This window comes from Enterobacter cloacae complex sp. I2 (assembly GCF_014896205.1).
GTDB classification, from domain to species: domain Bacteria; phylum Pseudomonadota; class Gammaproteobacteria; order Enterobacterales; family Enterobacteriaceae; genus Enterobacter; species Enterobacter quasihormaechei.
The window spans coordinates 1-57,671 of sequence record NZ_JADBRA010000014.1 but is presented as its reverse complement, the minus strand read 5'-3'; the positions used below and the strand labels follow the sequence as shown (position 1 = coordinate 57,671).

At 58.2% G+C, this 57,671-nt stretch carries 50 protein-coding genes and 1 pseudogene (1 of these 51 running past the window's edge); 27 read left to right on the top strand and 24 right to left on the bottom strand.

Translation table 11 applies throughout. The annotated features are described in order from the left end of the window. The 5 genes from ytfQ to IM300_RS13510 form a co-directional block, all read left to right on the top strand. Positions 1 to 736, top strand: partial view of a galactofuranose ABC transporter substrate-binding protein YtfQ gene (gene ytfQ, locus IM300_RS13530; RefSeq protein WP_193036937.1) — the 3' portion only. Its footprint begins 221 nt before the window's first position; 736 of the gene's 957 nt are visible here — the last part of the coding sequence; its start codon lies beyond the left edge, outside the window; it ends in the stop codon at positions 734 to 736. 102 nt (positions 737 to 838) lie between these two features. Then, a complete protein-coding gene (gene ytfR, locus IM300_RS13525) occupies positions 839 to 2,341 on the top strand; it encodes a galactofuranose ABC transporter, ATP-binding protein YtfR (protein WP_193036935.1) in 1,503 nt (500 codons plus the stop codon). 10 nt (positions 2,342 to 2,351) lie between these two features. After that, on the top strand, positions 2,352 to 3,377 hold the full coding sequence (ytfT, locus tag IM300_RS13520) for a galactofuranose ABC transporter, ATP-binding protein YtfT (protein WP_165498418.1): 1,026 nt from the start codon (positions 2,352 to 2,354) through the stop codon (positions 3,375 to 3,377). Next, positions 3,364 to 4,365, top strand: coding sequence for a galactofuranose ABC transporter, permease protein YjfF (gene yjfF, locus IM300_RS13515; protein WP_193036933.1), 1,002 nt, complete (start codon positions 3,364 to 3,366; stop codon positions 4,363 to 4,365). Before ytfT ends, yjfF begins: the two co-directional genes overlap by 14 nt. Before the next feature lie 93 nt (positions 4,366 to 4,458). Further along, positions 4,459 to 6,027: a methyl-accepting chemotaxis protein gene (locus IM300_RS13510; RefSeq protein WP_107534529.1), complete on the top strand. Its 1,569-nt coding sequence runs from the start codon at positions 4,459 to 4,461 to the stop codon at positions 6,025 to 6,027. 39 nt (positions 6,028 to 6,066) lie between these two features. Here the strand turns inward: IM300_RS13510 and fbp are convergent, their stop codons facing one another. Further along, complete coding sequence (gene fbp / locus IM300_RS13505; RefSeq protein ID WP_063450890.1) at positions 6,067 to 7,065, bottom strand: class 1 fructose-bisphosphatase; 999 nt, start codon at positions 7,063 to 7,065, stop codon at positions 6,067 to 6,069. Positions 7,066 to 7,244: 179 nt separating this feature from the next. Between fbp and mpl the strand changes: the two genes are divergently transcribed. Next, complete coding sequence (mpl, locus tag IM300_RS13500; RefSeq protein WP_102750474.1) at positions 7,245 to 8,618, top strand: UDP-N-acetylmuramate:L-alanyl-gamma-D-glutamyl-meso-diaminopimelate ligase; 1,374 nt, start codon at positions 7,245 to 7,247, stop codon at positions 8,616 to 8,618. A gap of 105 nt (positions 8,619 to 8,723) precedes the next feature. Here mpl and yjgA read toward each other — a convergent pair whose 3' ends face one another. After that, complete coding sequence (yjgA, locus tag IM300_RS13495; protein WP_063450888.1) at positions 8,724 to 9,275, bottom strand: ribosome biogenesis factor YjgA; 552 nt, start codon at positions 9,273 to 9,275, stop codon at positions 8,724 to 8,726. Positions 9,276 to 9,370: 95 nt separating this feature from the next. On the opposite strand from yjgA, the gene pmbA reads away from it, so the two are divergent. The 12 genes from pmbA to IM300_RS13435 all read left to right on the top strand — a co-directional run bounded on the left by pmbA (position 9,371) and on the right by IM300_RS13435 (position 20,121). Then, positions 9,371 to 10,723, top strand: coding sequence for a metalloprotease PmbA (gene pmbA, locus IM300_RS13490; RefSeq protein ID WP_131638033.1), 1,353 nt, complete (start codon positions 9,371 to 9,373; stop codon positions 10,721 to 10,723). Between the two features lie 42 nt (positions 10,724 to 10,765). Further along, positions 10,766 to 11,152 carry a cytochrome b562 gene (gene cybC / locus IM300_RS13485; protein ID WP_063867201.1) on the top strand — a complete coding sequence of 129 codons (387 nt, stop codon included), beginning with the start codon at positions 10,766 to 10,768 and terminating at the stop codon, positions 11,150 to 11,152. A gap of 385 nt (positions 11,153 to 11,537) precedes the next feature. Then, the gene (locus IM300_RS13480; RefSeq protein WP_102750472.1) at positions 11,538 to 11,876 is read left to right on the top strand and encodes a PRD domain-containing protein; all 339 of its coding nucleotides are present in this window, start codon (positions 11,538 to 11,540) and stop codon (positions 11,874 to 11,876) included. A 10-nt stretch (positions 11,877 to 11,886) separates the two neighbouring features. Beyond that, on the top strand, positions 11,887 to 12,249 hold the full coding sequence (locus IM300_RS13475; RefSeq protein ID WP_006179053.1) for an SFCGS family glycine-rich protein: 363 nt from the start codon (positions 11,887 to 11,889) through the stop codon (positions 12,247 to 12,249). Between the two features lie 2 nt (positions 12,250 to 12,251). After that, positions 12,252 to 12,551 (top strand): DUF4312 family protein, encoded by a 300-nt coding sequence (locus IM300_RS13470; RefSeq protein ID WP_006810338.1) that lies wholly within the window; start codon positions 12,252 to 12,254, stop codon positions 12,549 to 12,551. A 22-nt stretch (positions 12,552 to 12,573) separates the two neighbouring features. Continuing rightward, positions 12,574 to 13,350, top strand: coding sequence for a DUF4311 domain-containing protein (locus tag IM300_RS13465; RefSeq protein WP_006810337.1), 777 nt, complete (start codon positions 12,574 to 12,576; stop codon positions 13,348 to 13,350). A gap of 13 nt (positions 13,351 to 13,363) precedes the next feature. Next, a complete protein-coding gene (locus IM300_RS13460) occupies positions 13,364 to 14,005 on the top strand; it encodes a DUF4310 family protein (RefSeq protein WP_003856081.1) in 642 nt (213 codons plus the stop codon). A gap of 42 nt (positions 14,006 to 14,047) precedes the next feature. Then, entirely contained in the window at positions 14,048 to 15,181 is a 1,134-nt protein-coding gene (locus tag IM300_RS13455) for an amidohydrolase/deacetylase family metallohydrolase (protein ID WP_193036931.1), read from the top strand. Continuing rightward, on the top strand, positions 15,165 to 16,283 hold the full coding sequence (locus IM300_RS13450) for a DgaE family pyridoxal phosphate-dependent ammonia lyase (protein ID WP_193036929.1): 1,119 nt from the start codon (positions 15,165 to 15,167) through the stop codon (positions 16,281 to 16,283). Before IM300_RS13455 ends, IM300_RS13450 begins: the two co-directional genes overlap by 17 nt. Continuing rightward, positions 16,280 to 17,020, top strand: coding sequence for a KDGP aldolase family protein (locus IM300_RS13445; RefSeq protein ID WP_193034037.1), 741 nt, complete (start codon positions 16,280 to 16,282; stop codon positions 17,018 to 17,020). The genes IM300_RS13450 and IM300_RS13445 overlap by 4 nt, the downstream gene beginning before the upstream one ends. Positions 17,021 to 17,054: 34 nt before the next feature. Continuing rightward, positions 17,055 to 18,191, top strand: a complete 1,137-nt coding sequence (locus tag IM300_RS13440; RefSeq protein WP_193036927.1) for a lactonase family protein — start codon at positions 17,055 to 17,057, stop codon at positions 18,189 to 18,191. Positions 18,192 to 18,210: 19 nt separating this feature from the next. Continuing rightward, positions 18,211 to 20,121 carry a PRD domain-containing protein gene (locus IM300_RS13435; RefSeq protein WP_193036925.1) on the top strand — a complete coding sequence of 637 codons (1,911 nt, stop codon included), beginning with the start codon at positions 18,211 to 18,213 and terminating at the stop codon, positions 20,119 to 20,121. Positions 20,122 to 20,152: 31 nt separating this feature from the next. Here IM300_RS13435 and nrdG read toward each other — a convergent pair whose 3' ends face one another. The 5 genes from nrdG to IM300_RS13410 all read right to left on the bottom strand — a co-directional run bounded on the left by nrdG (position 20,153) and on the right by IM300_RS13410 (position 27,795). Further along, complete coding sequence (gene nrdG, locus IM300_RS13430; RefSeq protein ID WP_112792389.1) at positions 20,153 to 20,617, bottom strand: anaerobic ribonucleoside-triphosphate reductase-activating protein; 465 nt, start codon at positions 20,615 to 20,617, stop codon at positions 20,153 to 20,155. A gap of 85 nt (positions 20,618 to 20,702) precedes the next feature. After that, complete coding sequence (gene nrdD, locus IM300_RS13425) at positions 20,703 to 22,841, bottom strand: anaerobic ribonucleoside-triphosphate reductase (RefSeq protein WP_193036923.1); 2,139 nt, start codon at positions 22,839 to 22,841, stop codon at positions 20,703 to 20,705. A 368-nt stretch (positions 22,842 to 23,209) separates the two neighbouring features. Beyond that, the gene (locus IM300_RS13420; RefSeq protein WP_193036921.1) at positions 23,210 to 23,782 is read right to left on the bottom strand and encodes a fructose PTS transporter subunit IIA; all 573 of its coding nucleotides are present in this window, start codon (positions 23,780 to 23,782) and stop codon (positions 23,210 to 23,212) included. Between the two features lies 1 nt (position 23,783). Next, entirely contained in the window at positions 23,784 to 26,381 is a 2,598-nt protein-coding gene (locus IM300_RS13415; RefSeq protein WP_193036919.1) for a glycoside hydrolase family 38 C-terminal domain-containing protein, read from the bottom strand. A 10-nt stretch (positions 26,382 to 26,391) separates the two neighbouring features. Continuing rightward, positions 26,392 to 27,795: a PTS fructose transporter subunit IIC gene (locus IM300_RS13410; protein ID WP_193036918.1), complete on the bottom strand. Its 1,404-nt coding sequence runs from the start codon at positions 27,793 to 27,795 to the stop codon at positions 26,392 to 26,394. A 179-nt stretch (positions 27,796 to 27,974) separates the two neighbouring features. Between IM300_RS13410 and IM300_RS13405 the strand changes: the two genes are divergently transcribed. Next, positions 27,975 to 28,634, top strand: a complete 660-nt coding sequence (locus IM300_RS13405; protein ID WP_112792386.1) for a MurR/RpiR family transcriptional regulator — start codon at positions 27,975 to 27,977, stop codon at positions 28,632 to 28,634. Between the two features lie 8 nt (positions 28,635 to 28,642). On the opposite strand, the gene IM300_RS13400 is transcribed toward IM300_RS13405, so the two are convergent. From IM300_RS13400 to treR, 4 genes are all read right to left on the bottom strand, one after another. After that, a complete protein-coding gene (locus tag IM300_RS13400) occupies positions 28,643 to 29,389 on the bottom strand; it encodes an oligogalacturonate-specific porin KdgM family protein (RefSeq protein ID WP_063450980.1) in 747 nt (248 codons plus the stop codon). Between the two features lie 134 nt (positions 29,390 to 29,523). Then, positions 29,524 to 31,179, bottom strand: a complete 1,656-nt coding sequence (gene treC, locus IM300_RS13395; RefSeq protein ID WP_193036916.1) for an alpha,alpha-phosphotrehalase — start codon at positions 31,177 to 31,179, stop codon at positions 29,524 to 29,526. Positions 31,180 to 31,230: 51 nt separating this feature from the next. After that, positions 31,231 to 32,649 carry a PTS trehalose transporter subunit IIBC gene (gene treB, locus IM300_RS13390; protein ID WP_193037009.1) on the bottom strand — a complete coding sequence of 473 codons (1,419 nt, stop codon included), beginning with the start codon at positions 32,647 to 32,649 and terminating at the stop codon, positions 31,231 to 31,233. A 125-nt stretch (positions 32,650 to 32,774) separates the two neighbouring features. Continuing rightward, the gene (gene treR, locus IM300_RS13385; RefSeq protein WP_063867230.1) at positions 32,775 to 33,722 is read right to left on the bottom strand and encodes a trehalose operon repressor TreR; all 948 of its coding nucleotides are present in this window, start codon (positions 33,720 to 33,722) and stop codon (positions 32,775 to 32,777) included. A 387-nt stretch (positions 33,723 to 34,109) separates the two neighbouring features. On the opposite strand from treR, the gene mgtA reads away from it, so the two are divergent. Together mgtA and IM300_RS13375 are read left to right on the top strand one after the other, a co-directional pair. Next, complete coding sequence (gene mgtA / locus IM300_RS13380; RefSeq protein WP_193036914.1) at positions 34,110 to 36,818, top strand: magnesium-translocating P-type ATPase; 2,709 nt, start codon at positions 34,110 to 34,112, stop codon at positions 36,816 to 36,818. 178 nt (positions 36,819 to 36,996) lie between these two features. Further along, the gene (locus IM300_RS13375) at positions 36,997 to 39,381 is read left to right on the top strand and encodes a beta-N-acetylhexosaminidase (RefSeq protein WP_193036912.1); all 2,385 of its coding nucleotides are present in this window, start codon (positions 36,997 to 36,999) and stop codon (positions 39,379 to 39,381) included. Positions 39,382 to 39,441: 60 nt separating this feature from the next. Here the strand turns inward: IM300_RS13375 and gbpA are convergent, their stop codons facing one another. The 5 genes from gbpA to IM300_RS13350 form a co-directional block, all read right to left on the bottom strand. After that, a complete protein-coding gene (gbpA, locus tag IM300_RS13370) occupies positions 39,442 to 40,893 on the bottom strand; it encodes an N-acetylglucosamine-binding protein GbpA (protein WP_193036910.1) in 1,452 nt (483 codons plus the stop codon). A gap of 138 nt (positions 40,894 to 41,031) precedes the next feature. Next, positions 41,032 to 41,418 carry a 2-iminobutanoate/2-iminopropanoate deaminase gene (ridA, locus tag IM300_RS13365; protein WP_003863373.1) on the bottom strand — a complete coding sequence of 129 codons (387 nt, stop codon included), beginning with the start codon at positions 41,416 to 41,418 and terminating at the stop codon, positions 41,032 to 41,034. A 73-nt stretch (positions 41,419 to 41,491) separates the two neighbouring features. Then, on the bottom strand, positions 41,492 to 41,953 hold the full coding sequence (pyrI, locus tag IM300_RS13360; protein WP_010427352.1) for an aspartate carbamoyltransferase regulatory subunit: 462 nt from the start codon (positions 41,951 to 41,953) through the stop codon (positions 41,492 to 41,494). 12 nt (positions 41,954 to 41,965) lie between these two features. Next, the gene (gene pyrB / locus IM300_RS13355; protein ID WP_063867237.1) at positions 41,966 to 42,898 is read right to left on the bottom strand and encodes an aspartate carbamoyltransferase; all 933 of its coding nucleotides are present in this window, start codon (positions 42,896 to 42,898) and stop codon (positions 41,966 to 41,968) included. 34 nt (positions 42,899 to 42,932) lie between these two features. Then, a complete protein-coding gene (locus IM300_RS13350; protein WP_022646880.1) occupies positions 42,933 to 43,037 on the bottom strand; it encodes a pyrBI operon leader peptide in 105 nt (34 codons plus the stop codon). Here IM300_RS13350 and IM300_RS13345 point away from each other — a divergent pair. Beyond that, positions 43,017 to 43,134: pseudogene (locus IM300_RS13345) on the top strand (hypothetical protein). The gene IM300_RS13350 and the pseudogene IM300_RS13345 overlap by 21 nt on opposite strands. A 3-nt stretch (positions 43,135 to 43,137) precedes the next feature. Here the strand turns inward: IM300_RS13345 and IM300_RS13340 are convergent. The 5 genes from IM300_RS13340 to arcA form a co-directional block, all read right to left on the bottom strand. Then, entirely contained in the window at positions 43,138 to 43,617 is a 480-nt protein-coding gene (locus tag IM300_RS13340) for an arginine repressor (RefSeq protein ID WP_193037007.1), read from the bottom strand. Between the two features lie 80 nt (positions 43,618 to 43,697). Continuing rightward, positions 43,698 to 45,101 (bottom strand): YfcC family protein, encoded by a 1,404-nt coding sequence (locus IM300_RS13335; protein WP_193036908.1) that lies wholly within the window; start codon positions 45,099 to 45,101, stop codon positions 43,698 to 43,700. 47 nt (positions 45,102 to 45,148) lie between these two features. Beyond that, a complete protein-coding gene (argF, locus tag IM300_RS13330; RefSeq protein ID WP_193036906.1) occupies positions 45,149 to 46,153 on the bottom strand; it encodes an ornithine carbamoyltransferase in 1,005 nt (334 codons plus the stop codon). A 25-nt stretch (positions 46,154 to 46,178) separates the two neighbouring features. Next, positions 46,179 to 47,090: a carbamate kinase gene (locus IM300_RS13325; RefSeq protein WP_193036904.1), complete on the bottom strand. Its 912-nt coding sequence runs from the start codon at positions 47,088 to 47,090 to the stop codon at positions 46,179 to 46,181. Positions 47,091 to 47,099: 9 nt separating this feature from the next. Continuing rightward, entirely contained in the window at positions 47,100 to 48,320 is a 1,221-nt protein-coding gene (gene arcA, locus IM300_RS13320; protein ID WP_008501384.1) for an arginine deiminase, read from the bottom strand. 675 nt (positions 48,321 to 48,995) lie between these two features. Here arcA and IM300_RS13315 point away from each other — a divergent pair. The 5 genes from IM300_RS13315 to IM300_RS13295 all read left to right on the top strand — a co-directional run bounded on the left by IM300_RS13315 (position 48,996) and on the right by IM300_RS13295 (position 55,774). After that, complete coding sequence (locus IM300_RS13315; RefSeq protein WP_193036902.1) at positions 48,996 to 49,448, top strand: YhcH/YjgK/YiaL family protein; 453 nt, start codon at positions 48,996 to 48,998, stop codon at positions 49,446 to 49,448. A gap of 204 nt (positions 49,449 to 49,652) precedes the next feature. After that, on the top strand, positions 49,653 to 50,561 hold the full coding sequence (gene yagE, locus IM300_RS13310; RefSeq protein ID WP_193036900.1) for a 2-keto-3-deoxygluconate aldolase: 909 nt from the start codon (positions 49,653 to 49,655) through the stop codon (positions 50,559 to 50,561). A gap of 14 nt (positions 50,562 to 50,575) precedes the next feature. After that, positions 50,576 to 52,543: a xylonate dehydratase YagF gene (gene yagF, locus IM300_RS13305; RefSeq protein ID WP_193036898.1), complete on the top strand. Its 1,968-nt coding sequence runs from the start codon at positions 50,576 to 50,578 to the stop codon at positions 52,541 to 52,543. A 226-nt stretch (positions 52,544 to 52,769) separates the two neighbouring features. Further along, a complete protein-coding gene (locus IM300_RS13300; RefSeq protein ID WP_028015325.1) occupies positions 52,770 to 54,152 on the top strand; it encodes an MFS transporter in 1,383 nt (460 codons plus the stop codon). Between the two features lie 11 nt (positions 54,153 to 54,163). After that, positions 54,164 to 55,774 carry a glycoside hydrolase family 43 protein gene (locus IM300_RS13295; protein ID WP_193036896.1) on the top strand — a complete coding sequence of 537 codons (1,611 nt, stop codon included), beginning with the start codon at positions 54,164 to 54,166 and terminating at the stop codon, positions 55,772 to 55,774. Here IM300_RS13295 and xynR read toward each other — a convergent pair. The 3 genes from xynR to IM300_RS13280 form a co-directional block, all read right to left on the bottom strand. Then, entirely contained in the window at positions 55,759 to 56,520 is a 762-nt protein-coding gene (gene xynR / locus IM300_RS13290) for a DNA-binding transcriptional repressor XynR (RefSeq protein ID WP_063154889.1), read from the bottom strand. The two genes, IM300_RS13295 and xynR, sit on opposite strands and share 16 nt — an antisense overlap. 193 nt (positions 56,521 to 56,713) lie before the next feature. Next, the gene (locus tag IM300_RS13285) at positions 56,714 to 57,166 is read right to left on the bottom strand and encodes a DUF3828 domain-containing protein (protein WP_193036893.1); all 453 of its coding nucleotides are present in this window, start codon (positions 57,164 to 57,166) and stop codon (positions 56,714 to 56,716) included. Position 57,167: 1 nt separating this feature from the next. Then, positions 57,168 to 57,530, bottom strand: a complete 363-nt coding sequence (locus tag IM300_RS13280; RefSeq protein WP_063867255.1) for a hypothetical protein — start codon at positions 57,528 to 57,530, stop codon at positions 57,168 to 57,170. Positions 57,531 to 57,671: the final 141 nt, after the last annotated feature.

The window sequence follows — 57,671 nt, the reverse complement described above, 5'->3', positions numbered from 1 at the left end:
ATTTATCGCCCAGGGCGTAGATGCCATCTTTATCGCCCCGGTTGTCGCGACGGGCTGGGAGCCGGTGCTGAAGGAAGCCAAAGATGCTGAAATTCCTGTCTTCCTGCTCGACCGTTCCATCGACGTAAAAGACAAATCTCTCTATATGACCACCGTCACCGCCGATAACGTGCTGGAAGGCAAACTGATTGGTGACTGGCTGGTGAAGCAGGTGGATGGCAAGCAGTGTAACGTGGTTGAGTTGCAGGGAACGGTTGGTGCGAGCGTCGCGATCGACCGCAAGAAAGGGTTCGCGCAGGCCATCGCCAGCGCGCCAAACATTAAGATCGTCCGTTCTCAGTCCGGCGACTTCACCCGCAGCAAGGGTAAAGAGGTCATGGAAAGCTTCATCAAGGCAGAAAATAACGGCAAAAATATCTGCATGGTTTACGCCCATAACGACGACATGGCGATCGGCGCCATTCAGGCCATCAAAGAAGCGGGCCTGAAGCCGGGCAAAGATATCCTTACCGGCTCGATCGACGGCGTGCCGGACATCTACAAAGCGATGATTGACGGCGAAGCGAACGCCAGCGTTGAGCTGACGCCAAACATGGCGGGCCCGGCATTCGATGCGCTGGAGAAATTCAAGAAAGACGGCACGGTGCCTGAAAAAGTGACGGTCACCAAATCCACGCTCTACCTGCCGGACACGGCGAAAGAAGAATTAGAGAAGAAGAAAAATATGGGCTACTGATCAGTGACATTGCCGGGTGGCGCTGCGCTTACCCGCCCTACGATACGCTCATTTGTAGGCCGGATAAGCGTAGCGTCATCCGGCTTAATGCAGGGGGAAATCATGACCACCGAACAACACCAGGAAATCCTCCGCACCGAGGGCCTGAGTAAATTTTTCCCAGGCGTTAAGGCGCTGGATAACGTTGATTTCAGCCTGCGGCGTGGGGAGATCATGGCGTTGCTCGGCGAAAACGGCGCGGGGAAGTCGACGCTGATTAAAACCCTGACGGGGGTATATCACGCCGATCGCGGCGCTATCTGGCTGGAAGGTAATGCGATTTCGCCAAAGAATACCGCGCATGCACAGCAGCTGGGGATCGGCACGGTCTACCAGGAAGTGAACCTGCTGCCGAACATGTCGGTTGCGGACAACCTGTTTATAGGCCGCGAGCCCAGACGTTTTGGCCTGCTGCGCCGCAAAGAGATGGAAGCGCGCGCCACGAAGCTGATGGAGTCTTATGGTTTCTCTCTCGACGTGCGCGAACCGCTGAACCGCTTTTCCGTGGCGATGCAGCAGATCGTCGCGATCTGTCGCGCTATCGATCTCTCGGCGAAAGTGCTGATCCTCGATGAACCCACCGCCAGCCTCGATACCCAGGAAGTGGAGATGCTTTTTACCCTGATGCGCCAGCTGCGCGATCAGGGCGTGAGCCTGATCTTTGTTACGCACTTTCTCGATCAGGTTTACGAAGTAAGCGACCGCATCACTGTGCTGCGCAACGGCGGCTTTGTCGGCTGCCGGGAAACCCGCGAGCTGCCGCAGATTGAGCTGGTCAAAATGATGCTGGGCCGCGAGCTGGAGACCAACGCACTCCAGCGCGCGGGCCGCACGCTGCTGAGCGAAAAACCGATCGCCGCCTTTCACGACTACGGCAAAAAAGGAACCATCGCGCCGTTTAACCTGGAGGTGCGCCCCGGCGAAATTGTGGGTCTGGCGGGTCTGTTAGGCTCCGGACGCACCGAAACCGCCGAAGTGATCTTCGGGATCAGGCCCGCCGACAGCGGAACGGCGCTGATCAAAGGCAAGCCGCAAACGCTACGTTCACCGCATCAGGCGTCGTGCCTCGGGGTGGGCTTCTGCCCGGAAGACAGGAAAACGGACGGAATTATTGCCGCCGCCTCGGTGCGGGAAAACATCATTCTGGCGCTACAGGCCCAGCGCGGCTGGCTGCGTCCGATCCCGCGTAAAGAGCAAAACGCCATTGCCGAGCGCTTTATCCGCCAGCTCGGTATACGTACCCCGAGCGCCGAACAGCCCATTGAGTTTCTCTCCGGCGGCAACCAGCAGAAGGTGCTGCTCTCTCGCTGGCTGCTGACCAAACCGCAGTTCCTGATCCTCGACGAGCCCACGCGCGGCATCGACGTGGGCGCGCACGCCGAAATCATCCGGCTTATCGAAACGCTGTGTGCCGACGGTCTGGCGCTGCTGGTGATCTCGTCTGAGCTGGAGGAGCTGGTTGGCTATGCCGATCGCGTCATCATCATGCGCGATCGCAGGCAGGTGGCTGAGATCCCGCTGGATAAGCTGTCCGTTCCGGCGATCATGAATGCCATCGCGGTGTAAGGAGTCAAATGTGATGTCCCGTTCTCTTTCGCAAACTGGCGAAGCGAAGCGCCGCTTCAGCTGGCCGACCGGCACGCCGCAAATCGTGGCGCTGCTGCTGGTGCTGCTGGTGGATAGCCTGGTAGCCCCGCATTTTTTCCAGATCGTCGTGCAGGATGGCCGCCTGTTTGGTAGCCCGATCGACATCTTAAACCGTGCCGCGCCCGTGGCGCTGCTGGCGATTGGCATGACGCTGGTGATTGCCACCGGCGGGATCGACCTCTCCGTCGGTGCGGTAATGGCGATTGCGGGCGCCACCGCAGCCTCGATGACCGTTGCCGGGCACAGCCTGCCGGTGGTTCTGCTCGCCGCGCTGGGGTCCGGCGTATTAGCCGGGCTGTGGAACGGCATTCTGGTCGCGGTGCTCAAGATCCAGCCATTTGTCGCGACGTTGATTTTGATGGTGGCCGGGCGCGGCGTGGCGCAGCTTATTACCTCCGGTCAAATCGTCACCTTTAGCTCCCCGAGCCTGGCGTGGATCGGCAGCGGTAACGTCCTGTACTTCCCGACGCCGGTGATCGTTGCCCTCGTGACGCTGGTTATCTTTTGGCTTTTCACCCGCAAAACGGCGCTCGGGATGTTCATCGAAGCGGTGGGGATTAACATTCGGGCCGCGAAAAACGCCGGCGTGAATACCCGGCTGATGGTGATGCTGACCTACGTCCTGAGCGGCGTCTGCGCCGCGATTGCCGGGGTGATCGTGGCCGCCGATATTCGTGGGGCGGATGCCAACAACGCCGGGCTCTGGCTGGAGCTGGACGCGATCCTCGCGGTGGTGATCGGCGGCGGATCGCTGATGGGCGGACGGTTTAACCTGCTGCTCTCGGTGGTGGGGGCGCTGATTATTCAGGGTATGAATACCGGTATTTTGCTCTCCGGCTTCCAGCCGGAGCTCAATCAGGTCGTCAAAGCGGTCGTGGTGCTTATCGTGCTTATCGTGCAGTCGCCGCGCTTTATCACTCTCATTAAGGGGATCCGCGGTCATGATAAAACGTAATTTGCCGTTAACGATCACGCTGGGCGTGTTCGTGCTGGGCTACCTCTACTGCCTGACCCAGTTCCCGGGTTTCGCCTCCACGCGGGTGATTTGCAACATTCTGACCGATAACGCGTTTCTCGGGATTATTGCCGTCGGCATGACCTTTGTGATCCTCTCCGGCGGGATCGACCTCTCCGTTGGGTCGGTGATCGCCTTTACCGGCGTGTTCCTCGCCAAGGCCATTGGCTTCTGGGGCATTTCGCCGCTGCTGGCGTTCCCGCTGGTGCTGGCCATGGGCTGCGCGTTCGGCGCCTTTATGGGGCTTTTAATCGACGCGCTGAAAATCCCGGCGTTTATCATCACCCTTGCCGGGATGTTCTTCCTGCGCGGCGTGAGCTATCTGGTGTCGGAGGAGTCGATTCCGATTAACCACCCGATCTACGATACGCTCTCGAGCCTGGCGTGGAAAATTCCCGGCGGAGGGCGCCTGAGCGCGATGGGGCTGCTGATGCTGGGCGTGGTGGTGATTGGGATCTTCCTCGCCCACCGTACCCGGTTTGGTAATCAGGTGTATGCCATTGGCGGCAGCGCCACGTCCGCGAACCTGATGGGGATTTCCACGCGCAGCACCACCATCCGCATCTATATGCTTTCGACCGGCCTTGCCACGCTCGCGGGGATTGTGTTTTCGGTGTATACCCAGGCAGGCTATGCGCTGGCGGGGGTGGGGGTTGAGCTGGACGCCATTGCCTCGGTGGTCATCGGCGGCACGCTGCTCAGCGGCGGTGTGGGGACGGTGCTCGGCACGCTATTTGGCGTGGCGATCCAGGGGCTGATTCAGACTTACATCAACTTCGACGGCACGCTCAGCTCCTGGTGGACCAAAATCGCCATTGGCATTCTGCTGTTTATTTTTATCGCGCTCCAGCGCGGCCTGACGGTGCTGTGGGAGAACCGCCAAAGCTCGCCTGTTACCCGTGTAAATACCTCTGTAACAGGGCGATAACGTGCTGAAATTGCTTAAAGTCTAAACATTTTCCGGTAGCGGCCGATACTCTTTTTTTATGCCCAGAAATATCTCGCTACCGGAAATAACATCATGCTTAAAACGCTATCGATTCGTACCGGCTTGCTCTCTTTACTGGCCGTTATGACCCTTCTGCTGCTGATTGTCAGCGGCATCGGCATTTATGCCCTTACACAAAGCTCCGCTTCTCTCCAGCGCATCAATCACCTTCAGGGTGAACAGATGGTGCAGCTGAATGCCGGCTATACGCTGATCCTGCGCGCGCGTAACGAAGCGGGTCAGGCCGTCCGCATGATGGAGGTCGGCCTGCTGGACGATGCGGCCAAGGCGGTCAAAACCATTAACCAGGAAGTGACGCTGGCACAGAAAACGCTGAAGGGCGTGATCGGCGGTGGCGTGGCGGATGAACAGGGACAAAAGCTGCTGGATAAGGTCGCCGCGAGCCTGGCGGTGTACAACCAGCAGGGCATCACCCCGATGCTGAACGCCCTGAACGAGCAAAGCGCGGACGGCTATTACGATCTGCTGGAAAGCAAGCTGGTGCCGGTGGCGAAGCAGTTTGATAACGATATGCAGGCGTTCCAGGCGTGGAGCGAGGCGCGCGGCAAAGCGGAAGTGAGCGCCGTGCAGGCGAGTAAAACCCGCGTGCTGATCCTGATTATCGTCGCGGCGCTGCTGACGGCAGGCATTATCGTGCTGGCCTGGCTGGTGCTGCGCCATATGCTGCTCAAGCCGCTTTCAGCCTCAATTGCCCAGCTGGAACACGTGGCGGCAGGGGATTTGACCTACGCCCTGAACGCGCCTGCGAGCCAGGAATTTAATCGCCTCAACGCGGCCATCGAAGAGATGCGTCAGTCGCTGATGGGCTCCGTCCTGCGCGTGCGCGACGCCAGCTCGCAGATTGATACCGGCAGCCGCGAGCTGACGGCCGGGAACCTGAACCTTGCCCAGCGCACGGAATCTACCGCCACGTCGCTGGAGCAGACGGCCGCCAGTATGGAAGAGATCACCGCCACGGTGAAACGTAACGCCGAAAACGCCGGGCAGGCGCACCAGCTGGCGCAGTCGGTCTCCGACACCGCCGATCGCGGCAGCGAAATGGTCTGCTACGTCATTGAGAAGATGCGCGATATCTCCGGCAGCGCGGCGCGCATCGCCGATATCCTGAGCGTTATCGATGGGATCGCCTTCCAGACCAATATTCTGGCGCTGAACGCGTCCGTAGAAGCGGCGCGTGCGGGCGAGCAGGGACGGGGTTTTGCGGTCGTGGCGGGTGAGGTGCGCAATCTCGCCAGCCGCAGTGCCGATGCGGCGAAGGAGATCCGCTCGCTTATCAGCGATTCGCAAACCCACGTGAACGAGGGCAGCGAGCTGGCGCAACAGGCCGGTGAGACGATGGACGAGATCGCCACCGAAGTGCTGCGTATGACCAAACTGATGCGAGAAATTGCAACGGCGTCTCAGGAGCAGAGCCGCGGCATTGAGCAGGTGAATATCGCCGTTAATCAGATGGATGAAACGGCGCAACAAAACGCGGCGCTGGTTCAACAATCCTCTGCGGCAACACGTTCCCTGGAGGCGCAGTCGCGCGAGCTGATGGAGGCGATGGCCTCCTTCAGGCTGACGGCGCAAACGGCATGATAAAAAAAGGGGAGCCTGTCAGGCTCCCCTTTTTACGCCTTACGCGTCCGGGAATTCGCGGATCATGCGTTCAACGTCTTCCACCATATGGTTATTGCCGACGAAGAACGAACGGCGCTGGTGCAGGCTTTCCGGCACGATATCCAGGATACGCTCTTTACCGTCGCTCGCCTTGCCGCCCGCCTGCTCGGCCAGGAACGCCATCGGGTTGCACTCGTACAGCAGACGCAGCTTCCCGTCAGGATGGCTTGCCGTGCTTGGATAAAGGTAAATCCCGCCCTTCAGCAGGTTGCGGTGGAAATCCGCCACCAGCGAGCCGATATAGCGCGAGGTGTACGGGCGCTGCGTGGCTTTATCCTCTTCCTGGCAGAATTTGATGTACTTCTTCACGCCGTTCGGGAATTTGATGTAATTGCCTTCGTTGATGGAGTAGGTATTGCCCTTCTCCGGGAAGCGCATACGCTCCTGGCACAGGCAGAACACGCCCAGTGACGGATCGTAGGTAAAGGCGTGCACGCCGCAGCCGGTGGTGTACACCAGCATGGTGGACGAGCCATACACCACGTAGCCGGCGGCAACCTGATTGCTGCCCGGTTGCAGGAAGTCTTCTTCCGTCACCGGTGTGCCAACCGGCGTAACGCGACGGTAGATGGAGAAAATGGTACCAACAGAAACGTTAACGTCGATGTTGGAGGAGCCGTCGAGCGGATCCATCAGAACAACGTATTTCGCGTGTTCGCACCCTTCGAAGACGACGATCTCATCTTCTTCTTCAGAGGCGATACCCGCAACGATGTCGCGCGCGCGCAGTGCTGCTTTCAGTTTTTCATTGGCGAACAGGTCGAGTTTTTGCTGAACCTCACCCTGAACGTTCTCGGCACCGCTGGCACCCAGGATATCGACCAGACCGGCCTTGTTGATATCGCGGTGGATGATCTTAGCGCCCAGCTTTATTGCCGACAGCAAAGCAGTGAGCTCACCCGTAGCATGAGAGAACTCGTGCTGCTTTTCGACAATAAATTCACCTAACGTTTTCATAACACTTTCCCTGCATCTTATGTTGAGTAAAGCGGTTGATGTCCAACAATCTTAACAAACATTCAAATATTAGCGCAGAGGTGAATCGCGCCAGCAAAATACGGATTTACCTGAAATGCGTTTCACAGCCGCTGACATGTGGGTAAAATGTGCGCCACATTAAAGAAGGATAGTGACGTATGCGCATTCATATATTGGGGATTTGTGGCACTTTCATGGGCGGACTGGCAATGCTGGCGCGCTCGCTGGGCCATGAAGTGACAGGTTCGGACGCCAATGTGTATCCGCCGATGAGCACGCTGCTGGAGAAGCAGGGAATTTCTCTGATTCAGGGATACGACGCCAGCCAGCTGGAGCCGCAGCCGGATCTGGTGATCGTTGGCAACGCCATGACCCGTGGGAATCCATGCGTTGAAGCAGTGCTGGAACGCAATATCCCGTACATGTCTGGCCCGCAGTGGCTGCATGATTTTGTCCTGCGCGACCGCTGGGTGGTCGCCGTAGCCGGGACGCACGGCAAAACCACCACCGCCGGTATGGCGACCTGGATCCTCGAAGCCTGCGGTTACAAGCCGGGCTTCGTGATCGGCGGCGTGCCGGGGAATTTTGACGTTTCCGCGCGTCTGGGCGACAGCCCGTTCTTTGTGATTGAAGCGGATGAATACGACTGCGCATTCTTCGACAAGCGATCCAAATTCGTGCACTACTGCCCGCGCACGCTGATCCTCAATAACCTTGAGTTCGATCACGCGGATATCTTTGACGACCTGAAGGCGATCCAGAAACAGTTCCACCATCTGGTGCGCATCGTGCCGGGCCAGGGCCGTATCATCCTGCCGGAGAACGACATCAACCTGAAGCAGACCCTGGCGATGGGCTGCTGGAGCGAGCAGGAGCTGGTGGGCGAGCAGGGCCACTGGCAGGCGAAAAAACTGAACGCCGATGCCTCCGAGTGGGAAGTGCTGCTCGACGGTGAGAAAGTCGGTGAAGTGAAGTGGGGCCTGGTGGGCGAACACAACATGCACAACGGCCTGATGGCGATAGCGGCGGCGCGTCATGTGGGGGTTCTGCCTGCGGATGCCGCCAGTGCGCTGGGCACGTTTATCAACGCCCGTCGTCGTCTGGAACTGCGCGGTGAAGCCCACGGCGTGACGGTGTACGACGATTTCGCGCACCACCCAACCGCCATTCTGGCGACGCTTGCCGCATTGCGTGGCAAAGTCGGCGGCACCGCACGCATTCTGGCCGTACTGGAACCGCGTTCAAACACCATGAAAATGGGGATCTGTAAAGACGATCTCGCACCGTCCTTAGGGCGTGCCGATGAGGTCTTCCTGCTGCAACCGCAGCATATTCCGTGGCAGGTGGCCGAAGTGGCCGACGCCTGCATTCAGCCGGCGCACTGGAGTGCGGACGTGGATGTCTTAGCGGATATGGTGGTGAAAGCCGCTCAGCCTGGCGACCACATTCTGGTGATGAGCAACGGCGGGTTTGGTGGGATCCATCAGAAGCTGCTGGACGGTCTGGCGAAGAAAGCCGCAGCCGCAGCGTAAAAAAAAGCCCGGTGGCGCTAGCGCTTACCGGGCCTACATTTTTTCGCACGACCTTGCAGGCCGGATAAGGCATTTACGCCGCCATCCGGCGCAAACCCGCACAGATTACTCTTCGTTCTCAGACAGCTCGCGCAGATACTGGAAAATCAGGCGCGCTGACTTCGGCGGCTTATTCCCTTCTTTCTCTTTCTTCGCGTTGCGGATAAGCGATCGCAGCTGCTGGCGGTCGGCATTCGGCCACAGGTTCAGCACTTCGGGTACCGCGTCATCACCTTGCTCGATCAAACGATCGCGGATCTGCTCCAGCTTATGGAACAGCGCAACCTGCTGGTTATGGCGGTTTTTCAGCTTATCCAGCGCCTGACGGATCGGCTCCACGTCACGCTGACGCAGCAGTTTACCGATAAGCTGAAGCTGGCGGCGACGCCCTTCTTTCTTGATTTTCTGTGCCAGTTCAATGGCATCACGCAGATCCTGGTCGAGCGGGAGCTTATCCAGCGCGTTTTTACCCAGTTCTACCATTTCTGCGCCAAGCTGTTTTAACTCTTCGGCGTCACGTTTAATTTCACTTTTACTGACCCAGATGATCTCATCATCTTCGTCTTCGATGTCATCACCGGGAACGTCGTCGAGCCAGTCTTCGGGCTGCTTAGTCATGTCAGGCTCCTTAAAAAAAGAGGCTAATGTTACCAGTTAAGACGCGCACTGAAAAACGGTTCTCTGTTAGACTTCACTTAACTCTCTCTTACAGTATGGCATTTGCGATGAAAGTAACCTCACAAGTTGAAGCGCAGCGTAAGATCCTGGAAGAAGCCGTCTCCACCGCGCTGACGCTCGCTTCAGGCAAATCAGATGGCGCCGAAGTGGCGGTCAGCAAAACCACCGGCATTAGCGTGAGCACCCGCTATGGCGAAGTGGAGAACGTAGAATTTAACAGCGATGGCGCGCTGGGGATCACCGTGTATCACCAGAATCGCAAAGGCAGCGCGTCGTCTACCGATCTCAGCCCGGATGCCATCGCCCGGACGGTGCAGGCGGCGCTGGATATCGCCCGCTACACCTCGCCGGATCCTTACGCTGGCGTGGCCGATAAAGAGCTGCTGGCGTTTGACGCGCCGGATCTCGATCTGTTCCATCCGGCGGAAGTGACCCCGGACGAAGCCATTGAGCTGGCCTCGCGCGCCGAGCAGGCGTCTTTGCAGGCCGACAAACGCATCACCAACACCGAAGGCGGCAGCTTTAACAGCCACTACGGCATCAAAGTGTTCGGTAACTCGCACGGCATGTTGCAGGGGTACTGCTCAACCCGTCACTCGCTGTCCAGCTGCGTGATCGCCGAAGAGAACGGCGATATGGAGCGCGATTACGCGTATACCATTGGCCGCGCGCTGGGGGATTTGCAGTCTCCCGAGTGGGTAGGTAAAGAGTGTGCCGAACGCACGCTGTCACGCCTCTCACCGCGTAAGCTCTCCACCATGAAAGCCCCGGTCATTTTTGCCAATGAAGTGGCGACCGGCCTGTTTGGTCATCTGGTGGGGGCGATTGCGGGCGGTTCGGTGTACCGTAAATCGACCTTCCTGCTCGACTCGCTGGGCAAGCAGATCCTGCCGGAATGGCTGACCATCGAAGAGCATCCGCACCTGCTGAAAGGGCTGGCGTCTACGCCGTTCGACAGCGAAGGCGTGCGCACGGAACGCCGGGATATCATTAAAGACGGCGTGCTGACCCAGTGGCTGCTGACCAACTACTCCGCGCGCAAGCTGGGGCTGAAAAGCACCGGGCACGCGGGTGGGATCCACAACTGGCGCATTGCCGGACAGGGCCTGAACTTTGAGCAGATGCTGAAAGAGATGGGCACCGGCCTGGTGGTGACCGAGCTGATGGGGCAGGGCGTGAGCGGCATCACCGGAGACTATTCTCGCGGTGCGGCAGGCTTCTGGGTCGAAAACGGTGAAATTCAGTATCCGGTGAGCGAAATCACCATCGCCGGCAACCTCAAGGACATGTGGCGCAATATTGTTACGGTCGGTAACGATATTGAAACACGCAGCAATATTCAGTGTGGTTCTGTATTGCTGCCGGAGATGAAAATCGCCGGTCAGTAATACCCGTAAAAGCGTGTTTAATAATAAAAAAGGAAGTGAGCAATGCGTAAACACCTGTTAGCGATCGTCGCGGCTTCAACGCTGGTTCTTGGCTCGTCCGCGTTTGCTGCCGATCTCGAAGACAACATGGACATCCTCAGTGAAAATCTGAAGGTGGTGCAGAAAACCGACAATGCCGCCGAGATGAAGGACGCGCTGACCAAAATGCGTGAAGCGGCGCTGGACGCGCAAAAAGCGACGCCGCCGAAGCTGGAAAGCAAAGCAGCAGACAGCGCCGAGATGAAAGACTATCGTCACGGCTTTGATGTGCTGGTCAGCCAGATCGACGGCGCGCTGAAGCTGGCTAACGAAGGCAAAGTCAAAGAAGCCCAGGCGGCGGCCGACCAGTTTGCGGCGACCCGCAACGCGTATCACAAAAAGTATCGTTAATTGGGTGCCTGAGCTGTACGTCCTTTCTCCGTATGCGGAGGCGCATTACGCGCCCCCGCATCCTTGCTCCTTTCCGTCCCATGCCTGAGACGGTCAGTCTCAAGCACCCGCAGCCACTCTACCCAATCCCCATAAGAAAACCTTATCCACATCACATTTCTACGAGCCCGCTCGTAATCTTTTCCGCTTTGCATACCCCTTATTTGCCGCCAGATAGCGTGATATTCATCACGCAAATACAGCGATTTATCCAGATTCACCGCATTTATGTGGCACAGATCACTGCCGCGGCTCGCCTTTCCACTTCGAAGTGGAAAACAACTCGCTACAAACCCTGCACCTGCAACGTTAGTTTTATTCCAGAGCCATTAACGGGGTAAGACGAGTGAGTAACGGAGCGGTAATGAACGACGTTGGGGAACAGGCGGTGCAGACTGAGCAGCTCGCGAACACCATGCTTCAGCAGGTTTATGCTCTGCTGGCCCGGCACAACATCATCCCCAACGCGGTACAGGAGCAGATGCTGACCTCCCACGTTCGCGCAATGGCGCACCGGTCCGTGACCGGCGAGCCGCTGCCGGAGGTTGAAGCAGAGCTTTTCGACGAAATTTCACCAGATTCAATGCAACTTGCCCGTGAAGTGGTAGCGCAGTTTGGCAACCTTCCTGATGAAGAGGCCTGGCTGCTCTCCGTTCACTTCGAAGTCGCGAAAGACAACCTTTAAGGAGCAACACATGGAACAGATTACAGTCGTGATTGGCGATCGCCTGGGTAAAGGTCAGAAAGTGGCTGCGGGTGTGGAAAAAGCCGGTGGACGCGCGGTTGTCGTACCGGGCATGGCGGCAGACATGAAGCTCGGTGACGTGATGAAAGCGGAAAACGCCACCTTCGGCATCTCCTTCTGTGGCAGCGGCGGCGCGGGCGCCATCACCGCACAAACCAAATATGGCTACAAGGCCAAATACGGCATGCGCTCCGTGGATGAGGGCGTGACCGCCATCAACGAAGGCTGCAACGTGCTGGGCTTTGGCTTTATGGATAAAGAAGAGCTGGGCGAGCGTCTGGTACAGGCGTGGCAGAAGAAGCACGGCGCATAAGCATGAAAGAACAGTTCACAACCACGGTGAGAGTGAAGGGGAAGGGCGACGCCAAAGCGCGCGCCTTTGCCGACGCGCTCAACCACGTTCAGGCCGCGGTGATGAAAGCCTCACCGCATATCTTACTGCGTATTGAGCCACAGGATGTGCAGGTTGTTCAGGCGCAAGAAGCGGTGCGAAAAGAAGCGTTTCTGTTCTTCTTTCTGCGCCGGGAAAGACGCACCTACAGCGTGGAGCTGGATGTGACCGTCAACGTGACTGCCATCAATCTCGACCAGGTGGATTTCGTCACGCAACGCTGATTATTCATAAAAGGGCAGACTGATGTTCTTAATTATATTAATAAAATCGCTCATCATTGGCGGCCTGGTTGGCGTCGGTGTGGGAGCCGGGGCTGCACGCATGTTTCATGCGCCTACCACTCAGGGTATGGGCGCGTTTCGTACGTTGGGGGAACTGAACTCCTGCGAAGGGGATCCGGCCTCCCACTTCTCCTTTGGATTAGGCTTCTTCTTTAACGCCTGGGCCTCTTCCGTGGCCGCAGGTGCCTTCACACAGGACGTTGACCACCGCATCATCCCGAACTGGGGTGCTGCCGCGCTGATGATTAAAAACCGTAACGTCGGCGAAACGCTGCACGATCCCCGCAAAATGGCGATTGCCTGCGGCATCATCGGCATGATCGTCGTGACCTTCCTTAACCTGACCGCTTCCTCCGTGCCGGCCGCACTTCAGGTCACCGCCGTGAAGGTGCTGGTGCCTGCCGCGAACCTGCTGGTCAACACCGTAATGCCGGTGATCTTCTGGCTGGCGGCCATCGACGCGGGTAAAAAATCGGGCTTCTGGGCCACCATCTTTGGCGGCGCGGCGCAGCTGATCATGGGGAACGCCGTACCGGGTCTGGTTCTCGGCATCCTGATCGGTAAAGGCGTTGAGGAGAGCGGCTGGAACCATGTCACCAAAGTGATGATGGCGGCAATCGTTCTGCTGTTCGTGCTGAGCGGCTTCTTCCGCGGCTTCGACATGAAGATGATCGAATCCTTCCATCTGACCGTGCCGAACTGGCTCGACATGATCCACAACTCGCTCAGCGGTAAATAACAGGAGCCTCTACATGGAACAGAATAAAGGTTTTTGGTATGCCGACTGGTCGTTCCCGATCTTCGTTGGCCTGCTCTCCTCCGGCGTCTTCGCCGGGACGCACATGTACTACCTCTACGGCATCGGCGCGTTTAACGAAGTGGCCTTCGTGGCGATGCTGAAAGCGGGAATCGATACCGGCGTCTACGGCGCGGTGGCGGCGTTCGGCGCGAGCTTCCTGTTCGCCCGTATTATCGAAGGATCGCTGGTCGGTATTCTTGATATCGGTGGGGCGATCCAGACCGGCGTGGGCCTCGGCGTACCGGCGCTGCTGCTGGGCGCGGGGATCATGTTCCCGGTGACCAACTTCATTGCCTCGCTGATTACCGGCCTGGTGATTGGTCTGGCGATTGGCTACGTCATCATCCTGGCGCGTAAGTTCACCATCAACCAGAGTAATTCCACCTACGGGGCTGACGTGATGATGGGCGCGGGTAACGCCTCTGGCCGCTTCCTCGGGCCGCTGATTATCCTCAGCGCCATGACCGCCTCCATTCCAATCGGCGTCGGTTCGCTGGTGGGCGCGCTGCTGTTCTACATCTGGCAGAAGCCGATTACCGGTGGCGCCATCCTCGGCGCAATGATTTTGGGCTGGCTGTTCCCGGTCGCCCTTTAATACCCGCGGGCGCATCAGCGCCCGCCCTATCAGGAGAACCCCATGTTTGATTTACTCCTGCGCCGTGCGCGCCTCGCCGACGATACCCTGACCGATATCGCCATTCAGGACGGGAAGATCGCCGCGACGGGCGAAATTGACGATCCCGCCCGTAAAACGGTTGAGCTTAACGGTGACGTGTACGTCAGCGCGGGCTGGATTGACTCCCACGTTCACTGCTACCCGAACTCCCCGATTTACCACGACGAGCCGGATAGCGTGGGCATTGCCACCGGCGTCACCTCCGTGGTGGACGCGGGCAGTACCGGTGCCGACGACGTGGACGATTTTTACCAAATCACCCGCAAAGCCTCCACCGACGTCTTTGCCCTGCTGAACATCTCCCGCGTGGGGCTGATTGCCCAGAACGAGCTGGCCAACATGGCGAACATTGACGCCGATGCGGTGAAGCAGGCGGTGAAGCGCCACCCGAATTTCATCGTCGGCCTGAAGGCGCGCATGAGCAGCAGCGTGGTCGGCGAGAATGGCATCACGCCGCTGGAGCGCGCCAAAACGATCCAGAAAGAGAATGGCGACCTGCCGCTGATGGTGCACATCGGCAATAACCCGCCGAACCTCGATGAAATCGCTGAACTTTTGAGTTCGGGCGACATCATTACCCACTGCTACAACGGCAAGCCTAACCGCATTCTGACGCCCTCCGGCGAGCTGCGCGCCTCCATCACCTCCGCCCTGAAGTGCGGCGTGCGTCTGGACGTCGGCCACGGCACGGCGAGCTTCAGCTTTGAGGTGGCGAAACGCGCCATCGCGATGGGCATTCTGCCGCACACCATCAGCTCGGATATCTACTGCCGCAACCGCATCAACGGCCCGGTCGGCTCGCTGGCAAGCGTGATGTCGAAATTCCTCGCCATCGGCATGTCATTGCCGCAGGTGATTGACTGCGTCACCGCGAACGCCGCAGACGGCCTGCGCCTGACGCGCAAGGGCCGCATTCAGCCTGGCCTCGACGCCGACCTGACGCTATTCACGATTAAACGCCAGCCAACGGTGCTGACGGACGCTGAAAACGACAGTCTGCAAGCTGAACACATTCTGGTGCCGCTTGCCGCGATCCGCGCGGGCAAGGGCTACATGACCGAACAAGGGAGCACGGAACATGCCTTCGATTTATGAGAAGTATAATTTAAAGCAGGTTATCAACACCTCTGGCCGCATGACGGCGCTGGGCGTCTCCACGCCGCGCCCGGAGGTGGTGCAGGCGGCGATGGACGGCATGAATCACTATTTCGAGATGAAGGATCTGGTTAACAAAACCGGGGAATACATCGCGAAGCTGCTGGATGTGGAAGGCGCGACGGTGGTCTCCTGCGCGTCGGCAGGCATAGCCCAGTCCGTGGCGGCGGTGCTGGTGAAAGACAGCGACTGGCTGCTGGAAAACCTGCACGTCACGCCAATCGAGAACAATGAAATCGTCCTGCCGAAAGGCCATAACGTTAACTTTGGCGCGCCGGTCGGCACCATGGTGGCGCTGGGCGGCGGCAAGCTGGTGGAAGCGGGCTACGCCAACGAATGCTCCGCCGACCAGCTGGCGGCGGCCATCACCCCGCGCACCGCGGCGATCCTCTACATCAAGTCCCACCACTGCGTGCAGAAAAGCATGCTCAGCGTCGAGCAGGCCGCGGTCGTGGCGCGTAAATACTCCCTGCCGCTGATCGTTGATGCCGCGGCGGAAGAAGATCTGCACGCGTACTACCGTTCCGGCGCGGATCTGGTGATTTACAGCGGCGCGAAGGCGATCGAGGGGCCAACCAGCGGCCTGGTGATCGGCAAAACCCAGTACGTTGAGTGGGTGAAGCGCCAGACGGCGGGCATTGGCCGCGCGATGAAGGTGGGTAAAGAGGGGATCCTCGGCCTGACCTGCGCCATCGAACACTACCTGACGGCCACCAAAGAGAGTGGTGCCGAGATGATGGCGAAGATGACGCCGTTTATCGACGCACTCAACACCCTGAACGGCGTCACCGCGCGCGTGGTCTGGGACAGCGCCGGTCGCGACATCGCCCGCACCGAGATTAAGTTTGACGAAGCCACCACCGGCGTTGGCACTGGCGACCTTGTCGCCCAGCTGAAGCAGGGGGAATACGCCATTTACTTCCGTGGCTACAAGGCCAACGAAGGGATTATCGAAGCGGACGTGCGCAGCGTGAGCGCTGACCAGCTGAACATCGTGTACCGCCGCATTAGCGAAGTGTTAGGACAGGAGAAAAACGCATGAAACTGACCCCCAATTTTTACCGTGACCGCGTCTGCCTGAACGTGCTGGCCGGCTCAAAGGCCAACGCCAGTGCCATTTACGAGGCGGCGGAAGGTCACGTGCTGGTGGGCGTGCTCTCCAAAAATTACCCGGACGTGGCGAGCGCGGTCGCGGATATGCGTGAATACGCGGCGCTGATTGATAACGCGCTCTCCGTGGGGCTGGGCGCGGGCGATCCGAACCAGTCGGCCATGGTGAGTGAAATCTCCCGCCAGGTGCAGCCGCAGCACGTCAACCAGGTCTTTACCGGTGTAGCCGCCAGCCGCGCGCTGCTGGGGCAGAATGAATCGGTGGTCAACGGCCTGGTCTCTCCGACCGGGACCGTCGGCATGGTGAAAATCTCCACCGGCCCGCTGAGCAGCAAAGCGCCGGACGGCATCGTGCCGGTTGAAACGGCGATTGCTCTGCTGAAAGACTTCGGCGGCAGCTCGATCAAGTACTTCCCGATGGGCGGCCTCAAGTGCCGTGATGAATACCAGGCGGTGGCGGAAGCCTGCGCCCACCACGACTTCTGGCTGGAGCCGACCGGGGGGATCGATCTGGAGAACTTTGAGGCGATCTTGCAGATTGCCCTCGACGCGGGCGTGAGCAAAATCATCCCGCACATCTACAGTTCAATTATCGACAAAGCCAGCGGTGATACGCGTCCGGAAGATGTGCGTACGCTGCTGGAAATGACGAAGAAGCTGGTGAAGTAGAATAAAACCTTACCCCTCACCTAAAGGAGCCACCATGCACACCCGTAACCTGCTCGTCGCTTCACTCTCAATGCTCGCCACCGCCGCTGTCGCCCAGACGCAATACGCCTGGGTGGGTACCTATAATCCGAACGGTGAAGGGCTGTACCGTTTTACCGTTGACCCGCAAACCGGCGCGCTCGATAACAAAACGCTGGTGAGCAAACTGCCGAATGCGGCGCAGTTGACCCTTTCGCAAGACGGTAAAACGCTGTATCTGGCAAGCGAAGTGGAGCAGGGCGTGGTGCAGGCGCTGCGCATCGGCGATGACGGCGCGCTAAGCGAACTGAATCAGGTGGCCTCCGGCGGTGCCGGGCCGGTTTATCTCTCCCTGACGCCGAACGGCAGGCACCTGCTGGTAGCGAACTACGTCAGCGGAACCGTCGCGGTGCTCCCCGTTAACGCAGACGGCAGCCTGGGCGACGCCACGGACACGCATCAGGATCGAGGCGAACCGGGCGCGGCGAAGCCGGAAGCTGCCGTTGAGGGCAGTTTCGCGATCAGCGATCATAACGGCCCGCATGCGCACATGATCGCCGCCGATCCGAGCGGGAAGTACGTTTTTTCCACCGATCTTGGTCTGGATCGTATCTATCAGTACCGTTTTGACGATCGAGCAGGAAAGCTGATCCCGAACGATCCGCCGTTTATCAGCGCCTCTTCGAAAGGCGCTGGCCCGCGCCACTTCGTCTTTACGCCGAAAGGCGATGCCCTGTGGCTGATTAACGAAGAGGCCTCTACGCTCACCCATTATGCGCTGGACAGCAGCGGCAGGCTAAAAGAGGGTAAAACCGTTTCAGCTCTGCCGGACGGTTACAAAGGCACCAGTTTTGCTGCCGGGCTGGCGCTAAGCGCCGATGGTAAACAGCTGTATGTCGCTAACCGTTTGCATAACAGCATCGGGCACTTTACCGTAACGGCAGAAGGGACGCTGACGCATCAGGACGATGTCTGGACGCGGGGTGACTATCCGCGCACCCTGACGCTCGATAAGCAGGGGCGCTGGCTGTACGTCATGAACCAGCGCAGCGACAATATTACCCGTTTCCGCGTGGCGCCGGACGGCAAGCTGAGCGCCGAGCCAGACTATACCCCGGTCGGCAGCCCATCCCAGATGGTCATTTCACCCTGAGCAGTAAGAGGACAACGACGTGCGATTTCCGAACCAACGTTTAGCGCAACTTTTCGAGCTGTTGCAAAACGAGACGCTGCCGCAGGACGAGCTGGCGCAGCGGCTGTCGGTCTCCACGCGAACCGTCCGGGCGGACATCACCGCCCTCAACGCGCTGCTGGCAGGCCACGGGGCGCAGTTTATCCTGAGCCGCGGCAGCGGCTATCAGCTAAAAATTGATGATGCCCAGCGCTATCAACAATTGCAGGCCTCCCACCCGCGCGCGCTGCGCATTCCGCGAACCGGGCCGGAGCGCGTGCACTATCTGGTGGTGCGTTTTCTCACCTCGGCATTTTCCCTTAAGCTGGAGGATCTGGCCGACGAGTGGTTCGTCAGCCGGGCCACATTGCAGAGCGACATGGTGGAAGTGCGCGAGTGGTTCCATCGCTACAACCTGACGCTGGAAACCCGTCCGCGCCACGGCATGAAGCTGTTTGGCAGCGAGATGGCGATCCGCGCCTGCCTGACCGACCTCCTGTGGGAGCTGGCGCAGCAGGACAGCCTGAACCCGCTGGTGACCGACGTGGCACTGAATGCGGGCGTGGCGGAAAAGATGGTGCCGGTGCTGCACGATGCGCTGACGCGCCATCACATTCGTCTGACCGACGAAGGCGAGCTGTTCCTGCGCCTGTACTGCGCGGTGTCGGTGCGGCGCATCAGCGAGGGGTATCCGCTGCCGGAATTCCACGCAGAAGATGTGGAAGAGAACGTGCGCGAGGCGGCGAAGGATATTGCGGTAGCCATCCAGGAGCTGGCGGGCAAGGCGCTTGCGCCATCGGAAGAGAGCTGGCTGTGCGTGCACATCGCGGCGCGGCAGATCCAGGAGATTGCCCCCAGCGCGATTAACGCCGACGACGACGAAGCGCTGGTCAACTATATCCTGCGCTACATCAACACCCACTATAACTACAACCTGCTCAGCGATGCGCAGCTGCACGCCGATCTGCTCACGCACATCAAAACCATGATCACCCGCGTGCGCTATCAAATCATGATCCCCAATCCGCTGCTGGACAACATCAAGCAGCACTACCCGATGGCGTGGGATATGACCCTCGCGGCGGTGTCGAGCTGGGGGAAATACACGCCGTATGCGATCAGCGAGAACGAGATTGGTTTTCTGGTGCTGCACATCGGCGTGGGGCTGGAGCGCCACTACAACATCGGCTACCAGCGCCAGCCGCGCGTGCTGCTGGTGTGCGACGCCGGTAACGCGATGGTGCGCATGATCGAGGCGGTACTTCAGCGTAAATACCCGCAGATCGAGGTGACGCGCACGCTTACTCTGCGCGAGTACGAGCTTGCGGATGCCATCGGTGAAGACTTTGTGATCTCCACCGCTCGCGTGAGCGAAAAGTCCAAGCCGGTGGTGATAATCGCCCCGTTCCCGACCGATTATCAGCTGGAGCAGATCGGCAAGCTGGTGCTGGTGGACCGCACCCGCCCGTGGATGCTGGAGAAATACTTCGACGCGACCCATTTCCGCATTCTCGACAAGCCCGTTGATCGGCAAACGCTGTTCCGCGAACTGTGCGGGCAGCTTGAAGGCGAAGGCTTTGTCGGCGCGGAGTTTCTGGATTCGGTCATCGAGCGTGAAGCGATTGTCAGCACCATGCTCGGGGACGGCATCGCGCTGCCGCACTCCCTCGGCCTGCTGGCGCAAAAAACGGTGGTCTACACCGTGCTCGCCCCGCAGGGCATTCAGTGGGGAGATGAAACGGCGCACGTCATTTTCCTGCTCGCCATCAGCAAAAGCGAATACGAAGAGGCAATGGCGATTTACGACATCTTCGTCACCTTCCTGCGCGAGCGCGCGATGGCGCGCCTGTGCCAGTGCGAGGATTTTGCAGCGTTTAAGGCTGAGGCGATGGAGAGTTTGAGCCGGTTTTGAAGCCAGGCGGATAGAGGATATCCGCCTTCATTTACCGCAAATGATGCACAACCTGGTTGCTGCTGCCGCGCCAGATCAGCATAGGGTCTTTTAAATCCTGCACGAACTTGCCGTCCACCAGCACGTTAATCAGATCCACCACTTCCTTCTGCTGCGCATTCAGCTCATCCAGCTTATAGCCCGTCCAGACCCAGATATCTTTTCCCGCGCACTCGCGGCGGATGCGCTTCACCAGCTTCAGTATATCCGGCACGTTTTGCGGATGGAGCGGATCGCCGCCGGAAAGGGAAATCCCCTGACGTTTAATGCGCGTGTCGTTCAGGTCGTCGATGATGCGGTCTTCCATTTCAGCGGTAAACGGCCTACCCGAGTTCAGGCGCCAGGTGCTTTTGTTGTAGCAGCCGGGGCACTCGTGAACGCAGCCTGAAACGAACAGGGTGCAGCGGGTGCCGGGGCCGTTGACGATATCGACGGGGTAGTACTGATGGTAGTTCATAGCGGTTAACCAAGCCGGGTACAGTGTGAGTGCGGATTGTAGGCCCGGTAAGCGTAGCGCCACCGGGCATAAATGCGGCAGTGGCTCAACCGATCTGCCCATTCCCCAGATGTTTCACCCGGCGCTTCACCTCTTCCTGCTTGCCGGCGTTAAACGGACGGGCATCCGGACTGCCGAGGTAGCCGCATACGCGGCGAGTCACGGAGACGCGGGCCGCATCGTGGTTACCGCATTTCGGACAGGTGAAGCCCTTACTGGTGCATTCAAACTCACCGGTAAAGCCGCACTCGTAGCACTCGTCGATTGGGGTGTTAGTCCCGTAGTACGGCACGTGCTGGTAGCTATAGTCCCACACGTCTTCCAGCGCCTTCAGGTTGTGCTGGATGTTTGGGTACTCGCCGTAGCAGATAAATCCGCCGTTCGCGATAGGCGGATAGGCCGCCTCAAAGTCGATCTTGTCGTACGGGTTCACCTTCTTCTCCACGTCGAGGTGGAAGCTGTTGGTGTAGTAACCTTTATCTGTCACCCCTTCAACAATGCCAAATTCGGTGGTATCCAGGCGGCAGAAGCGGTCGCAGAGGTTTTCGCTTGGCGTGCTGTACAGGCTGAAACCGTAGCCGGTTTCCTCTTTCCACTGGTCTACCGCATCGCGCAGGCGCTGCACAATCGCGATGCCTTTCTCGCGCAGGGCCTCGCTGTCATAGATGTGCTTGTCGCCGAACAGCGCGTTGATGGTTTCGTGAATGCCGATATAGCCGAGAGAGATCGACGCGCGTCCATTTTTGAAGATCTCAGACACGTCATCGTCCGCTTTCAGGCGCACGCCGCAGGCACCTTCCATATAGAGGATGGGCGCAACGCGGGCTTTGACCCCTTCCAGGCGGGCGATGCGCGTCATCAGCGCCTTACGTGCCAGCTGCAAGCGCTCGTCCAGCAGCGTCCAGAAGGCCTCTTCATTACCTTTGGCTTCCAGGGCGATGCGCGGCAGGTTAAGGCTGATCACGCCCAGGTTGTTGCGCCCATCGTGGATCTGCTCGCCGTTTTCATCCTCGTACACGCCGAGGAAACTGCGGCAGCCCATAGGCGTTTTAAACGAACCGGTGACTTTTACCACCTGGTCGTAGTTCAGGATGTCCGGATACATGCGCTTGCTCGCGCACTCCAGCGCCAGCTGTTTGATGTCGTAGTTCGGATCGCCAAACTTGTGGTTCAGGCCGTCGCGGATGGCGAACACCAGCTTCGGGAACACCGCGGTTTTACGGTTTTTGCCGAGGCCAGAGATGCGGTTGCGCAGGATAGACTGCTGAATCAGGCGCGATTCCCAGCTGGTGCCCAGGCCAAACCCGAAGGTGACAAACGGCGTCTGCCCGTTGGCGGTGTGCAGCGTATTCACTTCATATTCCAGCGACTGGAACGCGTCGTAGCATTCTTTCTCGGTGCGGGAACGCGCATAGCCGTCCGCGTCCGGGATCTGCCACTCTTCCGCCGTCTTACGGTGCTTGTTGAAGCTCTCGGTCACGAACGGAGCCAGCACTTCATCGATGCGGTTGATGGTGGTCCCGCCATAAATATGGCTGGCTACCTGGGCGATGATCTGCGCCGTAACCGCCGTCGCGGTAGAGATGGACTTCGGCGGTTCAATCTCGGCGTTACCCATCTTAAAGCCGTGGGTCAGCATGCCTTTCAGGTCAATCAGCATGCAGTTGAACATCGGGAAGAACGGCGAATAGTCGAGATCGTGGTAGTGGATCTCACCGCGCTCGTGCGCCGAGACCACGTCGCGCGGCAGCAGATGCTGACGGGCATAGTGCTTGGCGACGATACCGGCCAGCAGGTCGCGCTGGGTCGGGATCACTTTACTGTCTTTATTGGCATTTTCATTGAGCAGCGAAGAGTTGGTCTGCTCCACCAGACCGCGGATCTCCTGGTTCAGGCGACCGCGTTTCTCACGCTGGACGTCACGATCGTGGCGGTACTCAATGTAGGCGCGCGCCAGCTGCTTGTATGGCCCCGCCATCAGCTGGTTCTCAACCGCGGTCTGGATCTCGTTGATATCGACCTGGCTGCGTTCATGCATCTGGCTGCTAACGACTTCTGCGACGGTGGCGCAGTAATCTGCGTCATCGACTCCCGCTGCTTTAGCTGCACGCAGGATGGCTTCCTGAATGCGCTCTGATTTAAACGGCACTTTACAGCCATCACGTTTCATCACATGCGGTGTCATGATCACTCCATATTAAAAACAGGTTATCCACAAAGGTGGGGAAGTATTCACCGGGCGTATTTCCCGCCGCGCCAAAGGCTTCCCGCGTTCCCAGCGTGTGTTATCCACAATTCCGGCCAGCGTAAGCGCCGTCTTGTTGTTGGAATTGTAGACGATAGATACAATATGTTGGGTTGGGACGCATTTTAAGTGCTACATATAGTGATTTGCATCAAACATGTTTGCGATTTTTTTGATTCAGAACAAAGTAAAAAGACGAGAGTACAAACGGCGGGCGCTGGAGCAATTGTAAATACGTGCAGGAAAAATCTGATTAATTATTCAACGAAAACAAGCGCTCAGCACGGCGTGTGCTGAGCGCCTCACGGTTAACTCGCCCCGCAGATCCAGCTCAACCCTGCCTGTAAAAAGGCTGCGGTAGCGATACTGCCCAGCACCACGGGGATGAGAAAGGAGCGATCGGGGCCATCGTCCTGTTCTGGCGGTTCTTCAGCATTCAGGACTGACAATGCCTCTTCCCGGGTGCGCGCCGCCAGAAGCTGCTCCCGCACCCGGTCTTCTGTCAACAGGCTGGTGAGCGACGTCAGCAGCTGCATATGGGTACTGCCTGCTTCCGCTGGTGGGATGGCGAGCAGAAAGACCATTCTCACCGCTTCATCACCGTCCAGGCCCGGCCAGCTTATCGGGTCGTCGAAGAGCGCCAGACAAAACGCCGCCTGCTGCACCGTCTCGGCTTTTCCGTGAGGGACAGCGAGCGCCTCGCCCAGCGCGGTAGGACCTTCACTTTCGCGTTGTAAAACGCTCTGGATAAATGCCGCTTCATCGTTAATGATTTTTCGCCTGGCGAGCGGCTCGGCCAGCCAGCGGATCAGCGCTTCAGGCGTACGGTGCGGCGGATTGATAAAAACCAGATCGGGGTGCGTCAATGCAAGCAAGTTCATATTAAGCCTCAATCAAAAAATCGCATGTCGCGGAAGGTGAAATCGCCGTTACCGGTTGCACGGGCTCTTCCAGGTAGTTGATCTGACGAAGCCCCGCCAGACTTGTCGGGACGGGAACCGACTGCGTGCCGGCGTTAAACACCCGAACGACCGTGCCAGAGGAGTGCTGCGCATGGGGCAGGGCAGAGAGAATGAGCGGCTCCGGCAGGCTCAATAATGAGAATTCTGCCGGAAGCCTGCGGTCGGGCAGACGCAACGAAAAGCGCTCAAGGCGGTGATCGAGCGTGTGTAGCGTTTGCCGCTGATAGGTGAAAGGCTGTCCCGCAGCCTGGTTTTCCAGCTGGCGAAGCGTGAGATGATCGGCGCTGTCGGCCAGCGCGACGGTGAACGAGAAGCACAACGGTTTCAGCAGCTGCGCATCGGGGGTCTCGACCACCGTATTATTGATGCCGGACGCCCGGCCCGGTCGCCATTCGAGATCGTTGCGCCCGAGCACGCCCGTGGATTTAAACAACGTCAGGGCAATAGCAGCCGGCGCGCTACCGATTATCTGAAACTCCTTCATGCCGCGGCTATTCACCACCAGCGCTTTGCCCGCTTCCGCAACAGCAATGATTCCCTCGCTGGTTTCGATATTCACGGGCATTTCGCGATAGTGTTCTCGCCAGTTTTCTTCGTGATATCCCGTTTCGCGCTGGATTATCGCGAAGGGCTGCGAGGCGATAGCGTGCCGGGTGTGAATATCGCTGCCGATCAGTAAACGTAGCCGGTGATCGCAGTGGCTGTTTTCCAGCGAACTGTCCACATACAGGTTCGGATCGTCTTCGCGTAATGTGCATTCCAGACGAAGGGATAACGGCGTTCGGGCAGTATCCTGGCGTCCGGCGAGATCCGGCGGAAGAAACAGGGTGGCTTCAACGATCAGCTTTTCGATAAGCGGCGTTTTAAGGCAGTCGACAAGCGTGAAATGGTCGCATCGCGTCGGTGTATCGCCCGCGAGCGGTGAGAAATCGTAGCTGTCGCCCGCATCCGCACAGTCTTCAAGGGTAAAGAACGAGGGGATGCATCTGCCGCTGCGTTTGTCGTGCAGGGTGAGCGTTCCGTCGGCCAGCGTTAATCGATAATGCGCATTCTCTATCTCGCTGCCCGTTGTCTGTTCAGGCTGCCGGAAAGGCGCCGGGTCATCTTCAACGTTAATGCTGAGATAGCCGACCGGCGGCAGAACCGGTGTTTTCACAGCAACGTGCCAGCGATAATAAGGGGGAAGGGGCGTTTCACATTCGCCTTCGGCGTTAAGGGAGACTGCCGTTCCGCCTGGCAGAATGTCTCTTTTCAGGACGTCGAAGGGGATGGCCTGTCCCTGATATTTCAGGGCGATATTTTCAGCCCGGCTATAAAGTGTGGTCATCACCACGCGTCGCGTTGGGGTGCCCAGCGGGTTGAAAATCAGCAGGTCGCCTTCCCGAGCGCAGGCGGCGCTCAGGGTTTTTACCACCAGGTTCCACAGGCTGTGGCACAGCTGTTCGGTTTGCTCCAGCCGATGCAGAATGTCGCGGTTGGTGGTATCGCTATTACAGCCGCCGATGGAGTCATGGGCATGGCTTCGCAACAGCTTCTTCCAGAGCGTATCGACCACCGAGAGGTTGACTGGCAGCCCCTGATGACGCGCCATGGCGATTGTCGGCTCCAGCTGTCGCAGGATGAACTGCTCAACATCATCATTTTTCTTTTTGATGTCGTAGCGCACGGATCCGATCGTTTTATGGATGCGGGTATAGCGCGGCGATTTCAGCTCTCCTTCCCAGCGTTCAAACTGTTCACGCTGCGCGCGCAGAATGTCGACGTAGCGCTCCAGCGAACTGATAACGTAGCGGTCTTCATTGGGGGAGCGTGCGCTGGCGATCTGTAGAATTTTCGGCAGCGCCGGGTCGATACTGACCTGATCGCCGCCGCAGGGCAGCAGCAGGTCATTTATTCCGGCCCGCGAGCGCAGGAGATTAACCATCGGGAAGATTTTTCCCTGCAAATGACCCGCGTCTGAAGAGATGTTTTTAGCCGCGCCGTAACCGAATGCCATCGCGCAGGCGATAACGGTCGCACCTGACGGCGCCCGCCACAGGAACTGGCTGCTTTTCGCCTGTCTGTCGTGATCGATGCCGCGCCAGAAGACGATGTTGTCGATATTGCAGCCCTGCAAAATCGTGGGCATTTGCGCATTGTGGCCGAAGGTGTCCGGAAGATACCCAACCTGCATGGCGTGCCCCAGCTTACGGGCGGCGAAGATGCCGTACTTAAGATTGCGAATAATGGATTCGCCATGCACGTTGTAGGTGTCCGTCTGGGTATACCACGGCCCTACAAAGATCCTTTTTTCTTTGACCAGTTTTTCCAGCCTGGCGCGATAATCGGGATTGATGGCGAGAAAATCCTCCACTACCGCCATCTGCCCGTCAAGGTGGTAGCAGCTGTAAGCGGGGTCCTGCTCCAGCGTGTCGATGACGTCCGCAAAGTTATATGACGCCAGCACCATGCTGTCCTGACGGGTGAAATACCACTCCTGATCCCAGTGCGTATGGGCAATGACGTGGATCTGATTCATGACCTTCCCCTTAGCTGGCGTTCTTTGGGCTGACATAGAGCACGCCCAGAGCGCAAATCAGTGCGCCAGTAAAGACGCTCGCCAGGTAGCCCGCCACGTTGGTCGCCAGCGGCCAGCCCCAGATGGCTGGCAGCGGCAGCGTCTGCTTCACGCCAAGGGTGATGGCGACCAGCGCGCCGGCGACGGCACCGGCCATGAACACCGGGATCAGGCGTGGGTTTTTCAGGATGAACGGGATAGCGCCTTCCGAGATCCCAATCACGCCCAGCAATAACGAGGTGCTGCCAACGGTTTTCTCTTCCTGGCTAAAGACATCCGGTAGCCCAAAGCGGCCGTTAAGAAAAGCGGCAAAGCCGACGCCAATGGAGGGGATCACGATGGAGAGTTCGCGGGCGGTTAAATCAAACGTCTCGCTCATGCCATTCAGGCCGAGCGCGACCGAACCCGCCGCCTTATTGACCGGGCCGCCCAGGTCGAACGCGGTGCCTGCGGCGATCATCGCGGAATAGAATCCGCGCCCGGTGTCACCTGCCGAGGTAAAAAAGACCACCATCAGCTGGTTAAGCGAGCCAAAAATCGGGTTAATCAAATATTCCATGACCATCACCAGCGTAATGCCGGTGATCAGCGGGACGACCAGCATAGTTTTGATAGTGGTGAGCTGCTGGCGGACGTGAATGGAATCATTCAGCCAGCGCACCAGATAGCCGACGAAAAAGCCGATGCCAATCGCGCCGAAAAAGCCGGACGGCATAAAGCCTTCAATATCAAAGAAGCGTTTGTAGACCTCGTCTGACATGATGCCGCCGATAAGTCCGGGGATCAGCGCCGGTTTTCCGGCAATGGAAAATGCCAGGTACATGGCGAAAACCGGATACATGAACTTAATGGTCATAAAGCCCACTTTATCCAGCACGCTGAACGGCGAATGGTCGATGTTGATAAACTGGCCGGTGATTTTGGCCGTTGCCATCATCAGCCCGCCCATGACCACAACCGGCAGCATATAGCTGATGGCCGCCATAATATGGCCGATAAAAATCTGGTAAGCCGAATGCTGGCGCTCGTCGTCGTCTGCTACGGAGGAGGCGGTGACGTTTTTTTCCATGGCCAAGGCCTGACGCAGATAGCGATCGGTATGCTTGATCAGCGCTTGCGTGCGGGTCTGAAGATGGGGAATATTTTCAAAACGTTCGGCATCCTGAATGGGAACGTCGGTGGCCAGAATAATGGCCGTGGCGGAGGCGATATCCTGTTTTGTTAAGCGATTTTTTACGCCGTCGCTGCCCTGCGTTTCGACCTTAACCTCAATATTGTGCTCTTTAGCCCATGCAATAATTTTATTCGCCGCCATGAAGGTGTGTGCGATACCTGTCGGGCAGGCCGTCACCGCGACAACTTTTTGTTTCGTCATTGTCATAATTCCCTGGATGTGAAAACCGGGAAAGTATAAAGAGAACCTAAAACAGTTTTTAATGTTTGCTAATACTAATTACGTATCGTGATACGCGACGCTGCATTATGTGAAGCGTCTTCCAGAGGCTATTTTTCTGTTATGTTAATATCATGCCGGGATTAAACAGGGTGTAATATATGAATTCATTTCAGGGAAGTGAACGTTTGATATTTGAATACATTCAGTATCATGCGTCTAATATTTCTAATATATCGGCAAAAGAGATCGCCCGGGATACCTTTACAACGACAACATCCGTTAATCGAGTGTGTAAAAAAATGGGCTATAAAAGCTATACCGAGCTTCGGTATCGTTTTTTACGCGATCATTTTACCCCAGCGCCTGCCGCCCCCGACGCTGGGCCGCACACGGACGATATTGTGGCGGAGGTGTCCAGGCTGCTCACCCATTCCAGCCATATTTATCTGTACGCGCGCGGTGCTTCACTCACCAGCCTCAACTACCTGTCGCGTTTTTTATCCCTGGCGAGTCTGCCGCACCTCATTTTGAATGATATGCACCAGCTGACACGGGTATCGAAGGGGACGCTGGTACTGATCAGTAAATCCGGGGAGACGCAGTCGCTGATTGAAATGGCGCGTAACGCGCTGCGAAAAGGGTTAAAGATTATTGCGATTACCCGCGAGGGGTCGACGCTGGCGGCGATCTCATCGCTATGCTGGCCGCTAGTGATCGACATCAACGCGGTATCGCTGTATCAGAGGGAAGGACAGCTTGAACTGTTAAGCGCCGTGGACCGTATCGGCTGTAGGTTGCTACAGCACGATACGGTGTAGTCAGGCCGTCAGAGTTGCTTCACTATCCCCAGACGTACGGCATAATCATTTTCATGGTTGCCGTCATTGTTGATATAGGTTTTATCCAGTGACACCAGTTCGACGTAAGGCGTCCAGCCGTCGTCAAGGCTGTAGTTAAACGCGACGGTATGCTCCCAGTAGGTGTCATCCCCGGTTCCCTGATCGACGTTATCCTGCCAGCGGAAGCGTGGGTTATAGGACATACCGAATTTGCCAATGTTATAGGCGAACCAAATGTCGAACTGGTGTGACTGACGGCGGGTATAGCCGCTGCCGTCGAGTTCTTTGTCGCTGTGCGCGTCATTGATGGTGTTATAACGATAGCGGGCAGAGAGGTTCAGACCGTTATCGAACGCTTTCCAGCCCTGAATGAAGGGGCGATAGTGGGTATTACTGGGGGTGAAAACCGTCACCATGCCAGGCGCAACGGCAAAGCCATTGCCCAGATTGAAGCGCCAGCGCGTTTCAATCTCCTGTGCCGCCTCCGTTAATCCTTTGTCATCGGGGTTATTTCGGTCGGTATCACCAAAAAAAGTATCGTTGTGGTTTTGTGCAGCTTCAACGGAAAAGTAAAAACCGTTATCCGCCTGATGCATAACCTTAATACGTGAATCATTTACGTCAGAGCGCGTATTATGGCCAAAGCGAAGGTCGACGGACGTATTTCCGCACCATCCCTGTGTGCTCAATAATAATGCGCTAATACACGTTACTTTAATAATTGTCTTTTTCATCATGTCCTGCCGAGGTTATTAATTAGCAGGGCTATTTTTATTTTTGGCACGGCATGATGTAAAAGCTATCGTCGTACATTTAGCGTATCGCTAAACATAAAAAAAGAGAGACAGCATGCTGTCCCTCCTGATATTTATTCCTGCACCCACCAGATGGCTTCAAACGGGCGCAGTTGCAGCGTATCGGGTCGGGAGGGAACCTCTTCATAGTTACTGAGCGCCACCCGCCATGCTCCCTCTACCGGGGCCGGCTGCCACTGCTGGCGCTCGCGGCTCAGGTTCGCCACCACCATCAGCGTTTGCCCCTGCCACTGGCGGCGATAGCACCACAGGGAAGGGTGCTCAGGCAGGAGATCCTCATAATCCCCCCACGTCAGCACCGACAGAGATTTGCGCAGGCGAATCAGCGACTGATAGGTGTAAAACACCGAACCAGGGTCGTCCAGCGCCGCGCGGGCGTTCACCGTTTCGTAATTATCACAGACGCCAATCCACGGTTCGCCCGCGGTAAACCCCGCGCTGTGCGAGGCATCCCACTGCATCGGCGTACGACCATTATCCCGGGATTTACTCGCCAGAATCGCCAGGAGTTCATCGGTATCGCGGCCGTTAGCCCGCTGTTCGGCGAACATGTTCAGGCTTTCCACGTCGCGGTAGTCGGTGATGCGGCTGAAGTGCGGGTTGGTCATGCCCAGCTCTTCACCCTGATAGATGTACGGCGTGCCCTGCATGCCGTGCAGCACCATGCCGAGCATTTTCGCCGCCGCCACGCGGTGTTCACCTTCGTCGCCAAAACGCGACACGATGCGCGGCTGATCGTGGTTACACCAGAACAGCGCGTTCCACGCTTTGTTGTGCATTCCCTGCTGCCAGTGGTGGAAGAGGGTTTTCAGCGCCACGAAGTCCGGCTTCGCCAGCGTCCACTTTTCGCCGCCGGGATAGTCCACCTTCAGGTGGTGGAAGTTAAAGGTCATCGACAGCTCGCGCCCGTCGAGCGCCGCGTACTGCTGGCAGTTCTCCAGCGAGGTGGAAGACATCTCGCCCACCGTCATCAGGTTGCGCGGGGTAAAGACGTCGCGGCTCATCTCCTGAAGATATTCGTGAATGCGCGGCCCGTCGGTGTAGAAGCGACGACCATCGCCGAAGGGATCGTCCGGGAAGGTCTGATCTTTCGAAATCAGGTTGATGACGTCGAGACGCAAACCGTCCACGCCGCGATCGGCCCAGAACTCGCACACTTTTTTCAGCTCGGCACGCACCGCCGGGTTTTCCCAGTTGAGATCCGCCTGCTCCGGCGCGAAGAGATGCAGATAATACTGCTCGCTTTCGGCGTGCCAGCGCCAGGCGTTGCCGCCAAATTTCGAGCGCCAGTTGTTGGGAAGCACGTCCGGCGTGCCGTCGCGCCAGATGTAAAACTGGCGGTACGGACTCTCTTTGTTCAGCGATTCGCGGAACCAGGCGTGCTGCGTGGAGGTATGGTTAAAGACCATATCCAGCACGATGCGGATGCCGCGATCGTGCGCCTCGGCAACCAGCTCGTCAAAGTCGTCCAGCGTGCCGTAGGTCGGGTCGATGGCGGTGTAGTTCGCCACGTCGTAACCGTTATCCACCTGCGGGGAGATGTAGAACGGCGTCAGCCAGATGGCGTCAATGCCGAGGGTTTTCAGGTAGTCCAGGCGCTGCGTCACGCCGCGCAGATCGCCCGTACCGCTGCCGGTCGTGTCCTGAAAACTCTTTGGGTAAATCTGATAGATAACGCCGTTCTGCCACCAGTGAGGAAGGGTATTCATAGTGCTTTCCTGCAAATGCGAAGGGGCGCAACTGCGCCCCGAAAGAGGGAATTAAACAATCTGCAACGTGCCCTGACGGAACTTACGCTGGTAAACCACGGTGGTCAGCACCATTGGGATGATAATCGCCACCGCCATGGCCAGCGCAAATACCTGCCAGAAAGCGGGCTGAATGGAGAGGATTCCCGGCAGGCCACCGACACCAATCCCGTTCGCCATCACGCTATTCAGGCCGCACAGCAGGCCCGCCAGACCAGAGCCGATCATCGCGCAGAGCATCGGGAAGCGGTACTTCAGGTTGATGCCGTACATCGCCGGTTCGGTGACGCCGAGGTAGGCGGAAATAGCCGCCGGAACGGAGATCTCACGCTCGTTGTGCTTACGGCTGACGATAATGATGCCGGTGACCGCAGACGCCTGCGCGATATTAGACAGGGCGATAATCGGCCAGACCGGCGTACCGCCGAGGCTTTGAATCATCTGCATATCGATGGCCAGGGTGGTCTGGTGCACGCCGGTGATCACCAGCGGAGCGTACAGGAAGCCAAACAGCGCGGCACCAATCGGCGCGAAGCTGCCGGTCATCAGGTGACGGACCGCGAAGGCCACGCCGTCACCAATCATGCGGCCAAACGGACCGATAAAAGCGTGCGCCAGAAACACCGCCAGGATCAGCGAGCAGACCGGGACCACCACCAGATAGAGGTAATCCGGCACGATGCGCTTCAGGCGCGTTTCAATAAAGCCCAGCGCCAGGCCCGCCAGCAGCGCCGGGATCACCTGCGCCTGATAGCCCACCTTGGCGATGGTAAACAGGCCAAAGTTCCACACTTCCGGCATCTGCTGACCAAGTAAGTAAGCGTTCATTAACTGCGGAGAGACCAGCGTAACGCCCAGTACGATGCCCAGAATCGGCGTGCCACCCATCTTGCGCACCGCCGACCAGCAAATCCCGACCGGCAGATAGAAGAAGATCGCCTCGCCAATCAGCCACAGGAAGTCATAGATGCTTTGCAGCGCCGGGTACATCTGCGCCAGGGTTTTACCGTCGCTCATCGGCACGTCGCCGATGACGTTACGGAAGCCGAGAATTAAGCCCCCGCTGATCAGCGCCGGCAGCAGCGGGAAGAAGATCTCCGCGAAGTGGGAAATCAGCTGCTCGTGCCATTTCATATTCTGGCGCGCCGCCTTCTTCGCCTGCTCCTTATCGGCGGAAGCGTGCCCGGTAGTCGCCAGCAGAGCCTGATAGTAATCGCCCACTTCGGTACCAATCACCACCTGGAATTGTCCGGCGTTGGTGAAGCAGCCTTTAACCATCTTAAGCTCTTCAATGGCCTTCGGATCGGCCTTGGCCGGATCGTTCAGCACGAAGCGCAGGCGGGTAATGCAGTGGCTGACGGTGGCGATGTTCTCGCGTCCGCCGACCAGGGCGATAAGCCGATCGATATCTGCTTGTTTGACTTTACTCATCATGAAACCTCATGACCGGTTGATAGGGGTAATGACCTGAGCGCAAGCCTACTCTTTCAGCGTGACGGCGAAAATGGGAACGTTCCCGAAATCGGGCGGAGATCACAATAATCCATTCAAGAAGGTTATGAGAGGTGGGCAGGAATAACGATCTGACGCGGCTCTGCACGACCGTTGATCTGCTCGATCAGCTGCGCGGCAGCCTGACGGCCAGACTCGCCGTAGCCGGGATCAACGCTGATAATCTCCGGGTGTAAGAACTTCATCAGCGGCGTGTTTCCCACGCTCGCTAATTGCAGCTCCCCGATGCGCTGCTCCTGCAAATATTTGCTCGCGCCTAATGCAAGGGTATCCGTGGCGCACACCAGGGCGGTGGTGTGCGGGGTTAGCACGCTGGCGACCTGCTCATATCCCTGCTTCATGCCCAGCCCCGGCAGCGCGGCCACGGCAGGGAGGTTGTTTTTTTTACAAAACGCCAGATACGCTTCATGGCGACGCTTGCCGGTGGTGACGTCGGCATGCGGCACGCCGAGATAGCTGATATGCCGATGGCCCTGTTCATACAGGCGCTGCATCAGGATCACTATCGCTCCTTCGTCATCATAACAAACGGAGGCAAACCCGCTGGCGTCGCGCGCCAGCAGCACCAGCGACGGCTGCCAGGGCTTCAGCACGTCCTCTTTCAGGCCGGTAAACCCGAACAGCACCACGCCGTCAATGTTGCGGCGCTGAAGCATACCCAGATGCTCCTCCACCATTTGTGCGGAGAACTGGCTCTCCATCATGATCGGATCGTAGCCCTGCTCGTAAAAGGCGGGAAGCATGGTTTGTACGGCGAGGTTTTCGGAGAGGGAATCCAGACGCGAGACAATAATGGCGACCACTTTATCGCTCTGCCCGCGCATGGCGCGCGCGGAGCGGGAAGGGGAAAAACCGTGCTGATTCATCACCGCCTCGACGCGCTCGCGGGTGCGCTCGCTGACACCGCTTTCGTTGTTCAGCACGCGTGAGACGGTCGATTTCCCCACGCCGCTTAAACGCGCGATATCTTTAATCGTAAGGCGGTTCTGCATGCTGTATTCCCTGTAACAACGATAAAATGGTCAATTGAGCCTAATGCTATCCTGCGAATTCGCTATGGGCAAAGTCTGGTTTACGTTTGGTTTATTTGCAGGGCGTTATAATACCGCCCGATTAGCCACAAACGGTATGGTTAAATCTCTATACTGCGTGCCGAAACTCTACTTTTTACTTACCGGAGGCCACATGGATCCCGATCCCGTACCTCTCCTGACCAGGAGAAAACCTTCTTTCCGGTAAGCCAGCCTTTTGCTGTCTCACCGGCGTGAGGCAGCAACGTTCATACGTTCCTGCTTGTTAAATTAAGTGCCTGACAGGTAAGGCTTTGCCACGCCTGCGGGAAAGACTGCGTCCGCCTTTGCGGATGCGGGGGAATGACTATGCTGAAAAATTTCACCCGGCAGCTGTTTACGCAGCTGAGCCGCCATCTGCCACGCCGCCTGATTGCGCGCGATCCGCTGCCAAATGCCAACACCATGGCGGGAGCGGCGATTCCCGCTTCCCTGACCGAGCGCTGCCTGAACGTGGCGGCGATGGATGAAAACGAAGTCTGGCGCGCCTTTGGCGGCCACCCGGAAGGGCTGAACGCGCAAGAAGTGTTAAAAAGCCGCGCGGAACATGGCGACAACCAAATCCCGGCGCAGAAACCCTCTCCCTGGTGGGTCCACCTGTGGCTCTGCTATCGCAATCCGTTCAACCTGCTGCTGACGGTGCTCGGGATTATCTCTTACGCCACTGAAGATCTGTTTGCCGCAGGCGTGATCGCCCTGATGGTGGGCATCTCCACGCTGCTTAACTTTATTCAGGAAGCGCGCTCCACCAAAGCGGCAGACGCCCTGAAGGCGATGGTCAGCAACACCGCGACCGTCTCGCGCGTGATTAACGATCTCGGCGAAAACGCCTGGATTGAGCTGCCCATTGACCAGCTGGTGCCGGGCGATCTGGTGAAGCTGGCGGCGGGGGACATGATCCCGGCGGATTTACGCATCATCCAGGCGCGGGATCTGTTCGTCGCCCAGGCCTCACTGACCGGTGAATCCCTGCCCGTGGAGAAGGTCGCGCGGACCCGCGACCCGCAGCAGATGAACCCGCTTGAGTGCGACACCCTGTGCTTTATGGGCACCACGGTGGTCAGCGGCACGGCGCAGGCGATTGTCACTGCCACCGGCGGCAACACCTGGTTTGGGCAGCTGGCCGGGCGCGTCAGCGAGCAGGAGAGCGAGCCGAATGCGTTCCAGAAAGGCATTGGCCGCGTCAGCATGCTGCTGATCCGCTTTATGATGGTCATGACGCCGATTGTCCTGCTGATCAACGGCTACACCAAAGGCGACTGGTGGGAAGCGGCGCTGTTCGCGCTCTCCGTGGCCGTTGGCCTGACGCCGGAAATGCTGCCGATGATCGTGACCTCCACGCTGGCGCGCGGGGCGGTCAAACTCTCTAAACAAAAGGTCATCGTCAAACACCTCGACGCCATCCAGAACTTTGGCGCGATGGACATTCTCTGCACCGATAAAACCGGCACCCTGACCCAGGACAAAATTGTGCTGGAGAATCATACCGATATTGCCGGGAAGACCAGCGAGCGCGTGCTGTACAGCGCGTGGCTGAACAGCCATTACCAGACCGGGCTGAAAAACCTGCTCGACGTGGCGGTGCTGGAAGGCGTGGATGAAGAGTCTGCCCGCATGCTCTCTGGGCGCTGGCAGAAGGTGGACGAAATCCCGTTCGACTTTGAGCGCCGCCGCATGTCGGTAGTGGTCAGCGAGCAGCCGGACGTGCATCAGCTGATCTGCAAGGGGGCGTTGCAGGAGATCCTGAACGTTTCAACGCAGGTGCGCCATAACGGGGAGATCGTGCCGCTGGACGACACAATGCTGCGCCGCATCAAGCGCGTCACCGATAGCCTGAACCGTCAGGGGCTGCGCGTGGTGGCGGTGGCGAGCAAATTCCTGCCCGCGCGCGAGGGTGACTATCAGCGTATCGACGAATCCGACCTGATCCTCGAAGGTTACATCGCCTTCCTCGATCCGCCGAAGGAGACCACCGCCCCCGCGCTGAAGGCACTGAAGGCGAGCGGTATTACCGTCAAAATCCTGACCGGCGACAGCGAGCTGGTGGCGGCCAAAGTGTGCTCCGAAGTGGGGCTGGACGCGGGCGACGTGGTGGTGGGGAGCGACATCGAAACGCTTTCTGACGACGAACTGGCGCAGCTTGCCCAGCGCACCACGCTGTTTGCCCGCCTGACGCCGATGCACAAAGAGCGCATTGTGACGCTGCTGCGTCGTGAAGGGCACGTGGTGGGCTTTATGGGCGACGGCATCAACGATGCGCCCGCCCTGCGTGCGGCGGACATTGGCATCTCCGTGGACGGCGCGGTGGATATTGCCCGCGAGGCGGCGGATATCATCCTGCTTGAAAAGAGCCTGATGGTGCTGGAGGAGGGCGTCATCGAAGGGCGTCGTACCTTCGCCAACATGCTGAAGTACATCAAAATGACCGCCAGCTCCAACTTCGGTAACGTCTTCAGCGTGCTGGTGGCGAGCGCGTTTCTGCCGTTCCTGCCGATGCTGCCGCTGCACCTGCTGATCCAGAACCTGATGTACGATGTCTCTCAGGTAGCGATCCCGTTTGATAACGTGGACGACGAGCAGATCCAGAAGCCGCAGCGCTGGAACCCCGCCGATCTGGGGCGCTTTATGCTGTTCTTTGGGCCGATCAGCTCCATCTTCGACATTCTGACCTTCTGCCTGATGTGGTTTGTGTTCCACGCCAACACGCCGGAACACCAGACGCTGTTCCAGTCCGGCTGGTTCGTGGTAGGGCTGCTGTCCCAGACGCTGATTGTGCACATGATCCGCACCCGCCGCATTCCGTTTATCCAGAGCCGTGCCGCGTGGCCGCTGATTGTGATGACGGGCATTGTGATGGCGCTCGGGGTCGCGCTGCCGTTCTCGCCTCTTGCAGGTTACCTGCAACTTCAGGCGCTGCCGCTGAACTACTTCCCGTGGCTGGTGGCGATCCTCGCGGGCTATATGGTGCTGACGCAGATGGTGAAAGGATTCTATGCGCGTCGATATGGGTGGCAGTAAGCTCATTTTGCCACAATCCAGACGTAGGCCGGGTAAGGCGAAGCCGCCACCCGGCATCTGGCTTTCCTCCCAAATTCAACAACCTGTGATCTCCGTCGGCGCATTCGCTTGACGACAATTTGTACGCATGTTAACAGAATGTTTTGCCTGTATTTGGCCCGTCAGATAAGGAACATTCATGTTACGGTACAGTCTCTTCACCGCCGGGCTTATGCTCGGCGCCTCCGCTTTTGCCGCGCCGGCGGGCGACCTTCCACTGATGCCCTGGCCTGCGAAGGTTGAACGCCCGACGACTCAGGGCGCGCTGGTGCTTAACAATCAACTCTCCGTGAGCGTCAGCGGCGACGATCTGGGGGATGCGGTCAACCGCCTGCGCCAGCGCATTGCGCTGCAAACCGGCTGGACGCTACAGCCGCAGGCCGAAAAACCTGACAAGCCGACCATCCGCATCGCCATCGCTAAAAAGGTGAAGCCGCAGCCGCTGCCGGACAGCGATGAAAGCTATACGCTGAAGGTCGATGCCAACGGCGTGAACATCTCCGCCAACACCCGCTTTGGCGCATTGCGCGCAATGGAAACCTTGCTCCAACTAATGCAGAACGGTGCCGAAAACACCTCGATTCCGTGGATTACCATCGAAGATTCGCCGCGCTTTCCGTGGCGCGGGCTGCTGCTTGATTCGGCGCGCCATTTCATCCCGTTACCCGATATCAAACGCCAGATCGACGGTATGGCCGCGGCTAAGCTCAACGTTCTGCACTGGCATCTGACTGACGATCAGGGCTGGCGCTTTACCTCGAAGCGTTATCCAAAATTAACCCAGCTTGCCAGCGACGGGCTGTTCTACACCCCTGAACAGATGCGCGAGATTGTGCGTTACGCTGCCGAACGCGGCATACGCGTGGTGCCGGAAATCGATATGCCGGGCCACGCCTCAGCGATTGCCGTCGCCTATCCGGAACTGATGAGCGCGCCGGGGCCGTACGCCATGGAGCGCCACTGGGGCGTGCTGAAGCCGGTGCTGGACCCCACCAAAGAGGCGACCTACACCTTTGCCGACGCGATGGTCAGCGAACTGGCGGCGATCTTCCCCGATCCGTATCTGCATATCGGCGGCGATGAGGTGGACGACAGCCAGTGGAAGGCGAACGCGGCGATCCAGCGATTTATGCGCGACAACAAACTGGCGGACAGCCACGCGTTGCAGGCGTATTTCAACCGCAAGCTGGAGACGATCCTTGAGAAGCACCACCGGCAGATGGTCGGCTGGGACGAGATCTACCATCCCGATCTGCCGAAAAGCATTCTGATCCAGTCCTGGCAGGGGCAGGACGCGCTGGGGCAGGTGGCGCAGAACGGCTATAAGGGCATTCTCTCAACCGGCTTCTACCTCGACCAGCCGCAGTCCACCGCCTATCACTACCGCAACGAAATCGTGCCGCAGGGGCTGAATGGCGTGGATGTGATAGCGGACACCGACAGCGCACAGAGCTGGACTTTCTCCATGCCGCGCCTGAAAGGGAAGCCGGTAGAGGGGAGCTTTACGCTGGTGAAAGGGGACGCCGGATGGCGCGGATTTATTGATTTTGCCGGGAAATCGCGTCGGGTGGTGAATAACATTCAGTGGCGAGGCGACAACCAGGTGACGTTTACCGTTGACACCTGGATGGGTGAAACGCGCCCGGTCGTTTCAGTTGCGAACGATAAGCTCAGCGGTTATTTCCTGGTGGGCAACGCGCGCTACCCAATCGACGGTTCGCGTCTGGACGAGGTGCCAAAAGGCATACCGCCCGTGGTGCCGGACCCGGCGAACGAGGCCAACCTGCTCGGCGGTGAAGCCGCGCTGTGGGCGGAAAATGTGGTCGCGCCGGTGCTGGACATCCGCCTGTGGCCGCGCGCCTTTGCCGTGGCGGAGCGGCTGTGGTCGGCGAAGGACGTGAACGACGTCGACAACATGTATACCCGGCTACAGGCGATGGACAGCTGGTCCACGGTGTCGGTTGGTCTACAGCAGCATACCCAGCAGCAGGTACAGTTCACGCGGCTGGCAAATAATGCGGATACCTTGCCGCTGCAAATCCTCGCTCAGACGCTCGAGCCGGCGCAGTATTACACCCGCCAGCATCTCAAGTTCCAGGCCGGAAACTACCATCAGTTTGAGCCGCTCAACCGGCTCGCGGACGCGCTAAACGCTGAAAGTGCTACCGTGCGTCAGATGAATAAATGGGCCGACCGTCTGGTCAGCGACGCGGAAGACACGGAAAGCGCCGAGGCGCTGCGCCACGTCTTTAACCGCTGGCAGAACAACACCAGCGATGTGCTGGCCTTAAGCGAAAACAGCTATCAGCTGAAGGCCATTAAGCCGGTGATTCAGGAGGTGGATAAGCTGGCCTCGATTGGCCTGAGGCTGACGGATCTGGTGGCGCGTCAGGGGACGCTGGACGACAAAGAGATCGCCTCGATCCAGAGCGAGCTGGACAGCGCGGCGAAGATTCAGGATGAGGTGGTGATTGCGGCGGTCTATCCGCTGGAGACGCTGCTACGCGCCACGCGGAATCAGTAATACACATGCCCGGTGGCGTGTAGGCCCGGCAAACGAAGTGCCGCCGGGCGTAAAGGCTACTCAGTTCTTCAGAACCCATGCCTCTTTCCAGTGTGCGCCAACGCCTGGCTCATACTGGTTTGCGGCTGGGCTGTACTGCACGCAGTAGCCGCTGTACGGGAAAGGCTTACATTCGTAGGTCTTACCGTCTTTAGGCTGAAGCACCACGGTACCTGCCTTGTAAGACGCGATATTGTCCGGGAAGGTAAAGTCGTGGTGACCGGTGCTGTCCGCGGCTGCATCGCTTTCCAGCATCAGGTTCAGCACGTCCTGCGCGAACATCGTGCCGTCTTTATTGGTCGCGTAGTATTTCAGCATGTGGTGGCCGGCGGTCACGTCGGTCAGGGTCATGGTGACGTCCTGATTGCTGTTGTTCATGTCCTGCTTCAGGTAGCCTTTTTCCGCACCGTGGTGGTTCATCACGTGTGCTTCAAAATTCACGTCGCCCTGCGTATTCACGTGGAAGGTCACGGTCGCGTTGCCATGTTCGATTTTGCTGTATTGCAGATCGGTAACGGCGATGCTCTCGCTCACCTGCGCTTTCTGCTCTTCATAAGAGATAGCAACGGACTGTAAGGTGCTGCCGTCTTTCACGAAGACGCTGTTAGCGCCGTGAACCGGGCTGATGTCACCGGCCTCATCCTTCACGCCGACGCGCACGTCGTGCTGCGCGGTGTTGATCTTCTGCGCCAGATCGTAAGACCACTGGTTAGCGTCGCCCTGCTCAGCAGAGCCGATGGTCATCTCGGTGCGCATGGCGGTCACTTCGCCGTGGGCGTCGAAGAAGCGTGCGATAACCTTATCGCCCACGTTCAGGTTATTACCGGCAATCTGGCCGCTCAGGGTTTTGCTCCACTCGGATACGATCGCAGGCGTTTCGTCTGGGGTCACGTTGCCGCCATTGCCGAAATCAACGTCGATAGCCTGATAGAAGCTGTTTGAGGTATCTGCAATTTCCCATACGCCGTAAATGACCTGATAGCCCGTGCGCTCAGGAACATTACAGGTCATGGATTTTGTAACGGCTGGCGCCTGGCTATTTCCGTTAATTGTACAGAACGGGGTTAATTCAAACTGATCGCGAGTGAGCGGCTTATTTGGGTCCCAGTTTTGTTTGGTAATGTAATAACGCCAGTTGGTGGTTTTGTGCGGCGCAGTATGGTGCCAGACAAATTCATGCGGGCCCGCGGTCATTGGGTTTTTAGTCCACGCATTCAGGCTCTGCTTATCCAGCTGAGAATATTGTGAGATACCCGCGCTGGCGAGGTGTCCGTCTGCTGGCTCTGCCCCAGTCGGGAAGCCGGAGGTTTTCTCTACGCTCTGCGGTTCATACTGTACGGAGCCGCAATCAATATTTTGACCCAGCTTACACATATAGGCGCGGCTGGCAGGAGATTCAATATATCCGTGGGCAAATGCGGAAGACGCAACGGTCAATGTTGCGAGCGCAAGTGCGATTTTTGAAAGTTTCATTACTCATCCATAAAAAGAGAATATTACTAGGCGGGAGGATTCTAATAATCGGACAAGTAATATGTCATTTCGTACAGAGAGTAAAAATGGTCGCAATAATAAAGGCAGCGAGCGCTGCCTTTTATTTATTGAAATAAATTAGCGACGTACGGCGATCGCTTCAATTTCAATTTTTACATCTTTTGGCAGACGCGCTACTTCCACGCAGGAGCGCGCCGGGAAGGTGGCGTTGTGCTCGGTGAAGAACGCTTCGTACGTGGCGTTAACGGTGGCGAAGTCGTTCAGATCTTTCACGAACACCGTCGTTTTGACGATATCACCCACTTTCAGGCCCGCAGATTCAACGATAGCCTGCACGTTTTCCAGCGACTGACGCGCCTGTGCCGCCACGTCGGCCGGCACTTCACCGGTTTTCGGGTTTACCGGGATCTGGCCAGAGGTGATGATCATGCTGCCCAGATCAACGCCCTGAACGTATGGGCCAATGGCCGCTGGTGCATTTTCCGTCGCGAGTACTTTGCTCATTTTTTCTCCAGAATTACAGCGTTAAGAATGTTCCCGGCCATTATAACAGCCGGGATTTCATTACCAACCTCAATTAGTTGGCCAGCACCACATAATGGGAAAACTCTTTTTCGCAGTATTTGCATTTGAGCGCAATGTCATTGGCGCGCTTTTTCACTGCAAAGCTGGAGGAGACCGGCTCGGCGTGGCTGATGCAATTGCTGTTCGGGCAGACCAGCACGCTTTCGATACGCTCCGGCAGGCTCGGGCGGGATTTGCCCACCACGTCGTAATCGTCGATGCGGTTAACCGTGGCGTCCGGCGCATACAGCGACAGCTGGTTGACCTGCTCGTCGGTCAGGAAGGTGTTTTCGATTTTGATCAAATCTTTACGGCCCATTTCGCCGGACGGCAGGTTCAGGCCGATGGTGATGCGCTGGTCGGTTTCGGTCAGTTTGAACAGCGTCAGCAGCTTAAAGCCCACCTGCGCAGGGATGTGGTCAATCACGGTGCCACGCTTGATGGCTTCAACCTGGAGTTTGTTATCGTGTGTCATGGTCGTCTCCCCTTACAGAGCTAATTCGCGATTCAGAACCAGTGCCAGTAACGCCTGGCGAGCGAAGATGCCGTTCCCGGCCTGCTGGAAGTACCAGGCGTGCGGCGTTTTATCCACGTCGGTGGCAATTTCATCGATGCGCGGCAGCGGGTGCAGCACCTTCATGTTGTCGCGCGCGCCGTCGAGGTCGCTGGCGCGCAGCACGAACTGCGCCTTCACGTTGGCGTATTCGGACGGATCCAGACGCTCTTTCTGCACGCGGGTCATATAGAGAATATCCACGTTGCCCACCACCTCTTCGATGCTGGCGTGGAGGCTCCACGCAATGCCTTTCTCGTCCAGCATGTCGAGGATGTACTGCGGCATTGCCAGCGCGTCCGGGGCGATGAAGAAGAAGCGGTTGCCGCTAAATTTCGCCAGCGCCTGGGTCAGGGAGTGGACGGTGCGACCGTACTTCAGGTCGCCGACCATGGCGATGTTCAGGTTTTCAAGCGTGCCCTGCGTCTCCTGAATGGTGAACAGATCCAGCAGGGTCTGCGTCGGATGCTGGTTGGCACCGTCACCGGCGTTCAGCACCGGAATACCGCCGGAAAACTCGGTTGCCAGGCGCGCCGCGCCCTCCTGCGGGTGGCGCATCACAATCGCGTCCACGTAGGTGCTGATCACTGAAATGGTATCCGCCAGGGTTTCGCCTTTTTTGCCCAGCGACGTGTTGCTGCTGTCCGAGAAGCCCACCACGCTCGCGCCCAGGCGGTGCATGGAGGTTTCAAAGGAGAGGCGGGTGCGCGTCGACGCTTCAAAGAAACAGCTCGCGATCACCTTGTGCTTCAGCAGCTCCGGCTGCGGATTGGCCTTCAGTTTTGCCGCGGTTTCCAGAACCAGTTCCAGCTCTTCGCGGCTGAGGTCGTTTATGGAAATGATGTGTTTTTGATAAAGCGGATTCATGTTTATCTCCTGACGCCGGGCAAAAAAAAGCCCCTCAAATGAGGGGCTCTGGGAATAGGTTTAGCAACGGGAAGAAAAACGGCAGGCCAGCGTCTGATTTCAGACGCGGTAAGACGTTATGTCGTACACGCTTGACCATGCTTCCTCCCGGCAAATTGTCGGGCATTATACGCAGCTCGTTTTTGGGATCAAGCGATTTAATGCACGCTTTACTCAATGCAAACGGTTCTTTATGAATATTAATTCATTCTGAGTAAATAATTAATTTGCTTATGCACCAGCGCGGTACGCTTCACCACCCGGGGCGCGACCCAGACGATACTGCTTCCCGCCACCACGCCTAAAATTTCCGGTAACTGGTGATAATCCAGAATACGCGCCACCGCGCGGCCATATCCGGCGACGGTATGAATAAGGATAAATTCGCTATTGTGCTCCACGCTGACCACCATTTCGGAGACGGTGCGCGCGGCGTCGGGGGCAGGGCGCAGCTGGGGATTCAACGAATAAATCTTTAGCCCTTTGGCATTGCGAATTTTTATGACGCCGAGCAGCTTGAGCAGACGTGAAACGGTGGACTGGCTAATGGTCTCAAAACCCCGCTCCTGCAAGTCGCGGCGGATCTCTTCCTGAGAGAGATAGCTCTTTTCCGCGATCAGACGCTGGCAGACCGTTAGCTGTAGTTGCTCTTTGGGAGAGTACTCTTCGTAATCCATCATAGTTCCCATATCAGTTCCCGAAATAACCGGTGGCACCGCACCGATCCGTAGGCCGGATGAGCGCAGCGCCATCCGGCAAATCACAACAAGGCGCCCAGGCTTAACGCCACCATAATCACCACCGTCAAAATCCCCAGCAGCGGCGCGACCCATTTCAGATAGCGCACGTAGGGCACGCGGGCGATAGCCAGCCCGCCCATCACGACGGCAGAGGTGGGGGTGACAAGGTTAACGAGGCCGGACGCCGACTGGTAAGCCGTAACCACCAGGTCGCGGTTGACGTTAGCGAAATCGGCAAGGGGCGCCATGATCGGCATCGTCAGAACGGCCAGGCCGGACGAAGAAGGCACAAGAAACGACAGCACCACCTCCAGCCAGTACATCACGTTAATGAACGCCACCGTCGATAATCCGGTAACCATCCCCTCGGCGCTGTGCAAAATGGTGTGGGTAATCATGCCCTTATCCATCATTACTACGATACCGCGCGCGATGCCGATAATCAGCGCGACGCCCAGCAAATCTCGCGCGCCGTTGATAAAGGTTGAGGTCAGCTCCTCTTCGCTCATGCGGGCGATAAGCCCAACGATGATGGCGCTGGCGAGGAACACCGCCGAGATCTCCGCCATCCACCAGCCCCGCACCGCCACCCCGTAGATCATCACCGCGAAGGCGAGGGCGAAGATCGCCAGGATGAGTTTGCGCACCGGGGTAAATTCCAGCGACTGCTCGCCCTTGTTGCCGAGAAAATGGGCGCGGTTCTCTTCCTGTTTATCCGCCACGATCGACAGCGACGGATCTTTGCGCACCTTACGGGCGTAGCGCATCACCCACATCACGCAGATGATCCAGCCGATGACCAGCAGCGCGATGCGCAGCATGATCCCGTTGGTGAAGGGGATCCCGGCGGCGTTGGCGGCGATCACCGTCGCGAACGGGTTTATAGTAGAGCCGAGCGTGCCGATCCCCGCCCCGAGCAGCACGGTGGACGCAGCAACCACCGGATCGAACCGCGCCGCCAGCATCACCGGCACCAGTAAGGTATAGAAGGGCAGCGACTCTTCGGCCATGCCGTAAATCGTGCCGCCTGCGGCAAACAGCGCCATCAGGATCGGGATCATCCACTCTTCGCGTCCGCGCAGCTTAGTGGTGACGCGCTCTATCCCGGCGTCAATTGCCCCAGTTTTGGTGACGATCCCGAGAAATCCCCCGATGATCAGAATAAACAGCGCGACGTCGATCGCTCCGGCCTGGCCGGATTCCGGATCGTACAGCCCGGCTATCGGGGCCATCAGCACCGACACCAGCCCCTGCGGGTGCGATGCCACGTGCGCATAGGTGCCGGCAACCGGCACCTCTTTGCCGAGCGCCTCGTTCATCGCCATGTGGTACTGCCCGGCCGGAACAATCCACGTCAGCACGGCCACGACGGCAATCAGAAAAAAGAGAATGGTGTAAGCGGAGGGAAACTTGAACTTGCCCATGATGTTCTCCTGAAACCCGGCGCACCTCGCGGCGCGCCGGGCGGTGATTAGTCGCCGAGTGTCGCCACCATGACCGCCTTAATGGTGTGCATGCGGTTTTCTGCTTCGTCGAAGACGATGGAGTTCGGTGATTCAAAGACCTCTTCCGTCACTTCCAGCCCCTTCAGGCCGTACGCCACCTCGATTTCGCGCCCCACTTTGGTGTGCTCGTTGTGGAATGCCGGCAGGCAGTGCATGAACTTGACGTTCGGGTTGCCGGTGGCCTTCATCACGTCCGCGTTGATTTGATACGGCTTCATCAGGCTGACGCGCTCGGCCCAGGCTTCCTTCGGTTCGCCCATGGAGACCCACACGTCGGTGTAGAGGAAATCGGTGCCGTGCACGCCTTCTTCCACGTCGTCGGTGAGGGTGATGCGCGCGCCCGTTTCTTTGGCGATGGCGCGGCACTGCTCAACCAGGCCCGCCTCCGGCCAGAAGGATTTGGGCGCCACAAGACGGATATCCATCCCCATCTTGGCCGCGCCGACCATCAGGGAGTTGCCCATGTTGTTACGCGCATCGCCCAGGTAGGCAAAGCTCAGCTCCGGCAGGGTTTTGCCCGGGGAGTGCTCCAGCATGGTCATCAGATCCGCCAGAATTTGCGTTGGGTGAAACTCGTCGGTCAGGCCGTTCCACACCGGCACGCCCGCGTACTCGCCCAGCTCCTCGACGATGGCCTGACCGTAGCCGCGGTACTCGATGCCGTCATACATGCGGCCCAGCACGCGGGCGGAGTCTTTCATCGACTCTTTGTGACCGATCTGCGACCCGCTTGGGCCGAGGTAGGTGACCTGCGCGCCCTGGTCAAACGCGCCCACTTCGAAGGCGCAGCGGGTGCGGGTGGAGGTTTTTTCAAAGATCAGGGCGATGTTTTTTCCGACCAGCGTCTGCTTTTCGCGCCCGGCTTTTTTGGCTGCCTTCAGCTCGATGGCGAGGTCGATCAGGTACTGAATTTCCGCCGGGGTGTAGTCCAGCAGTTTAAGAAAGTTGCGGTTTTTCAGGTTGATGGTCATGGGTAAATCCTTTTTAAATGAGTGCTCAGTTACGAATCAGCGTGCCTTTCTCGCCCGCCAGGATCTCCGCGCCGTCATTCAGCGCGCCGATCCCGGCAATCCCGCCGCAGGCCTCAACAAATTCGCGGCAGGCGGCGACCTTCGGCCCCATCGATCCGGCGTCGAACGTCATGTCTTTAAGCAGTTCCGGCGTCACCTGCGCCAGCGGGCGCTGGGTCGGCTTGCCCCAGTCGAGGTACACCGCGTCGGCATCGGTGAGGATCAGCAGGGCATCGGCCTCGATCTGGCGCGCCAGCAGGGCGGCGGAGAGGTCTTTGTCGATCACCGCCTCAACGCCGCGATAGCCGTTGGCGTTCTCCACTACCGGCACGCCACCGCCGCCGTTGCAGATGACCAGGTGGTCACGCTGGATCAGCGCCGTAATGGCGTCGCTCTCGACGATGCGCTTCGGCTGTGGAGAGGGCACCACGCGGCGGAAATAGGCGCCGTCGGCCCTGAACGTCCAGCCTTTTTCTGCGGCCAGCGCTTTCGCCTGCGCTTCGCTGTACACCGGGCCGATGTATTTGGTCGGGTTGCTGAAGGCCGGGTCGGCGGCGTCCACCTCTACCTGAGTGAGCAGAACGCTCACCTCGCGCTGCGGCAGATTGTTTTTCAGCGCCTGCTGGAGCATGTAGCCGATCATCCCCTGGCTTTCCGCGCCGAGAACGTCCAGCGGGTAGGGCGTCACTTTGTCGTAGGCGCTGTTCTGCAATGCCAGCAGCCCGACCTGCGGCCCGTTGCCGTGCACCAGCACCACGCGCCACTGTTCTGTTAATCCGGCGATGGTGCGGGCGGCCTGCTCAATGTTCTGACGCTGGATATCCGCTTCCAGCGGCTCGCCGCGCTTGAGCAGCGCGTTGCCGCCCAGGGCCACAACCAGAGTGGGTTTTCGTTCCATGATGGCTCCTTAAATTCCGTCGCGTTCCAGTGGGCAGCTCATGCAGCGCGCGCCGCCGCGACCGCGTCCCAGCTCGTCGCCGGGGATCGGCAGCACGGTGATGCCTGCTTTGTCGTACTTCTCGTTGGTCCAGACGTTGCGCTCGTAGCCGATCACCACGCCCGGGCGGATGGTCAGGACGTTATTGGCGTCGTTCCACTGCTCGCGTTCGGCTTCAAAGGCGTCGCCGCCGGTGGTGATCAGGCGGACCTGGTTAATGCCGAGGGCTTTCTCAATGGCGTGCAGCAGGTCGGTTTCCTGCGTGCGCAGCAGGCCGCCGCGTCCGTCCGGGGTGAGCGTCCAGCACTGGGCGTCTTTGCGCACCACTTCCGGATAGACGGAGAAGGTGTCCACGTCGATGTGGGTCATCACCGTATCGAGGTGCATGCAGGAGCGGTGTTTTGGCAGCTCAACGGCAATCACGCGTTCGGCCTGACGGTGTTTAAACAGGCTGTTGGCAAGGAACTCCACGCCCTGCGGCGTCGTGCGCTCGGACATGCCGATCAGCACCGCCCCGCGGCCAATCACCAGTACGTCGCCGCCTTCTAAGGTGGCGTGGTCGTAATTAATATTCTCGTCGCCGAAATACTTAATAAAATCGCCGTCGGCAAATGCCGGATGCCAGCGATATATCGCGCGCAGATTATTGGTTTCACGCTGGCGGGCGGGTTTCGCCATCGGGTTAATGGACACGCCGTTATAAATCCAGCAGGAGGTATCGCGGGTAAATAAATGGTTCGGCAGCGGCTTCATAATAAAATCATTCGCCGTGTGGGTATCCACCACCATATTTTTAATGGCTGCCGGAATTTCGCCGTAGGTTAATCCCCCGCTTAATCGCCGCGCCAGTTCGCGGTGCGGCATATCCGCCAGCCAGCCGCGCACGTCGCCGGCAAAGGTTGGCCCGAGGCGATAGTCGGAAATTTGTGTTTCAAGAAGCCAGGCCTTCGCTTCTGCAATATCAAGCGTTTGCGTGAGCAGGTCGGTCAACAGCAGGACTTCCACACCCTGCTCGCGCAGCGTGTTTGCGAAGATGTCATGCTCTTCACCCGCCCGTTCAACCGACAGTACATCATCAAATAACAGCTCCTGACAGTTTGAGGGAGTTAACCGCTTCAGGCTTAAATTAGGGCGGTGCAGCATAACGCTACGCAATTGACCAATTTCAGAACCGACGTAATGCTTTTCCATAATTATTCCTTTAACTGTTTTTCAGAATAAAAAGGGCATGCGCCATGTGATGTGTTTAATTACATGGCGGCTAAGCTCAATTGATTTCGTGATTCATAGTAGGCGCTTAAATAACGGTTATTGTGACATCGCTCACGCGAAAAACGATATTAAGACGTTTGTTTTCATTTGCATGATTCGCATCAGATAATGATTAAATTGTAATTACTGGAGGATGAATAGCTAAGCGGAAACGGGTGGCATTATTTGAGGTTGTTATTATTTTGTAGAATTACATATTTGGGCATATTTAGTTATATTATTGATTTTAAACGATAAAATATCAAGGTAAGAATGGCTATGCAATTTATGCAATTAACTATTTTGGACTTAAGAAAAATCAATAAATAATTATGGCGTTATAAAGGAAATAACCAGAGTGATAAAGTGTGACGTGGCCGCAGGTTTTGTGATTTAGGCTGTAATTTCAATGGGTTATATTTATTCGGTGGCGAGAGTCGGGTGAGGTTATGCATAACCACTGCATAAATGCCTGACTGCAATTAACAGCAAATTAACACATTTCCCGATAAACATGCGCTTGCGCAAAAGTTGCCTAAAAAGGGCTGGCGGGGGGAGAACAATTTTCGTATAAAAGATGGAAATGAAACAATGTTTTAATTTGAGGGCTATACCATGATCGTGGGCAACATTCATCATCTCCAGACCTGGCTACCGGAAGAACTGCGCCAGGCCATTGAGCACGTTAAGGCGCACGTTACCGCCGCGACGCCGACCGGCAAGCACGACATCAACGGCGACCGCCTGTTTTATCTGGTGTCAGAAGACATGACCCAGCCTTTTGCCGAGCGCCGCGCCGAGTACCACGCGCGCTATCTGGATATCCAGATTGTGCTGAAGGGTCAGGAAGGGATGACGTTCAGCACCCTGCCGCACGGCACCCCGGACACCGACTGGCTGGCGGACAAAGACATCGCGTTCCTGCCGAAAGGCGAGCAGGAGAAAACCGTGGTGCTGGGCGAAGGGGATTTCGTGGTGTTTTACCCGGGCGAAGTGCATAAGCCGCTGTGCGCGGTGGGGGAGCCTGCTAAGGTCAGAAAAGTGGTTGTTAAAATGCTGGTGGAGTAATTCCTTACCCCTCACCCTAACCCTCTCCCCTTTGGGGAGAGGGCCAGGTGAGGGGCGAGCGGGCAATATGTGATCCAGCTTAAACTTCCTACACTCCTTCTTCCCTTCCCATTTACCTCCCCTTTTTCTGCGTCATAGTATGATCGTTAAATTAATGAACGCTGTTCTATAATGTAGAACAAAATGATTCAACAAGGAGATCTCATGCCGCAGTCCGCGTTGTTTACGGGAATCATTCCCCCTGTCTCCACCATTTTTACCGCCGACGGCCAGCTTGATGAGCAGGGCACCGCCGCGCTGATCGACGATCTGATCGCAGCGGGCGTTGACGGCCTGTTCTTCCTGGGCAGCGGCGGCGAATTCTCCCAGCTCGGCGCCGAAGAGCGTAAAACCATTGCCCGCTTTGCTATCGATCATGTCGATCGCCGGGTGCCGGTGCTGATCGGCACCGGCGGCACCAACGCCCGGGAAACCATTGAACTCAGCCAGCACGCGCAGCAGGCGGGCGCGGACGGCATCGTGGTGATCAACCCCTACTACTGGAAGGTATCGGAAGCTAACCTGATCCGCTACTTCGAGCAGGTGGCGGACAGCGTCGCGCTGCCGGTGATGCTCTATAACTTCCCGGCGCTGACCGGGCAGGATCTGACTCCGGCGCTGGTCAAAACCCTGGCCGATTCGCGCAGCAATATTATCGGCATCAAAGACACCATCGACTCCGTCGCCCACCTGCGCAGCATGATCCTCACCGTTAAAGCCGCTCATCCGCACTTCACCGTGCTGTGCGGTTACGACGATCATCTGTTTAATACCCTGCTGCTCGGCGGCGACGGGGCGATTTCGGCGAGCGGCAACTTTGCCCCGCAGGTGTCGGTGAATCTTCTGAAAGCCTGGCGGGATAAAGACGTGGCGAAAGCGGCTGAGTATCATCAGACCCTGCTGCAAATCCCGCAGATGTATCAGCTGGATACGCCGTTTGTGAACGTCATTAAAGAGGCGATCGTGCTCTGCGGCCGCCCGATTTCCACGCACGTGCTACCGCCCGCGTCAGCGCTGGACGAGCCGCGTAAGGCGCAGCTGAAAACCCTGTTACAACAGCTCAAGCTCTGCTGAGCCGGACGATAACGATGACCATTGAGAAAATTTTCACCCCACAGGACGATGCGTTTTATGCGGTGATTACCCATGCAGCGGGGCCGCAGGGCGCGCTGCCGCTGACCCCGCAGATGCTGATGGAATCCCCCAGCGGCAACCTGTTCGGCATGACGCAGAACGCCGGGATGGGCTGGGACGCCAATAAGCTGACCGGCAAAGAGGTGCTGATTATCGGTACCCAGGGCGGTATTCGCGCCGGGGACGGACGCCCGGTTGCGCTGGGCTACCACACCGGGCACTGGGAGATCGGCATGCAGATGCAGGCGGCGGCGAAAGAGATCACCCGCAACGGCGGGATCCCGTTTGCGGCCTTCGTCAGCGATCCGTGCGACGGGCGCTCTCAGGGCACGCACGGCATGTTCGACTCGCTGCCGTACCGCAACGACGCGGCGATCGTGTTTCGCCGTCTGATCCGCTCCCTGCCCACGCGCCGGGCGGTGATCGGCGTAGCCACCTGCGATAAAGGGCTGCCCGCTACCATGATCGCCCTGGCCTCCATGCACGATCTGCCGACCATTCTGGTGCCGGGCGGGGCGACGCTGCCGCCAACCGTGGGGGAAGACGCAGGCAAGGTGCAGACCATCGGCGCGCGCTTTGCCAACCACGAACTCTCATTGCAGGAGGCCGCCGAGCTCGGCTGTCGCGCCTGCGCGTCGCCGGGCGGCGGCTGCCAATTCCTCGGCACGGCGGGCACCTCGCAGGTGGTGGCGGAAGCGCTGGGGCTGGCGCTGCCGCACTCCGCGCTGGCGCCGTCCGGGCAGGCGGTGTGGCTGGAGATCGCCCGCCAGTCGGCGCGGGCGGTGAGCGAGCTGGATAACCGCGGCATCACCACGCGCGATATCCTCACCGATAAAGCCATCGAAAACGCCATGGTGATCCACGCGGCGTTCGGCGGTTCCACAAACTTACTGCTGCATATTCCGGCCATCGCCCACGCGGCGGGCTGTACGATCCCGGACGTAGAGCACTGGACGCGCGTCAACCGCAGGGTACCGCGTCTGGTGAGCGTGCTGCCCAACGGCCCGGACTACCACCCGACCGTGCGGGCGTTTCTCGCAGGCGGCGTGCCGGAAGTGATGCTCCACCTGCGCGATCTCGGCCTGCTGCACCTGGATGCCATGACCGTCACCGGCCAGACGGTGGGCGAGAACCTCGACTGGTGGCAGGCGTCCGAGCGCCGTAAGCGCTTCCGCCAGTGCCTGCGCGAGCAGGACGGCGTGGAGCCGGATAACGTGATCCTGCCGCCGGAGAAGGCCAAAGCGAAAGGGCTGACCTCGACGGTCTGCTTCCCGACGGGCAACATCGCGCCGGAAGGTTCGGTGATCAAGGCCACGGCGATCGACCCGTCGGTGGTGGATGACGATGGTGTTTACCGTCACACCGGCCGGGTGCGGGTGTTTGTCTCGGAAGCGCAGGCGATCAAGGCCATCAAGCGGGAAGAGATTAAGCAGGGGGATATCATGGTGGTGATCGGCGGCGGGCCGTCCGGCACCGGCATGGAAGAGACCTACCAGCTCACCTCCGCGCTGAAGCATATCTCCTGGGGAAAAACGGTGTCGTTAATCACCGATGCGCGCTTCTCGGGCGTGTCGACGGGCGCCTGCTTCGGTCACGTGTCGCCGGAGGCGCTGGCGGGCGGGCCGATTGGCAAGCTGCGCGACAACGACATCATCGAGATTGCCGTCGACCGCCTGACATTAACAGGCAGCGTGAACTTTATCGGCACGGCGGACAACCCGCTGACGCCGGAGGAGGGCACGCGCGAGCTGGCGCTGCGGCAGACGCACCCGGACCTGCACGCCCACGACTTTTTGCCGGACGATACCCGGCTGTGGGCGGCGTTGCAGTCGGTGAGCGGCGGCACCTGGAAAGGCTGTATTTATGACACCGATAAAATCATCGAGGTAATTAACGCCGGTAAAAAAGCGCTCGGACTTTAATTATTTTGTGAGATAAAACCGTCTGCGGAAAATAATCCGCGGACGGCTTTTTCGTTTCTGTAATTTATTAATATAAACAATGTCTTGCGATATATCGTTGGCATCACAAAAGCAAAATAACGTAATTCAGAAATAAGATATGACCATTGCTGTTTAATTGAGCAGCTCATTACACTCCATTAACACGATGTTGTAATTCAGCACACTAAATAAGGGTGTAATTCTGATGACGCAATTAACCATGAAAGACAAAATTGGCTACGGGCTGGGTGACACCGCCTGCGGCTTCGTCTGGCAGGCCACGATGTTCCTGCTGGCCTATTTCTACACCGACGTGTTTGGACTCTCCGCGGGCATTATGGGGACGCTGTTTTTAGTCTCCCGCGTGCTCGACGCCGTGACCGACCCGCTGATGGGGCTGCTGGTAGACCGCACCCGCACGCGGCACGGCCAGTTCCGCCCGTTCCTGCTGTGGGGCGCCATCCCGTTTGGCATTGTCTGCATGCTGACCTTCTACACGCCGGACTTCTCCGCGCAGGGCAAAATCATCTACGCCTGCGCGACCTACATTCTCCTGACCCTGGTTTACACCTTCGTTAACGTCCCGTACTGCGCCATGCCGGGGGTGATCACCGCTGACCCGAAAGAGCGCCACGCCCTGCAGTCCTGGCGTTTCTTCCTCGCCGCGGCGGGCTCGCTCGCCATCAGCGGCATCGCGCTGCCGCTGGTCAGCATCATCGGCAAGGGGGACGAGCAGGTGGGCTATTTCGGCGCCATGTGCGTGCTGGGGCTGACCGGCGTGGTCCTGCTCTACGTCTGCTTCTTCACCACCAAAGAGCGCTACACCTTTGAGGTGCAGCCGGGCTCGTCGGTGGCGAAAGATCTCAGGCTGCTGCTGGGCAACGGCCAGTGGCGCATCATGTGCGCATTCAAGATGATGGCGACCTGCTCCAACGTGGTGCGCGGCGGGGCGACGCTCTACTTCGTGAAATACGTGATGGATCATCCGGAGATGGCGACCCAGTTTTTACTCTACGGCAGCCTCGCCACCATGTTCGGCTCGCTCTGCTCCTCACGCCTGCTGGGCCGCTTCGACCGGGTCACCGCCTTTAAGTGGATCATCGTCGCTTACTCACTCATCAGCCTGCTGATTTTCTTCACCCCGGCCGAGCACATCGCGCTGATTTTCGCCCTTAACATCCTGTTCCTGTTCGTCTTTAACACCACCACGCCGCTGCAGTGGCTGATGGCCTCTGACGTGGTGGATTACGAGGAGAGCCGCAGCGGGCGTCGCCTCGACGGGCTGGTGTTCTCCACCTATCTGTTCAGCCTGAAGATTGGCCTGGCGATTGGCGGGGCGGTGGTGGGCTGGATCCTGGCCTGGGTGAACTACTCCGCCAGCAGCAGCGTGCAACCGGTTGAGGTGCTCACCACCATCAAAATTCTGTTCTGCGTGGTGCCGGTGGTGCTCTACGCGGGCATGTTCATCATGCTGTCGTTCTACAAGCTCACCGACGACCGCGTGGAGGCCATCAGCCAGCAGCTGATCAAACACCGCGCGGCGCAGGGCGAGGCCGTACCCGACGCCGCGACAGCCGCATCCCATTAACCGGAGGCAACATGGAAATTACTAACCCGATCCTGACCGGCTTCAACCCGGACCCGTCCCTGTGCCGTCAGGGCGAGGACTACTACATCGCCACCTCGACCTTCGAGTGGTTCCCGGGCGTGCGCATCTACCACTCCCGCGACCTGAAAAACTGGTCGCTGGTCAGCACCCCGCTGGATCGCGTGTCGATGCTGGACATGAAGGGCAACCCGGACTCCGGCGGCATCTGGGCGCCTTGCCTGAGCTACGCCGACGGCAAATTCTGGCTGCTCTATACCGACGTGAAGATTGTCGACTCGCCGTGGAAAAATGGCCGCAACTTCCTCGTCACCGCGCCGTCCATTGAGGGGCCGTGGAGCGAGCCGATCCCAATGGGCAACGGCGGGTTCGATCCGTCCCTGTTCCACGACGACGATGGGCGTAAATACTACCTCTACCGCCCGTGGGGGCCGCGTCACCACAGCAACCCGCACAACACCATTGTGATGCAGGAGTTTGATCCGCAGACCGGAACGCTCTCGCCGGAACGCCAAACCCTGTTTACCGGCACCCCGCTCTGCTACACCGAAGGGGCGCATCTTTATCGCCACGCGGGCTGGTACTACCTGATGGTTGCCGAAGGCGGCACCAGCTACGAGCACGCCGTCGTGGTACTGCGTTCCAAAAATATCGACGGGCCGTACGAGCTGCATCCGGACGTAACGATGATGACCAGCTGGCACCTGCCGGAGAACCCGCTGCAAAAGAGCGGCCACGGCTCGCTGCTGCAAACCCATACGGGAGAATGGTACATGGCCTACCTCACCAGCCGCCCGCTGCGCCTGCCCGGCGTGCCGCTGCTGGCCTCTGGCGGGCGCGGCTACTGCCCGCTGGGGCGCGAGACCGGCATCGCCCGCATTGCGTGGCGCGACGGCTGGCCGTACGTGGAAGGCGGCAAACACGCGCAGCTGACCGTGCTCGGCCCGCAGGTGGTGGAGCAGCCCGCAGCCGATCAGGGTAACTGGCGTGATGATTTCGACGGCAGCACGCTTGATCCTGAATTGCAGACCCTGCGCATTCCGTTCGACGACACCCTCGGCTCGCTCACCGCGCGCCCGGGCTACTTACGGCTCTACGGCAACGACTCGCTCAACTCGACTTTCACCCAGTCGACCGTGGCGCGCCGCTGGCAGCACTTCACCTTCCGGGCCGAGACGCGGATGCAGTTCTCGCCGGTTCACTTCCAGCAGAGCGCGGGGCTGACCTGCTACTACAACAGCAAAAACTGGAGCTACTGCTTTGTGGATTACGAGGAGGGGCAGGGGAGAACCATCAAGGTGATCCAGCTCGACCACAACGTGCCGTCGTGGCCGCTGCACGAGCAGCCCATTCCGGTGCCGGAACATGCCGAGAGCGTCTGGCTGCGGGTGGACGTGAATACGCTGGTCTACCGCTACAGCTACTCGTTTGACGGCGAAACGTGGCACGCCGTGCCGGTGACGTATGAGGCGTGGAAGCTGTCGGACGATTACATCGGCGGGCGCGGCTTCTTTACCGGCGCGTTTGTGGGGCTGCACTGCGAGGACATCAGCGGCGACGGCTGTCACGCGGACTTCGACTACTTCACCTACGAGCCGGTATAGCCCAGCGCGCGTGAGAGCTCGAGCCCGGCCTGCTGAAGCTCCTCGCGGAAGCGGGCCAGCTCGGCGTCGTCCACGCGGGAGGTGAGTGTCGACAGGCTCAGGGCGGCAATCACGCGGGATTCGTGGTTCCACACCGGTACCGCCACGCAGCGCACGCCCTGCTCGTTCTCTTCGCTGTCCAGGGCATAGCCCTGCTCGCGGGTCTGCGCCAGGGCGGCCATTAAGGCTTCACGAGAGGCGAGGGTCGCGGGAGTAAAGGTAGTGTACTGATAGCCCTCCAGCAGGGCGTTCAGCTCGGCCTCGCCCAGCCAGGCAATCAACACCTTGCCGATGGCGGTGGCGTGAACCGGCAGGCGGCGGCCGATGCGCGAATAGGCGATGGCGGCCAGCTTGCCTTCAATCTTCTCGATATAGACCCCTTCACGCCCGTCCAGGATCCCCAGATGGGTGGTCTGCCCGGTCCGCTGTGACAGCTCCGTCAGCCAGCCTTTCGCCTTTTGCCGGATATCGATTGAGCCCACGACAAAATGACCGCGCTCGACCAGCTTCATGCCGAGGCGATATTTCCCGTTCTCCGGATTCTGATCGATATAGCCGTGAAGCTGGAGGGTTTTCAGCAGCGAGTGGAGGGTGCTCTTGCTCAGCCCCATCAGTTTGCTGATGTCGGTGATCTTAAGCTCGGTGGCCTGCTCGTTGAACAGGTCGAGGATCTGCAACGCACGTTCAACAGACTGAATAATCGGCATAATGCTGGCATGTCCACGCTGGAATGAAGGCGAAAACGTACCTTTTTCGGGGTGAAAAATCAATGAAGGGGAGCCGGTTTGCCCGGCGGCGCTTCGCTTGCACGGGCCTACGGGACTTGTAGGCCGGGTAAGCGCAGCGTCACCCGGCAAAAAGAGCGCACCGATCAAATATCTTGTCAGTACGTTGTTTGGCTCAGTTCGGAATAGTCAGGTTTCTTGAAAATTCAACAGCAGAAACCGACTGCACCTTCCATAAGTTGTTTTCTTTAACCATGCAGTCTATGACTACGTGGTCCTGCTTTTTACCGAATGCAATGTATACGTTGACACAGACGGGATCGGTATCCCCGGCTATGGCTGTCACATTCTGCGGCCAGTCATCGCCGACGTATTGCGCTTTTAAAAATATATCAGCCTCGTAAAACTCTTCATCTGCATAGCGAGGATCCTGCGTGTGACGGAGTTTTTTCATTGTTGATGCTGTGACATATTTATCTATTTCGTTTCCATCAGTAATGGGAAATACGTCTTTGTTGATTTGATTTACGTACCAGCTGTTAAATTTTACAGCACGCTCAATCGGATCAGAATGGCCAGCCATTGCAGAAAAAGAGAATATGAAGAGAAGCAGTAAGATATTTTTCATATCAATAGTGCCTGTAAAGGGTGATTTTGGGCTGTATCTTCCGATATGTCTGGCCGGGATAAAGGCTGTTCTGTTTAAAGTCTGAATACCAGGTACCCGATCCGTCGTAGATACAAGCATGCCCATTTTGATGCGCACCAGGTAATGCGTCAATGACTGCAACATCACCCTCAATAGGGGTGCCATACACTTTACTGAATCCTGCCTTCTCAAGAGAACGCCAGAAGTTTTTTGCATCAGCGCCATCAATCTTCAGTCCTCCGGCGCGGATAGCTGCAGCAACGGCGCGGGCGCAGTAACCGGTACTTTTATGATGTGCGTGGCTGCGGGCATACGACACAGCTTCATGCTTATTCCATGACATAATTAATCCTTATTAACGAAATGCAGCAATAAGGAAATATTACGCCGATAAAATACGGTATTTTGTAATTGATAATGGCCTGATGTTAACCACTATCTACTCAATAAATAATGGTTAATAAAACATAAATACTTATTATGG

Bases quoted from the DNA above. Each gene is read 5' to 3' on its own strand.
- ytfR (WP_193036935.1), top strand. From the start codon at position 839: ATGACCACCGAACAACACCAGGAAATCCTCCGCACCGAGGGCCTGAGT.
- yjfF (WP_193036933.1), top strand. From the start codon at position 3,364: ATGATAAAACGTAATTTGCCGTTAACGATCACGCTGGGCGTGTTCGTG.
- IM300_RS13510 (WP_107534529.1), top strand. From the start codon at position 4,459: ATGCTTAAAACGCTATCGATTCGTACCGGCTTGCTCTCTTTACTGGCC.
- fbp (WP_063450890.1), bottom strand. From the start codon at position 7,065: ATGAAAACGTTAGGTGAATTTATTGTCGAAAAGCAGCACGAGTTCTCT.
- mpl (WP_102750474.1), top strand. From the start codon at position 7,245: ATGCGCATTCATATATTGGGGATTTGTGGCACTTTCATGGGCGGACTG.
- yjgA (WP_063450888.1), bottom strand. From the start codon at position 9,275: ATGACTAAGCAGCCCGAAGACTGGCTCGACGACGTTCCCGGTGATGAC.
- pmbA (WP_131638033.1), top strand. From the start codon at position 9,371: ATGGCATTTGCGATGAAAGTAACCTCACAAGTTGAAGCGCAGCGTAAG.
- cybC (WP_063867201.1), top strand. From the start codon at position 10,766: ATGCGTAAACACCTGTTAGCGATCGTCGCGGCTTCAACGCTGGTTCTT.
- IM300_RS13475 (WP_006179053.1), top strand. From the start codon at position 11,887: ATGGAACAGATTACAGTCGTGATTGGCGATCGCCTGGGTAAAGGTCAG.
- IM300_RS13470 (WP_006810338.1), top strand. From the start codon at position 12,252: ATGAAAGAACAGTTCACAACCACGGTGAGAGTGAAGGGGAAGGGCGAC.
- IM300_RS13465 (WP_006810337.1), top strand. From the start codon at position 12,574: ATGTTCTTAATTATATTAATAAAATCGCTCATCATTGGCGGCCTGGTT.
- IM300_RS13460 (WP_003856081.1), top strand. From the start codon at position 13,364: ATGGAACAGAATAAAGGTTTTTGGTATGCCGACTGGTCGTTCCCGATC.
- IM300_RS13455 (WP_193036931.1), top strand. From the start codon at position 14,048: ATGTTTGATTTACTCCTGCGCCGTGCGCGCCTCGCCGACGATACCCTG.
- IM300_RS13450 (WP_193036929.1), top strand. From the start codon at position 15,165: ATGCCTTCGATTTATGAGAAGTATAATTTAAAGCAGGTTATCAACACC.
- IM300_RS13445 (WP_193034037.1), top strand. From the start codon at position 16,280: ATGAAACTGACCCCCAATTTTTACCGTGACCGCGTCTGCCTGAACGTG.
- IM300_RS13440 (WP_193036927.1), top strand. From the start codon at position 17,055: ATGCACACCCGTAACCTGCTCGTCGCTTCACTCTCAATGCTCGCCACC.
- nrdG (WP_112792389.1), bottom strand. From the start codon at position 20,617: ATGAACTACCATCAGTACTACCCCGTCGATATCGTCAACGGCCCCGGC.
- nrdD (WP_193036923.1), bottom strand. From the start codon at position 22,841: ATGACACCGCATGTGATGAAACGTGATGGCTGTAAAGTGCCGTTTAAA.
- IM300_RS13420 (WP_193036921.1), bottom strand. From the start codon at position 23,782: ATGAACTTGCTTGCATTGACGCACCCCGATCTGGTTTTTATCAATCCG.
- IM300_RS13415 (WP_193036919.1), bottom strand. From the start codon at position 26,381: ATGAATCAGATCCACGTCATTGCCCATACGCACTGGGATCAGGAGTGG.
- IM300_RS13410 (WP_193036918.1), bottom strand. From the start codon at position 27,795: ATGACGAAACAAAAAGTTGTCGCGGTGACGGCCTGCCCGACAGGTATC.
- IM300_RS13405 (WP_112792386.1), top strand. From the start codon at position 27,975: ATGAATTCATTTCAGGGAAGTGAACGTTTGATATTTGAATACATTCAG.
- IM300_RS13400 (WP_063450980.1), bottom strand. From the start codon at position 29,389: ATGAAAAAGACAATTATTAAAGTAACGTGTATTAGCGCATTATTATTG.
- treC (WP_193036916.1), bottom strand. From the start codon at position 31,179: ATGAATACCCTTCCTCACTGGTGGCAGAACGGCGTTATCTATCAGATT.
- treB (WP_193037009.1), bottom strand. From the start codon at position 32,649: ATGAGTAAAGTCAAACAAGCAGATATCGATCGGCTTATCGCCCTGGTC.
- treR (WP_063867230.1), bottom strand. From the start codon at position 33,722: ATGCAGAACCGCCTTACGATTAAAGATATCGCGCGTTTAAGCGGCGTG.
- mgtA (WP_193036914.1), top strand. From the start codon at position 34,110: ATGCTGAAAAATTTCACCCGGCAGCTGTTTACGCAGCTGAGCCGCCAT.
- IM300_RS13375 (WP_193036912.1), top strand. From the start codon at position 36,997: ATGTTACGGTACAGTCTCTTCACCGCCGGGCTTATGCTCGGCGCCTCC.
- gbpA (WP_193036910.1), bottom strand. From the start codon at position 40,893: ATGAAACTTTCAAAAATCGCACTTGCGCTCGCAACATTGACCGTTGCG.
- ridA (WP_003863373.1), bottom strand. From the start codon at position 41,418: ATGAGCAAAGTACTCGCGACGGAAAATGCACCAGCGGCCATTGGCCCA.
- pyrI (WP_010427352.1), bottom strand. From the start codon at position 41,953: ATGACACACGATAACAAACTCCAGGTTGAAGCCATCAAGCGTGGCACC.
- pyrB (WP_063867237.1), bottom strand. From the start codon at position 42,898: ATGAATCCGCTTTATCAAAAACACATCATTTCCATAAACGACCTCAGC.
- IM300_RS13350 (WP_022646880.1), bottom strand. From the start codon at position 43,037: ATGGTCAAGCGTGTACGACATAACGTCTTACCGCGTCTGAAATCAGAC.
- IM300_RS13340 (WP_193037007.1), bottom strand. From the start codon at position 43,617: ATGATGGATTACGAAGAGTACTCTCCCAAAGAGCAACTACAGCTAACG.
- IM300_RS13335 (WP_193036908.1), bottom strand. From the start codon at position 45,101: ATGGGCAAGTTCAAGTTTCCCTCCGCTTACACCATTCTCTTTTTTCTG.
- argF (WP_193036906.1), bottom strand. From the start codon at position 46,153: ATGACCATCAACCTGAAAAACCGCAACTTTCTTAAACTGCTGGACTAC.
- IM300_RS13325 (WP_193036904.1), bottom strand. From the start codon at position 47,090: ATGGAACGAAAACCCACTCTGGTTGTGGCCCTGGGCGGCAACGCGCTG.
- arcA (WP_008501384.1), bottom strand. From the start codon at position 48,320: ATGGAAAAGCATTACGTCGGTTCTGAAATTGGTCAATTGCGTAGCGTT.
- IM300_RS13315 (WP_193036902.1), top strand. From the start codon at position 48,996: ATGATCGTGGGCAACATTCATCATCTCCAGACCTGGCTACCGGAAGAA.
- yagE (WP_193036900.1), top strand. From the start codon at position 49,653: ATGCCGCAGTCCGCGTTGTTTACGGGAATCATTCCCCCTGTCTCCACC.
- yagF (WP_193036898.1), top strand. From the start codon at position 50,576: ATGACCATTGAGAAAATTTTCACCCCACAGGACGATGCGTTTTATGCG.
- IM300_RS13300 (WP_028015325.1), top strand. From the start codon at position 52,770: ATGACGCAATTAACCATGAAAGACAAAATTGGCTACGGGCTGGGTGAC.
- IM300_RS13295 (WP_193036896.1), top strand. From the start codon at position 54,164: ATGGAAATTACTAACCCGATCCTGACCGGCTTCAACCCGGACCCGTCC.
- xynR (WP_063154889.1), bottom strand. From the start codon at position 56,520: ATGCCGATTATTCAGTCTGTTGAACGTGCGTTGCAGATCCTCGACCTG.
- IM300_RS13285 (WP_193036893.1), bottom strand. From the start codon at position 57,166: ATGAAAAATATCTTACTGCTTCTCTTCATATTCTCTTTTTCTGCAATG.
- IM300_RS13280 (WP_063867255.1), bottom strand. From the start codon at position 57,530: ATGTCATGGAATAAGCATGAAGCTGTGTCGTATGCCCGCAGCCACGCA.